Below are 50,131 nucleotides of genomic sequence, written 5' to 3'. Positions count from 1 at the left end.
CGGGCTGTTCTCTCGCTGTCCGCCGCGGCGTGTCTTCGCTCAGCGTCGGTCAGTGGTGGCGCATTATAGGGACTTTTCGCCGCCTGACAATAGTTTTTTTGAAAAAAATTATCGTTTGCTGCATTACACAGCAAAAGGCTGGTTTATACCTATTTATACACAAATTTATCCACAGATGGATATTTTGGTAAAATTTGTCGAGCATCACGCAAACGTTTTCGTTACAATTATCGCAGGAAAAAACACCACGTGATTTTTTCTGATTGTTTCGAAATGTTATTGCGGATGCCATTTTTTCTCTCAATATGCTGGTTTTTTCTCAATAGCACAGTCTTGTTTTATGAAATTCAAGGGATCACACCAATGCAACAGCTTCGTCCAATCCGTCGTGCCCTGCTGAGTGTTTCTGACAAAGCGGGGATTGTTGAATTCGCCAAAGCCTTATCCAGTCGCGGTGTCGAACTGCTTTCAACGGGCGGCACCGCACGCCTGCTGGCGGAAGCAGGGCTGAATGCCACTGAAGTTTCTGACTATACGGGCTTCCCCGAAATGATGGATGGACGAGTTAAGACGCTTCATCCCAAAGTACATGGAGGCATCCTTGGCCGGCGTGGGCAGGATGATGAAATCATGTCACTACACCAGATTTCCCCGATTGATATGGTAGTCGTCAATCTTTATCCTTTTGCACAAACTGTTGCGAAGCCAGATTGCTCTCTGGAAGATGCTGTTGAGAATATCGATATCGGCGGCCCAACAATGGTCCGCTCTGCCGCCAAGAACCACAAAGATGTCGCGATTGTGGTCAACAGTCAGGATTACGGCAAAATTATTGAAGAGATGGATAACCATCAAAATTCCCTGACCCAGCTAACTCGTTTTGATTTAGCGATCAAAGCTTTTGAGCATACCGCGGCCTATGACAGTACGATTGCCAATTACTTTGGCAAACTGGTTCCTGCTTATCATGGTGAGGCGAATCAGCCATCAGGCCGTTTCTCCCGTACACTCAATCTGAACTTCATTAAAAAGCAGGATATGCGCTACGGTGAAAATAGCCATCAAGATGCTGCCTTCTATATAGAAGAGCAAATTGCCGAAGCTTCTATTGCCACAGCAACACAGTTACAGGGCAAAGCACTCTCTTACAATAATATTGCTGATACCGATGCTGCTCTGGAATGTGTGAAAACGTTCGCCGAGCCAGCCTGTGTAATTGTCAAACACGCTAATCCTTGTGGCGTTGCGGTTGGTGCAGATATGCATACCGCCTATGACCGTGCATTTAAAACTGATCCAACCTCTGCATTTGGTGGCATTATTGCTTTTAACCGCGAGTTGGATGCCGATACTGCCAAGGCGATTATTGAGCGCCAGTTTGTCGAAGTTATTATTGCGCCTTCTATTAATGAAGAAGCTCTGCCGATTCTGGCAACCAAACAGAATGTTCGTGTTCTGGCGTGTGGCGAATGGCATTCGCCAGTTGCTGGTCTAGACTTTAAGCGCGTCAATGGCGGCTTACTGGTGCAGGATCGTGACTTAGGTATGGTGGCAGAAGCTGATCTGAAAGTGGTTTCCAAACGCCAGCCAACAGAGCAAGAAATGCGGGATGCGCTGTTCTGCTGGAAAGTAGCGAAGTTCGTCAAATCCAACGCAATTGTTTACGCCAAAGATAATATGACCGTTGGTATTGGTGCAGGCCAGATGAGCCGCGTTTACTCTGCCAAGATTGCGGGTATTAAGGCTGCCGATGAAGGGTTAGAAGTTCAAGGCTGTGCCATGGCATCCGATGCCTTTTTCCCATTCCGTGATGGCATTGATGCGGCTGCGGCAGTCGGTGTGAGCTGTGTGATCCAGCCGGGTGGTTCCATTCGCGATGATGAGGCGATTGCTGCTGCTGATGAGCATGGTATCGCCATGATTTTCACTGGCATGCGTCATTTCCGCCATTAATAATAGGAGCGCCAGATGAATATATTGATTATTGGCAGTGGCGGAAGAGAACATGCACTGGCATGGAAAGCAGCGCAATCTCCTTTGGCAGATAAGGTTTACGTTGCACCGGGTAATGCAGGTACTGCACTGGAAGCAAATCTGGAAAATATAGACATTGCTGCGACAGATATTGCTGGATTGTTGGCTTTTGCTCAAAACCACAATATCGGTCTGACTATTGTAGGGCCAGAAGCTCCGCTGGTTATCGGTATCGTTGATGCTTTCCAGCAAGCAGGGCTGACCATTTTTGGCCCGACCAAAGCCGCCGCCCAGTTGGAAGGCTCTAAAGCCTTCACTAAAGATTTTCTCTCCCGCCATCAGATCCCAACAGCGGCCTACCAAAATTTCACAGAAATTGAGCCGGCATTAGCCTATCTGAAAAAGATGGGAGCACCCATTGTCATTAAGGCAGATGGTCTGGCAGCCGGCAAAGGTGTTGTTGTCGCGATGACAATGGAAGAAGCACAAAATGCGGTTAAAGACATGCTGGCAGGAAATGCGTTCGGAGATGCCGGACATCGTATTGTCATTGAAGAATTTTTGGATGGAGAAGAAGCCAGTTTTATCGTCATGGTAGATGGTAAAAACGTGGTTCCCATGGCAACCAGCCAAGATCACAAGCGAGTCGGCGATGGCGATACTGGGCCCAATACCGGAGGAATGGGGGCTTATTCACCTGCGCCAGTGGTAACGGATGAGGTTCACCGCCGTGTAATGGAGAAAATCATCTCCCCTACCGTAGAAGGAATGGCTGCCGAGGGTCATACCTACATCGGCTTTCTTTATGCAGGTTTGATGATCGATAAGCAGGGAGAGCCAAAAGTCATCGAATTTAACTGCCGCTTTGGTGATCCTGAAACGCAGCCGATCATGATGCGCCTGCGTTCTGATCTCGTCGAACTGTGTCTCGCTGGAGCACAAGGCCAGTTAAGCGGAAAAACATCCGAATGGGATACCCGTCCGGCATTGGGTGTCGTACTGGCCGCAGGCGGCTACCCAGCCAATTATGCCAAAGGTGACGTTATCAGCGGCCTGAATCAGGAAGCGGATACAGACGAAAAGGTTTTTCACGCAGGCACAGCTTTCAAGGATAAAGACGTCGTAACAGCAGGAGGCCGTGTTTTGTGTGTTACCGCGCTGGGCGACGATATCGCAGAAGCACAGAAAAAAGCTTACCTGGGAGCTGAGAAAATTGGCTGGCAAGGATGTTTTTATCGGAAAGATATTGGATACCGAGCCATTGCTCGTCTGAAATAAGTTAATGCAGAACCGATAGAATGAACAACCGACGAAAGTGACAGAATTACAGTTTATCTTTCGTCGGTTCCCAACGGCAAAAATCATCATTGGCGACCAATAGTAACTGTTTTCCTTCTGGCGCATCCAGCCATGCAATGGTCAATATGCCAGCACTATTTTTTTCCCTTTCCTTGAGCCATGCCCGATCTTCAGGCTCAAATTGAATGGATAATTGTTTCTCCGAACAAGTAGTCACTTTACCATCCTGCCAATGCCCCTGTACCAGATGGACATTTCCGGCAATTAAAGCGTCACTGATTTCTTTTATCCGTTTGGCATCAAACCGCAAACGAACAATCTCATCGTTGGAAAGCGGTTCACTGTGTTCTTTTGCCTGCCGCTGCATAAAAATAACCTTGTTATCTTTATCGATCCGCAATGTTTCGTCTATTGGATAATTATCAAGTACAGAGCGGCGGATCTGCCACAAATTACCGTAACGGTATTCGTAAAAAGTCACAGAGGTATCTGTATTACGGTAAGGGCTGTAAACACTCATAATGACTTGAGGTTGACTGTTTTGATCATTCAAGCGCCATAAACGGATAACACCTCCGTCGGTAATAAAACCACTGGCACTGAAGAGCGGAACCTTAGGTTGAACCGAGCAGGCGCTGAGCAATGAGATAAAACCCAATGCTAGCAGCCCCTGTAGCATCAACAAAAGGGGCGTTAAATTCCCCTCTATCTTCTTTTTTCGCAATACGATTACTTAACTGCGTCTTTCAGTGCTTTGCCCGCAGAGAAAGCAGGTACGTTTGCTGCTGCAATTTTAATTTCGTTACCAGTCTGTGGGTTACGACCAGTACGTTCTGCACGATGATTAACTTTGAAAGTACCAAAGCCCACCAGTTGCACTGAATCACCATTTCGCAGAGATTCAGTGATTGCATTCAGAGTTGATTCCAGAGCAGTTTTCGCCTGAGTTTTAGTCAGACCAGCTTGTTCTGCGATTGCATCAACTAATTCAGTCTTATTCATAGATTATCCTTACAGTGTGTTTATCGTTTGCAAAGCATCGAGTGCGACGGATATGCCGATTTGACAGCACCCCTGCATACACGCACCGATAGCCACTTCTTTTCACCCCCAATGTAGAACAGAGTGAGGGTAAATGTGAAGTCTTTAAATCCGGCAATTCAAGCACTAAGTCATATTTTCTGAGTTATTGCTCCAAATTTATACCGATGTTGCTAACCTTAGTCTCGCGAAGGTCAGCCCTTAATCCTTTAATTAATTCTATATCCCGTTCTTCGCAGTCTGCCAATAAACGGTAAATTTCCCATTGAATATCCCATTCCTCTTCAATGGCAGGCAATGCCTTTAACTCATCCTCAGTCATTTCTCTACCGGCCTGCGTCATTTCCAGCATAGCAACGGTACGGATGGATATTTCACTGACGGCTATTGCATGTTCTAACGTTGCACCGCTCAAACGAGAATGAATGACTTCACTTAATGCAATGCACGCATCAATTGCTGGATACACACCATAAATATCATAGCTATCTGCTGATGGGATAATGGTCTCTAATTTTTCCAGCTGGCTATCAAAATTTACTTTTGCATCTTTGACGATCAATGTCTCCCACGCCAGATCTAAAATACGACGATACTGTGCGGGGTCAGCAAACCCTGTCTGACGACAAAACACCTGATAATTTGGATACATTCGCTCACATAGACTAGCCATAAAAGTCCAATGTTGCCAACTTTCAAATTTCTCTAACCGCAGGTGGATCGGGTTTCTTAACATTAGCCGTTACTCATGATGCCTAATTTGCGTCGAAGTTTACCTGAAAATCAAGAATATCCACACATTTCCGCTGCAATTATAGATTTTTCTGCATTGTTTGCTTAAAAAATGGTCTATTTGAGGCAATCCCATCCGCCCAACGGGTCGGCTCAGGCAATCTATATCCCTTCATGCACTGTTCAACCCAGAAGACCGAACTGTCAAGACTGACCTTATGGCCGATGGAAATATAGAGCGGATTGCACCTTTTTTTACTTCGCCATACAACGCCAATCTGCTCCGCATGATCCATCAATGGTTGATAACTTCCGACAGCATCTCCCACAGGCGGGTGCTCACCACACAGTCGGCTTTTGGCCACCCCGATAGTCGGGATATCCGCAAGTAAGCCAAAATGGCTGGCGACACCAAAACGCCGTGGATGAGCAATTCCCTGACCGTCCACCATCACCAGATCCGGCCGTAAGCTGAGTTTTTGCCATGCTGCCATCAACGCGGGGTATTCACGAAATGAAAGTAGACCAGGAATATAAGGAAGCACAGTATCAATTCTGGCGACCTGATACTCTAGCAATTCAAGCGAAGGATAATGCAGGACAGCAATAGCGGCACGAGTCACCGTACCGTTTTTTTCAAACCCGACGTCAGCGCCAGCAATTAATTCTGGCGTAAAAGGCGTAGACTCAGGAATCGCGGAAGTAGAAGTCGTCACGAAAGAATCATGACGGATAACCTGCTGTGCTTTTTCTATTTGTTCCTGGCGTAACGCCTTTGTATCAATCATGAAGTCATCGGTGATATTTTTCTGAAAGTCTGTGTACCGCTTCGACGAATGCTCCGGCATGTTCCGGTGGGACATCCTGATGAATGCCATGCCCCAGATTGAAAACATGCCCATTACCCATACCAAAATCCTGCAAAATCGTCGAAACTTCCTCTTCAATTCGCGCTGGAGCGGCATACAGCATGGATGGGTCCATATTGCCCTGCAAGGCGACTTTATCGCCAACACGACGACGGGCATCTGCGATATTCGTTGTCCAATCAAGCCCAAGGGCATCACAGCCAGTTGCCGCCATCGCTTCGAGCCATTGTCCGCCCCCTTTGGTAAACAGGGTCACAGGCACACGGCGGCCTTCGTGTTCGCGGATCAATCCGTCAACGATTTTATGCATATATTGCAGAGAAAACTCCCGATAATCGCGATGAGACAGAACACCACCCCAAGTATCGAAAATCATGACAGACTGTGCACCTGCTTTTATTTGCGCGTTTAAATATAGAATAACGCTGTTTGCCAATTTATCCAGTAACAGATGCAACGTAGCAGGTTGGGCATACAGCATGGCTTTTATTTTGGTGAACGCCTTGCTGCTTCCCCCTTCGACCATATACGTCGCCAGTGTCCACGGACTACCCGAAAAACCTATCAGAGGAACTTGACCTGCCAGTGCCTTACGGATCGCACGAACGGCATCCATCACATAGCCCAGCTCCATCTCCGGATCAGGTACAGGGAGTTTCTCCACATCCGCATGGCTGAGAATCGGAGAGTGAAAACGCGGCCCTTCTCCGCTTTCGAAATACAGCCCAAGCCCCATTGCATCAGGAATAGTCAAAATATCGGAAAACAGAATTGCTGCGTCCAATGGAAACCGACGCAGAGGCTGGAGCGTCACTTCACAGGCCAGTTCAGTATTTTTGCATAACGAGATGAAATCTCCCGCCTCCTGCCGCGTTGCTTTATATTCAGGCAAATATCGCCCCGCCTGACGCATCATCCATACTGGTGTGACATCAACAGGCTGGCGTAATAAGGCGCGCAGATAGCGGTCGTTTTTCAACTCATTCATGACAAGCTCCCTTGATTAATTGGCCGCAAAATTCTTTGGTTACGGTCAGTTTGACTTTCACTATAAAAAACCGGCGCATTGTAACATGCCAGAAATCGAACTTCTGGCACAACTGCAATAACGTGAGCCATTCGCTCATCATCTCGGAACAGTTTACGTGTTACGACATAGCGCAACCGTCTCTTCGATCAAACGGCGGGCAATCGTATCCGACGGAGGGATCAAGGGAAGGTCATCATAGTGATACCAATCTGCGCTGATAAGTTCAACAGGATCATGTTGGATCTCACCGCTGTCATAATCTGCCAGAAACCCCATCATCAATGATTGCGGGAAAGGCCACGGCTGGGAAGCCACATAACGCAGGTTACGGATCTTAATCCCACTTTCTTCCATAACCTCGCGGTGTGCTGCTGCTTCCAGCGTCTCACCCACTTCAACAAACCCGGCCAGCACCGTGTGGATACCATTGCGATGGTGCTGATGCTGTGCCAGCAGAATATGGTCATCACGACGGATGCCAACAATAACGCATGGCGCAATTTGCGGATAATAACGTTCATGGCAATGATTGCACAAACAGGCCCATTCATGCTGGCTATGCTGCATTTCATGGCCACAATAGCCGCAGTGATGGTGTGAGCGATAAAACTCGGCGAGTTGGATGCCACGTCCTACCAGTTGAAACAATGTGGAGTTCTGAGAAGCAACCATGCGGGGAGACGCCATCTCTGACGCCATTTTCTGACACACCAGCCACACAGTCTCGCCTAGCCACTCACCAATAGGCCGCGCCATATGACCTTGTAATGACCATTGTCTGGCTGTCCCTGACGGCAATTCGCCCTGTGGCAGCCAAACTAGATTCTCAAGGCTGATAACCCACCAGCCTCGTTCCATACCTGTCAGTTTTTGTTGAATCATCTACCGCACCATAGTTCCAATGACATTGTGTCCAAATTCAGCATCAGCACAGGATACTCCTTTTCATCGTATCCTGTCTGAACATCGCCATGATTCAATCAATCTATATCAAAATCTATTTATTTCGAAATGAGACGCTCACATTTCCCAATTTTTCACCGATACTTTCCTTGACCAACAAATTTTGGACAATATCATTCATTAACATGTCAGTCGATGAGCTGAAATAAACACAGTTTTGGAAGCGATATTCAAAAAACTATTGAGGAATAATGACTATGTCACAGCAGATTGCGGTATTTGATCTGGATGATACATTGATTTGTGGGGATTCCAGCCTGCTTTGGACGGAATATTTGTGGGAAAAAGGCATTATTACCGATCATCGTTTTATCGAGGCAGACCAGAAAATGATGGCTGACTACAGTGCTGGTAAACTGGATATGCACGATTATCTGGCATTCAATTTACAGTCACTGAATCAAGTACACTATGAACAGGTGGATATTTGGCTGACAGATTTTGTGGAAACCAAAATTAAACCCATCTTTTATCCCGCAGCCAAAAAACAATTGGCTATCTATCGGCAACAGAACATTCCCATCATTATTATTTCTGCCACCGTTTCTTTCGTGGTGAAAAAAATCGCTGCCGCATTTGGGGTGCCGACAGCCATGGGTATTGATATGGTCATGGAAGATGGCTGCTATACGGGCAGTATTTTGGGAATCCCTACCTTCCGTGAAGGAAAAGTCACGCGTTTGCAGCAATGGCTGACAGAGCAGAACTTATCACCTCAGCATATCTCCTTTTACACTGATTCCATGAATGACCTGCCGATGTGTTTATTTGCCAACGAAGTGTTTACTGTCAATGCTGATATACGGTTACAAAAGGAAGCTGAAAATCATGGATGGAGACAATTGAGCTGGGTGTTATAAAGAAACCATTTCTACATCCAATATATTTTAAATTTTCGGATATAGTTCGTCGTTATTTTTCTTACTACTTTATAACGACGTTTCCTTTCCAAAAAACATTACAATTTTCTTATTAAGAAATACCAGAACCAACTAAAAATACAGTAAATACAGTAAATACAGTAAATACAGTAAATACAGTAAATTACTATAAAAATATGCATTTGTTTAATAAAAAATCCATTTATTCACATAAAATAATCAGATAAACCATATTATAGACATATTATAGACATATTATAGACATATTATAGACATATTATAGACATATTATAGACATATTATAGACATATTTTTAATATATTTAACTCATTGTTTAATAACAAAATAACATTCATTTCTATACTTATTTAAATGATGAATAGTGATTTGAATATTCATAACGGAATGGGATAAAAGCCTTCCCACGCCTGATGGTTTGAAGGTACTCACCTAATGTTGCAACATTAGGTGAAAATGCCACAGAAAACATGTCGATGAAATTAACGCCAGATCAATGGCGTTATGAATGGTATTTCAAATGCGGATACAGTGAATACTGAGTAAACGAATACCCAGTCTACTGACTTGCTAAACCAATCATAAAAACACATAAGTTTTAAGTTGTAGTTTTCACAATCCGCTCTATACTCTGGAGTGTTTTTTTCTTGTCGGAGTGCCTAGCGTTCAACGTATATCACGATGAACACAGGCTGAGACCGTTGATTCGGGATCCGCAGAACCTGATCGGGCTAATACCCGCGAAGGGAACAAGAGTAATCATCCCGCTGGCATATCCTCCTGTTTCTATAGAGATATTATTCAGCACCAACTATTACTCCCTGCGAGCTCCAGACAAGCAATTTTCTCAACTTAAGCCCATTCCGGTAGGCGATGCTCCCATTCGCATAATGGACAGGCTATAACACAGTCAGGAATTTGCTATGTCTAATAATACTGTTATCCCAACTACTGATATCATCCCTGCGGCCGATATCTCGCCAAAAACCCATCCGGCACGGCCACGCAAGGCGCAGCGGGATGCAGCACAGGAATTTATCAATTCCGTTCAAGGCATTACCTTCCCCAACTCACGTCGAATTTACCTTGCAGGCTCCCGCAAAGATATTCAGGTTCCGATGCGTGAAATCCAGTTATCACCAACACTGATTGGCGGCACCAATGAAAATCCTCAATTTGAGGAAAACGAATCCGTGCCCATCTATGATACTTCTGGCCCTTATGGTGATCCCGACTCGGTACTGGATGTGCGAGCTGGCTTGGCGAAGATCCGTCAGCCGTGGATCAAAGAGCGTAATGATACCGAGCCAGTTGCTACTCTCAGTTCTGACTTTACCCAGCAGCGCCTTGCGGATGCCGGACTGGATCATCTGCGTTTCAACCAGCTTCCTCATCCACTGAAAGCCAGACAAGGCGGGCGTGTCACCCAATTGCACTATGCACGCCAAGACATTGTCACACCCGAAATGGAATTTATCGCCCTGCGAGAAAATATGGGGCGTGAACGCATCCGCAGTGAAGTCCTGCTCCAACAGCATCCGGGGCAAAGTTTCGGGGCGAACTTACCGGAGAACATCACGCCAGAGTTTGTCCGTCAGGAAGTTGCCGCTGGCCGGGCGATTATTCCCGCCAACATCAACCACCCCGAATCCGAACCGATGATTATCGGCCGCAATTTTCTGGTGAAAGTGAATGCCAACATCGGTAATTCCTCCGTCACATCCTCCATTGAAGAAGAAGTGGAAAAACTGATTTGGTCTACCCGCTGGGGTGCCGATACGGTAATGGATCTCTCCACCGGCCGTTATATCCACGAAACCCGCGAATGGATCTTACGTAACAGTCCTGTACCTATCGGTACAGTCCCCATTTATCAGGCCCTGGAAAAAGTGAACGGCGTGGCAGAAAACCTGACATGGGAAATGTTCCGCGATACTTTATTGGAACAAGCCGAGCAAGGGGTGGATTATTTCACCATCCACGCAGGCGTCCTGCTGCGTTATGTGCCGATGACCGCCAAACGTCTGACGGGGATTGTCTCCCGCGGTGGTTCCATTATGGCGAAATGGTGTCTCTCCCATCATCAGGAAAGCTTTCTCTATACCCATTTCCGCGAAATTTGTGAAATCTGCGCCGCCTATGACGTTTCTCTGTCTTTGGGAGATGGACTGCGTCCCGGCTCAATTCAGGATGCCAATGACGAAGCGCAGTTTGCCGAACTACATACCCTCGGCGAGCTGACCAAAATTGCCTGGGAGTACGATGTTCAGGTGATGATCGAAGGGCCGGGACATATCCCGATGCAATTAATCCGCCGCAATATGACGGAAGAATTGGAACATTGCCACGAAGCGCCATTCTATACGCTGGGGCCACTGACAACCGATATCGCTCCCGGTTATGACCATTTCACCTCCGGCATTGGTGCAGCCATGATAGGCTGGTTTGGTTGTGCGATGCTGTGCTACGTCACGCCAAAAGAGCACCTTGGTCTCCCCAACAAAGACGACGTAAAGCAAGGGCTGATTACGTATAAAATCTCGGCACATGCGGCAGATCTCGCCAAAGGCCATCCCGGAGCACAAATCCGCGACAACGCCATGTCAAAAGCCCGTTTTGAATTCCGCTGGGAAGATCAATTCAATCTGGCTCTTGATCCTGAAACCGCCCGCGCCTATCACGATGAAACCCTGCCACAGCAATCCGGCAAAGTTGCTCACTTTTGCTCTATGTGTGGGCCAAAATTCTGCTCCATGAAAATCACGCAGGACGTGCGCGATTATGCAGCAAAATTGGAACAGGAAGCAGGCATGGAACAGATGTCAGAAGAATTCCTCGCTCATGGCAGCGAGCTGTATCACAGTGCTGAGGACATTAGCGATGAAAAATCAGCCTGAATCCTCATCAATTCCACAAACCCCTTTTGCCCCAACCGTGCACCGTTTGGGGCTTTATCCCGTCGTGGATTCCCTGACGTGGATTGAGCGGCTACTGAAAGCGGGCATCAGAACCCTGCAACTACGCATCAAAAATCTCCCCGAAGATCAGGTAGAAGAGGATATCCAATCCGCCATTGTATTGAGCCACCAATACAATGCCCGCCTATTCATCAACGATTACTGGGATCTGGCCATCAAACATCACGCCTATGGTGTGCACTTGGGGCAGGAAGATCTCGATATCGCGGATCTCAATGCCATCCGGCAAGCAGGGCTGCGGCTGGGCATTTCCACCCATGACGAACATGAACTGGCACGGGCAAAAGCCCTGAGGCCTTCTTATATCGCACTGGGTCATATTTTCCACACTGCCACGAAAGAGATGCCTTCAAAGCCACAAGGCCTTTCAGCATTGAAACATCAAGTGGAAATAACCCCGGAATATCCCACCGTTGCCATCGGTGGGATTTCACTGGATCGCGTGCCTGATGTCGTTGCAACAGGAGTGGGTGGCGTGGCATTGGCCAGCGCCATTACTAAAGCCAAAGATTGGCGGCAGGCAACTGACAGATTACTTCATTTGATTGAAGGAAATGATCGGAGGCTCTTATGTTAAACGACCAAGAATTTATGCGGTACAGCCGTCAATTGCTGCTGGAAGACATCGGCCTTGATGGACAGGAAAAATTAAAAGCAGGAAAAGTACTGATTGTCGGATTGGGTGGATTAGGTTCACCTGCGGCACTCTATCTTGCAGCAGCAGGCGTAGGCCACCTTTATCTGGCCGATGATGATATGTTGCATGTCTCAAACCTGCAACGCCAGATCCTCTATCGCACAGCAGATATTCCCGCAGGAAAGGCGGTTTTGGCAGCGAAGCAACTGACTGCCCTGAATCCGCTGGTCGAAGTCACCGTGCTGACCGAGCGGCAAGATCGTGAATCACTGGAAAATCTCGTCCGTCAGGTCGATCTAGTACTGGATTGCTGCGATAACATGGCGACGCGTCATGCTATCAATGCCGCCTGTATTGCAGAAAATAAACCGCTGATCAGCGGTAGTGCCGTTGGTTTCAGTGGACAGCTTATCGTATTCGAACCCCCTTATTTGCACGGATGTTATGCCTGTCTCTATCCTGATCAGGAAGAGCCGCATCGCAACTGTCGTACAGCCGGTGTTTTAGGGCCGGTCGTCGGGGTGATCGGCACGTTGCAATCGTTGGAGGCAATCAAAATGCTGGTGGGTCTCCCCTCCTCCCTGAGCGGAAAACTACGACTTTTTGATGGCAGACAGCAGAGTTGGAGCACGTTACAGCTAACATCATCATCGCAGTGTCCTGTGTGCGGAACCCATGACTCAAAATCTGGTTCCACAAAACCTGATCGCGCAGAAACCGTTTCAGGCAAAACACGCTCGGGAAGAGAGGTCGCATGAACATTATCGTCAACGATCAACCGATCACACTGAGTACGTCGATGACGGTGCAACAGTTACTCGAACATGTACAACGCTCCCAATCAGGCACCGCTTTGGCCATTAATCAAACCATTATTCCACGCTCAGAGTGGAACACCCATCAGATTAATGACGGAGATAATATCCTGCTGTTTCAAGCCATTGCCGGAGGTTAATTATGTTAAAAATCGCTGATACTCTCTTTCATTCCCGCCTGTTTACGGGAACAGGCAAATTCGCCAATGCAAATTTGATGATCGAGTCGATACGTGCTTCTGGTAGCCAATTGGTCACTATGGCGATGAAGCGCATCGACCTGCATGGCAATGACGATGGCATTCTCGCCCCACTACAACAGTTAGGCGTTAAATTACTGCCCAATACCTCTGGGGCAAAAACAGCAGAAGAAGCGGTGTTTGCCGCTCGCCTTGCGCGGGAAGCCCTAGGAACTCACTGGATCAAGTTGGAAATCCATCCCGATGTAAAATATCTTTTGCCCGACCCAATCGAAACGCTGAAAGCTGCCGGGCAATTGGTAAAAGAAGGATTCGTTGTTCTGCCCTATTGCGGCGCTGATCCTGTCCTGTGTCGCCGTCTGGAAGAAGTCGGCTGTGCTGCCGTGATGCCATTAGGCGCTCCCATTGGCTCAAACAAGGGGCTGCTGACGCGAGATTTTCTGCAAATGATCATCGAACAATCCAGCGTACCCGTTGTCGTGGATGCCGGAATCGGGGCACCAAGCCATGCACTGGCCGCTATCGAAATGGGTGCTGATGCGGTACTGGTCAATACTGCCATCGCAGTTGCCCGCAATCCAATCAAAATGGCACTGGCATTCAAGACGGCGATTGAAGCTGGCGAGCTTTCTCATCAGGCTGGTGTGGCAAGCCAGAAATCACATGCAGAAGCTTCCAGTCCACTGACCGATTTTCTGGGGGCGTTATGACAGACAACACAGTTATGACTGATCATACATTTCGCCAGCGCTGGCAGCAGTTGGATTGGGACGACATAACACTGCGCATCAACAGTAAAACCACGCAGGATGTTGAGCGAGCATTAAACCGCGATCGTCTGGCACTGGATGATTTTATGGCCTTGCTCTCTCCCGCAGCCCTGTCTTACCTTGAGCCGCTCGCCCAACGTGCTCAACAACTAACGCGCCAACGATTCGGCAATACCGTGGGATTTTATATCCCACTCTATCTTTCCAATCTGTGCGCTAATGACTGCACCTATTGTGGTTTCTCCATGAGTAACCACATCAGACGCAAGACACTCAATGAACAGGAGATTGAAGCTGAATGCCAAGCCATCAAAAAACTGGGGTTTGAACATATCCTGTTGGTCACGGGAGAACATCAGAGCAAAGTCGGCATGGATTATTTCCGGCGCTATCTCCCCATTATCCGCAGCCAGTTCAGTTCTATCACAATGGAAGTCCAGCCATTGGCACAGGAAGAATACGCTGAACTGAAAACGCTGGGGTTGGATGGTGTGATGGTCTATCAGGAAACCTATCATGCTCCCAGTTACCAACTGCACCATCTGAAAGGAAAAAAACAGGATTTTCACTGGCGGCTGGAAACCCCGGAACGCCTAGGACGCGCAGGTATCGACAAAATCGGGCTAGGTGCGTTGATCGGGCTGTCCCCTAGCTGGCGTACCGATTGTTATATGGTGGCAGAGCACCTGCTTTTCCTGCAAAAACAATTCTGGAAAAGCCGTTACTCTATTTCCTTTCCAAGATTGCGCCCCTGCGCAGGTGGCGTAGAACCGGCTTCCCTGATGAGCGAAGCTGAGCTGGTACAACTCATTTGTGCATTTCGCCTGCTAGCACCGGATGTGGAACTTTCCCTATCCACCCGTGAATCACCGTTTTTCCGCGATCACGTTGTACCACTGGCAATCAATCATGTCAGTGCCGGTTCCAAAACCCAGCCGGGGGGTTATGCCGACGATCATCATGAACTGGAACAATTTACGCCTCATGATAATCGCTCAGTTGTTCAGGTTGCCGCAGCACTGGTGAAATCAGGTTTACAGCCAGTCTGGAAAGACTGGGATAATTATCTGGGACGTTAGTTTCGTTTCTTAGAGCCTATATAATTAGGCTCTCCGTTTTATATCTATATACGATGAAAACTGCCCTGTTTTTCAGTTGACAGAATCCTTGATGAAATCTGGCTTATCACTGGTTTGAAAAACAAGGGCGGTTTTGGGATTATTATTTTCTCTAACTCAAATCATGCAGGTGTCTTTTCAGCGATGATTTCAAACTAAAATCGGAGAACTTTACCTGCAACCCTTCTCGTTCCGGCGAACAACACATTGCTCCGATAAAAATCCGCTGACTGTCAACAGCAAAAGGCGATAACCGCAGTAACGGCCATTTCACCCCATCAGTGGAATATTGCAGTCTGATCACTCCTTCACCATAAGTCAGCCTTAACCAGAACTTATCAGGATTACCCGGAAAGACGCCCATCGCCCAGTCAGAGCAAGAATTCGTTAGCACACTGCCGATCGTCGCCTGACCATCAGAATGCTCAACACCTGCTTTTAACCAATGTTGCTCATCCACCAGCAGCATAATGCCAGCCTGATCGTATAAATGTTCAAAACACCCTTCGATACAAATTTGGAAAGTAAAACCCGCTTCAACATGAATATCATCAACATAGCGACCAAAAACATGGCCGCTATGACGCTGAAAGCCATACCATGTATCACGCCAAAAATCAGTTTTAATATCTGTCGTCACATGGAGTACATCTTCTTGATGCTTCCACGAGGCAGGCTCATTAAGCCAATGGCAGTGCTGCAAATTCATCAATAGTTAACCTGTTATTTTCTGGCGGGATGAATCAATCCATAGCCCGCTAACAATGTAAGAGAAAGTAAAGCAATACAGGCAAAAGCGCCATGCAATGTGACCTGATGAGCCAAACCTCCGATAATTGCAGGCCCCAGCAGGATACCCGAATATCCCATCGTAGAGACGGCAGAAACCGCCTGAGAATCAGGCATGACTTTCTGCTGCCCTGAAGCTGTGAAAAACATCGGAGCCAGATTGGATAAACCCGCTCCTATCATCAGGAAAGAAATACCCAATACAATCATGCTGGATGCCAGATAGATCAGGACAAAACCCGAAGTAGCCAAAATTGCACTTGCCAGAAAAACCCGCCGGTATCCAAACATCGAGATAATTTTATCGCCCAAAAAGCGGCCACATGTCATGGTAATGGCGAAAAGCGTGTAACCAAGTCCCGCCTGATGGCTATCCATGTTATGGACACTACTCAGCAAGATCCCACTCCAATCCAACATGGAGCCTTCCATCAGATAAACGACAAAGCAAAGAAAACCAAGCAGGATCACAATCCCACGCGGCAAGGCAAAAAATGGGGTATTACCCGTTTCTGTATGATCCAATAATCCGCTCCATGCTGGCAACAACAACAGAATAATGAATAATGACACCGCGGCCATGACCTGAAATGGGGATATTCCCATCAACAACAGGAAACTGACTGACCCTGCACCCGCAATTCCGCCCAGACTGAACAACGCATGAAAACCGGACATAATTGGCTGCTGCGCCATTTTTTCAACATTGACTGCATGAATATTGATCACCACATCCGTCGCACCAATCCCCACGCCGAATATAAACAGCGCACAAGCCAGTGTCCAGGGGGTTGGCAATATGCTTAACCCCGGTAGCATCAAAATTGCCAGCAGGGCAAACAGGGGAAAAATTTTCCTACAACCGAAACGGCTGGCCAGCATCCCCGCCAAAGGCATCGTGATAAAGGAACCAATGCCAAATACCAGTATGAGCAACCCCATGGCACCATCATCAAGTGCAAATCTCTCCTTAACCAAAGGAATAAGAGGTGCCCAAGCTGCCATACTGAAGCCGGCAATAAAAAAAGCGAGCCGTGTCGCGATGATCGGCTGCTTTATCGAAGAAACTGCATATTCCTCAGACAACTTAATTCCTCCATAACCCTGTTCTCTAGAACTATCTTTTCTAGAACCCTATGTTCCAAAACAATGTACTCTGACGCACAATCATGCCCTCCACAGGTTTTGCTGGAGGACATCAATATTGCTTACATTGCTATTGCACTTACATTAGCATCACGCTGACAGCGAATTTATCCCAGAAAATTGCGGAATATCCGTCAATTCACCAATAATACAAGTCGCCTGCCCGTACTGTTCAGCCACCGACAAATCATGAGGCCAAGCATATACCCACGGGATCCCTGCTTGTTTTGCTGCTGCGATCCCCAGATCCGTATCTTCAATCACCAAAGTCTGCTGAACATCCATCCTTTTCAGCTTTAGCATGGCAAGGTAGGGATCAGGAAAAGGTTTAGTTCTTTCAACATCATCACCGGAAATCAAGGCAGGTTCATCAAACAAACCCAGTAACCCCAAATTCGCCAGACAAACGGCACGCGGTGCGGTGGAAACAAACCCAAAAGCAATGTCATTTTGCTGTAAGGCCGCGATGAGACGAGTCACCCCCGGACGTAGATAATGTGCAGATAACTTCTCCTGATAAACCGAGATAATCCTGTCAGTAATGCCTTGCTGCTCGGGTAATGGAACACCAATTTCATTCAGTGTTTCCGCCAGACTCAAACCAATCAATTGCTGTGGCTGAATATCACGCGTGTGATCAGGTGCCAGTTCACACAACACATCAAAATGCAGTTGTTCACTATCGACAATGACCCCATCGATATCAAAAATGACATTGAATTTATCCATCAGAAATATTCCATTACTTAAAGTCAGCCAAACGGATCAATACCTTGCAGTTTGGTGTACTGAGCGGCACTTGAGCTTTCTCGGCAATATCACAGCCCACGGTGAGAAAAGCCTGCTGATAATCCTCAAAATCAAAGATCTGACTAATCAGGCGTTCAGCGGGGATAACACCATCCCGGATCATGGCGTAAGCACGCTCAAAACTGTTGTTCAAGGAGTCAATCGAACCGATGACAGAAAGACTTTTGTCGGCAATTTTCAGAATATCAAGATTGGCATGTTTATCTTTTAAAGCGACATTCAGCAACTTACCGCCTGCGGCTAAATGGTCGAAAACATATTCGGTCAGTTGTCCCGTGGTATCTACACATAAATCGATCAGGGCTGATTTATCACCGTATTCCTGCGTCAACGCTTCATCAAAATCGGTATATAACCGACATTCTGCCGGCAGGTTGTTGATAGCAAACTGCACACGACTCGGGTTTTTCTCGATCATGAATGCCTTAACACCCCGTTCATGCAACGCCCAGAGATACAGCATTCCCATAGGGCCAGCCCCAGCTACCACGGCCCGAATATTGGTATGGGTGATCCCCAGTTTATCCACTCCCGTCAGTGTGCAGCTCAAAGGTTCAGTCAACGAAGCCGCTTCCATACTGACATGCTCATCAAGCTTGATCAGCGAGCTTTCTTTCGCCAAATACTGCTCGGCAAATGCCCCATCGTAAGAAACCCCCGCTTCCGTCCCCAATTTTTTCTCGCAGTGATTGGGATTACCTGTCTGACACATCCTACAATGTCCACAGGAGTATGTCGGATTGATAACAACACGATCACCAATCTGAAAACGGGTAACATGACTACCAATTTGCGTCACCACTCCCGTGGTCTCATGCCCCAATGTGGTTCCCGGTACCGCTACAGGATAAGAACCAGTAATGATTCCTATATCTGTGCCGCAAATCCCACATACTGCAATATCGACTACCACATCATCCGATTCAATGCAGTGCAAGGGTTCAACTTGCTGAATCTGGACATTCCATACTTGGTTGAATTTCAGGGCTTTCATTATGCAACCTCTCTGTGCTTCGGTGCAGAAACCGTCAATTCAGCGAATGCCAGATCCAGTTTATGGAGAATTTCATGTAAGTGTTCCTGTGTACAAACCAAAGGAGGACGTACCTTAAGCGCCCGCCCTTTGCCATAACGGGAGCCACGCAGGATCAATCGTTGACGGCTGGCGGTTTCAATCACCTGTGCCGCAAATTCTGGGGTTGGAGTATCAAAACCGAACATGTAGCCCATGCCTCTGACCCCCGTGATTTCAGGGTATTTATGCTGTAAGGCCAACAATCCATCACGCAGGAAAGCCTCGTTCTGCTGCACATTTTCCAGAATGGAATCATCTTCAATAATATCAATAACTTCGTTGAGAGCGACTAAAGACAAGGGATTAGCACCGGAAGTACTGGAATGCTCAAATGATTCCAACACATCCAGCGAGCTGCGCATCAGCACACCGCCAGTCGGAATACCAATACCCCCTGCCCCTTTCGCGAACACAATGATATCTGGCTCTAATTCCTTGGCATAACCTGTCGATGCAAAGAAAGTTCCGGTACGGCCAAACCCCGTCTGTACTTCATCCGCAATAATGATGATGCCGTGCTGATGGCAGATTTCCCTGATTTTACGATAGAACTCCACGGGGAAAACGGTGTTGCCGCCATTGCCCTGAATCGGTTCAATAATCAGACATGCGATATTGTCACTGGAACCCAACTGAATGAACTGTTCCAGATCGGCATATTGGCTCTCTTTCTCATTCGAGTCAGGTTCTACCATGACACTGGCAGGTGCTGGAATTTTTATCGAACCATCAATACTGATATGGAAGTCTTTAATCCTGAACGCATTGCCGGAGATCTGCGCTGTTGCAAGAGACTGGCCGTGGTGGGCAAGAAAGAACGAGATAATGCCAGAGCGTCCTGTGGCTTTTTGGGCGATACGAATGGCACCTTCAACAGCTCCAGAACCGGAAACATCCCGCAGCCACATTCTGTCAATGCCTTCTGGTGTATGTTTCACCAATTTGGTCAAAATATACTGTGACATTTCTCGCGTATAAGCAGAACTTAAATGCGTACATCTATCAATCTGTTGCTTGAGTTTTTCCGCAACTCTGTGGTTAGTGTAGCCAAGCGGCAAATTAAACGTACCTGATGCCGCATCAATATGCTTTTCGCCATCGATTTCCAAATAAGGACCGTGACCAACAAAACGGGAAAGCATATCGTCAAGATGATTTCTATTTTCCATAAGCACTAACCACCATTAGTTATTTTTAACAATTATGAGCGTACCAAATGTAATGAGATTAGCTTAGACCCATTCAAACGTGATATCTATCACATAAAACCCATAAAAAATATAAAGTTATTTTAAAAATTAATTTATATTTAAATTGCATATAATTTAGTATTAATATTTATTTATGTTATTAGCAAAAATATTACTAAACTTAAATATTCATTGATTCAACACTCAACCCCATTATTTGCATCAAATGTTGAGCCTGTTGAATAGCATCCTGCCGGTGGGTAATGCCCATTTTCTGATACAGATTACGGATATGCGTCTTGATCGTGGTCGCGGCGACCTCCAGTTCTGCGGCAATTTGATCGTTACTGTAACCGGAATAAATCAACCCCAATACCTGCCATTCACGCTGAGTCAGCGGGCTATTGCGGATAAGTTCCGGTACATCAGGGTGTGTAAGAAGCTGCTCAACAAACGTTTCATCAAAATGGGCAAATTTATGCCGATGCTGGCGATTAATTTCCCGCAGGATACGCTGGGCACGGTGTTGCTCAAGTTCAGGCAGAATATTGAGCTGAATAAGCTGGCGCAATTGTTGAGCCATCAACTCACCTTCAAGTACAAAGTGACTAATAAATCCTGTGCGGTTAGCCAAACTCAGGGCTTCCATCAAAACAGCCTGTGCTTCAGCCTTGTGTCCAAGCTGCCAGTGCAGCAGATTACACAGCAATAGATTGCGGTTCAAATCGCTTATCAGCAGCAATTCTCTCGCGTACTTATTCAGCATTCCCAGGATAGGTTCAGCTTCCTCATACTGACCAAGTAGGATCTGTGCACGGGCGATATTGCGCCATTGATTCTGATTGAAATGGTTATTGAAGCTTTCTGGCCGTTCCGCCTGTACCAACCACTGAGTCGCCGAGCCGCTATCTTCCAAATTCTGCCAGATAATGACGCGTAGCTTGTCGGTATTGGTTCGCCAGTCACGATGATAATGCCCGTTATTCAACAGATTTTCGCAGCGGGACAGGTAACGGCGGGCATTATCAATATCCCCTCGGATCAAAGAACATTTCGCCAGTTGGGTCAGGCATTGTAATTGCTGCTGAGGCTGGACGCTGGACAACACTTCCAGGCCTCGACGCGCTGCTTCTTCAGATTCGTCTATCCGCGCCCAGCACCACAAAAGCTGTGAACGAATGCGTAACAGGAATTCGTGCATCGGCAACTGTTCCAAATGCTGCTCACGAATCAAATCAAAAGCGTGGTTTTGAATTTCATAGGCTGCCTGCAAATAGCCCTGAGCCAATAAGATCTCACTTTGCTGCAACAACGCCCACAAAGCATAGTGATAAACATGGCAGCGTCGGGCAAGTTGCTCCGTTTGCTTCATCAATGCCAATGCATGGGACAATTCCCCTTTACAATGCAGAACTTCCCCTTTCACCGACATCGCAACAATCCGGCCATATTCATTGTCAGGCAAAAGGGCTGCCAAAGCCTTCTCAGCCAGCATATCAGCATCGTCCGGCCGGCCATCGTTAATCGCAACTTGGGCACGCAGGGCATCAAATTCTGCCAGCAATTCCGGCTCAATAATTATTTGTTTCTGTTTCAGCGACTGTTCTGTCTGATTCAATAAAGCATTCACTTCATAATAACGATGCTGACTTTGTGCCAGCCATGCCTGTAACAGTACCAGACGCGGATTTTCCAGTAATTGCTCATATGGCAGTGCATTCATGCACTCTTCCAATAGTGACAACTTGCTGTGGTTAAACAGACCCCAAGCATGTTGCAGCAAAATATCACGCAACAGTACGGTATCTCCGGCAGCCAGCGCATGGTGAATGGCTTCCCCCGGAAACCCCTGCATCAACCAGCCTTCTGCCGCGGCCCTGTGCAATTCTGGCAATTTCGCTGCCATTTCCCACTGGCATCGTTGGCGCAGAAATGAGGCAAACAGAGGATGAAAACAGAACCATTCGCCGGAATCATCCATGCGTTGGATAAACAACCCCTGACGTTCAATATCCTCAAGACGCTGCTGGCCGTTATCCTCTCCCGTCAGACAAACAATCAGGCCATCATTCATCGAGCGCAGGATAGAACTGCGCAGCAGGAAATCCCGCGTAGCCTGATCCACACGATTTAAAACCTCATCCACAAGATAATCTGCGAGATGGCTGGCATTGATCCCCGAAAGGCGTTTTGCCGACATTTCCGCCGTATTGCCTGACTGACGGGCAGAAAGGGCAATAAGCTGCAACGCCGTCGCCCAACCCGCGACGTCGTTGCATAACTGTTTGCAATTATCCGCACCCAGTGGGCTGACCAGCCTTTTATCAAAAAACTGCTGGGTTTCCTGATAATCGAAGGCCAATTGCTGGCTATCAAATTCCAATAACTGTTCACGCACACGTAGGTTAGCCACACCCAACGATGGCAAATGACGGGATAGTATTGTCAAAGTCAGATTTTCAGGCTGGTGACGGAGGAAAAAGCGCATGGCTTCATGAATGAGGTTATTTTCTATCAGGTGATAATCATCAATCACCAGAAAGATCGGCTGTTTCCATTCACTAAGTTCAATAAACAACTGCGCAAACAATGCGGGTAAATTGGCATACTGATGCTTCTGAGCCAGTACGTCACTTTTTACACAATGCCCCTGTGTTGCCTGCTGAATAGCAGCGATCAGGTAGCTGGCAAAACGTTCCGGCTGATTGTCACTGTCATCCAGAGAATACCATCCCAGATTACTCTGTCCGGCAGCCCATTGTGACATCAATGTAGTTTTACCATACCCTGCGGGGCTGGTTATCAATACCAGACGATAGTGCTGTACTTCACTGAGCAGTTCTAACAGACGCTCGCGCATGACCATATTATTAAGGCGAAGGGGGCGACTGAGTTTCGATGGGATAAGCATTGGTTTCTTCCCTTCATAAGCAATGAATAAAACTGATACCAAAACCCTGTTCAATGTTATTGATTCATTTTCACCACTAACATTCATTAATGCCCAACCAAATTTAGAGAAACGCCTATCTTTTGCAAACAGGTTGGTTGATTTCATTGTGTTAAGTTGCACCCTGTCACATTCTTTGCTTACAATTTTTCCTGTTCCCAATGAAATTGCGAAAAGCCTCGAAAAAACGGGACAAGTAGGAAACTTTTCCTATCAAGTTGTTGACCCATTTCTTCTGCCACCTGCCTTGCTGTTTATTTAAATACGGCCAATGGCTACGCCCTTGCACTCCTCCCTGTGAATATCCCCGTAGGATGATGCCTACCGCCTCAAGAATCTTCAGCATATCCCGCTAAATCACCTCCATATTTTCCTTATTCAGTGACAGGATGAAGACTCCATGCAACAGCCCAAATTAGATAAAGCCGTCTTTCAAGCCGCGCTTACACGCCAGTGGCAGCGCTTTGGCCTTAGTTCAGCACAGGAAATGACCCCACATCAGTGGTGGCAGGCCATCAGTGCTGCACTATTAGAATTACTTCCCTCTTCCAGCCAGAACCATGCCCATCAGTTTCATAACCCTAAGCGTCATGTGAACTATATTTCGATGGAATTTCTGATAGGCCGTCTGACAGCCAACAATTTGCTGAATCTTGGCTGGTATGACGATGTTCAGGCTTATCTGGCAGAAGATGGACTGACTTTGAGTGACTTACTGGAACAAGAAGCTGATCCTGCATTGGGCAATGGTGGTCTGGGTCGGCTGGCAGCCTGTTTTCTTGACTCAATGGCGACGATTGATCAACCCGCAACAGGCTATGGCCTTAATTATCAGTATGGCTTGTTCCGGCAATCCTTTGATCAAGGGCTACAAATTGAGGCACCTGATGACTGGAAGCGCGGTTCCTATCCGTGGTTTCGCCATAATGCCCAATTGAAAGTTGACGTAGGTCTTGGCGGGAAAATCGTGATGACAGCCGAAGGTCATGAAACTTGGCTTCCTGCCTTTACCTTGATTGGCGAAGCTTGGGATCTGCCTGTCATTGGCTATGGTAATGGCGTCACACAGCCCCTACGCCTGTGGCAAGCAACGCACGATAATCCTTTTGATCTGTCACTTTTCAATGACGGGCAATTTCTGAATGCTGAACAACAGGGCATCGAAGCCACCAGCCTGACCAAAGTGCTTTACCCGAACGATAACCATCAGGCCGGAAAACGCCTGCGCCTGATGCAGCAATATTTCCAGTGTGCCTGTGCGATGGCAGATATTCTGCGTCGTCATCAGCAGGCTGGCCGCAAGGTGGAAGAATTACCACGCTACGAAGTCATCCAGCTTAACGATACCCACCCGACTATCGCCATCCCTGAAATGATGCGTCTCCTGCTGGATGAGTACCAATTGGATTGGGAAACAGCATGGGAAATTACAGGGCAGACTTTCGCCTATACTAACCATACTTTGCTGCCAGAAGGTTTAGAACGCTGGGATGAGCATCTAGTCAGTGAACTGCTGCCACGTCATCACCGCATTATTCAGGAAATCAACCGTCGCTTCCAGAAAACCGTGGAGCAAACCTGGCCTGGCAATCAACAGGTGTGGGAAAAATTAGCCGTTATTCACGAAAATCAGGTAAGAATGGCTAACCTCTGCGTAGTCGCCTGTTTTGCTGTCAACGGTGTAGCAGCATTGCATTCATCCCTAATCGTGACGGATCTGTTTCCAGAGTATTATCACTTGTGGCCGGAAAAGTTCCATAACGTAACCAATGGCGTCACACCGCGTCGCTGGTTAAAGCAGTGCAATCCAGCACTCTCCTCACTGATTGACCAAACCTTGAATCATGAATGGGTTAATGATCTTGAGAGCCTGAAACAACTCGAACCTTATGCCAACGATGCAGCTTTCTGCGAAGCTTATCGCAGCATCAAACAGGAAAATAAAATTCGGTTGTCCAACTACGTCAATAAAGTCATGGGGCTTAAGATTGATCCCCACGCCATTTTTGACGTACAGATAAAACGTCTGCATGAGTACAAGCGCCAACATTTGAACCTGCTGCACATCCTCTCTCTGTATCGACAGATTCAGGAGAATCCGTCACTGGATATCCACCCCCGCGTCTTCCTGTTTGGCGCCAAAGCAGCTCCGGGCTACTATCTGGCAAAAAATATTATCTCAGCCATTAACCATGCGGCTGAAAAGATCAATCATGATCCGATCGTCCGTGATCGTATCAAAATTGCCTTTATTCCCGATTACAACGTTTCCACCGCAGAATTGATGATCCCGGCGGCTGATGTCTCAGAACAAATTTCTACTGCAGGTAAAGAAGCCTCCGGTACAGGCAACATGAAACTGGCCTTAAACGGTGCATTGACCATTGGCACGCTGGATGGCGCCAATGTTGAAATCGCCGAACAAGTCGGCAATGACAATATTTTTATCTTCGGGAACAATGTTGAAGAAGCAAAAGCCTTACTGAAAAGTGGCTACAATCCACGGGAGATCCTCCAGCAGAATCCTCATCTACAAGGCATACTGGATGCACTTGCCAGTGGCGAATTCAGCCACGGAGACACGCAGGCATTCGATCTCATGCTGCATAGTTTGGTTGATGGTGGTGATCCTTATTTAGTACTGGCAGATTTTGACTCCTACTGCCATGCCCATACGCAGATTGATACCCTGTACCGTAACCCTCAACACTGGACACACCGTACTATTCTCAACACTGCCCGCATGGGTAAATTCAGTTCTGACCGAGCTATTCAAGATTACCAACAGCGTATCTGGCAGGCCAAATAAGGTTCATCATGGAAAATAAACACCTCGACAATTTGGCAACAGAGGCTGGCATAGCCGCCGAATATATTAATGCCTACGGGAAACCGCAGGCTATCCCTGCCGAAATTCGGCATCGGATATTGGCAGCCATGTATACAGATCCACCGGCCAATAGGCCGGTTTCTGATTTACCTGTTTTAACCGTGCCTGTGGTTAAAGTGATGACTCAAGGTCAGACAATCACTTTACCTTTGAACAGTACAGAAAATTATCGGTGGCAAATACAAACAGAGCAAGGAGAGATATTTCAAGGGGATTGCCAATATCAAATCACTCTGCCGGCTAACCTTCCTCTGGGCTATCACACACTGACATTAGTGCCAATACAATCAATATCAGCAAAAGAACCTCATACCCAGCACCCAGTTATGCAGATTATTGTGGCGCCAGAACGTTGCTATGAGCCAGAAACGCTGATAAATGGCGGAAAACTCTGGGGAGCCTGTATCCAGCTCTATACCTTGCGTTCAGAAAATAACTGGGGAATCGGCGATTTTGGCGATCTGAAATATATGCTGCAAGAACTGACGCAACGGGGTGGCGCATTTATCGGCCTGAATCCACTTCATGCCATGTATCCAGCCATGCCTGAAGACACCAGTCCCTACAGCCCTTCTTCCCGTCACTGGCTCAATATCATTTATATTGATGTGAACCAGGTAGAAGATTTCACATACAGTGTTGAAGCTCAAAAATGGTGGCTATTGCCGGAAACTCAGCTCAAGCTCCAGCATGTCCGCCAAACAGAATTAGTCGATTACACCAGCGTGATGACATTAAAAATAACAGCGCTGCGTCTGGCTTATCAACAGTTCCAAACCCGATCCGCTACAGATCCCCTGTACATTGCTTTTCGACAATTTGTTACCAAAGGTGGTAAAAGCCTTTACTCTCAAGCAGCCTATGACGCTCTGCACCGTAAACTCTACGACGAAGACAGCGCTTACTGGGGCTGGCCGGTATGGCCAGAAAAATATCGTGAACCTGATAGCGATACGGTGAAGGAATTCTGCCAATCACATTGGCAGGAAGTCGAGTTTTTCCTCTGGTTACAATGGCTGGCCGATACCCAATTAGCTGGCTGCTTTACCGAAAGCCAGCACAATCATATGCCAATCGGCATTTATCGTGACTTGGCTGTTGGTGTTGCACAAGGCGGCTCAGAAACATGGTGCAACCGAACGGTGTATTGCACCAAGGCATCTATTGGCGCTCCACCGGACATACTCGGCCCACTCGGACAAAACTGGGGCTTACCTCCGATAAACCCACATGTATTACGAGCCCAAGCCTATCAGCCTTTTATTGAATTACTGCGTAGCAATATGCGCCACTGTGGGGCATTACGTATTGATCACGTTATGTCACTACTCAGACTATGGTGGATACCACAAGGAGAAACTGCCGATAAAGGGGTTTATGTCCATTATCCAGTTGACGATTTACTGGCGATACTGGCGCTGGAAAGCCAACGCCACCACTGTATGGTGATTGGCGAAGATTTAGGGATCGTGCCAGAAGAAATTGTCGGGAAATTACATGACCGAAGTGTCTATTCCTATAAGGTGTTCTATTTTGAACGGGATGGACACGGAGAATTCCGCTCACCCGATGAATACCCCACACAGGCAATGGCAACCATTACTACCCATGATTTACCTACATTACGCGGATTCTGGCAAAACAAGGATTTGATGTTGGGGGAATCAATCGGCTTATACCCAGATACCACTCTACTTGATGGGTTATATGATGAACGTAAGCATTGTAAGCAGAAGTTATTGGACGGTTTGAACCGCCGTGGTTATTTATCTGCATCACTGAGCATGACAGACACGCCAGCTCCGATGTCAGCCTCCATCAATCAAAGCATACATCGCTACATTGCCCACAGTACCAGTGCCTTATTGGGATTGCAGCCCGAAGACTGGCTAGATATGGAACTCCCCGTCAATATTCCGGGAACGTCCACAGAGTATCCCAACTGGCGGCGCAAACTAAGCATTACGCTGGAAGCTATGTTCCAAGATGAACATATCAACCACTTACTTCAAACGGTAGGAGAGTACCGAAGGTAAATTCCGTAATCACTTAAACCACCATCGATAGTTGTTCTATCGATGGTGGTGTAGCTTTTTAACTGAACATCACCCCTTCACGCTCCCTGATGTTAACCCACCGACTAACCAGCGCTGTGCAAGCAGGAACATCACGGTGATAGGGATTGCGGAAAGCACCGCTGCGGCAGCAAAATCCCCCCAGAGGGAGTTTTGTGGATGAAGGTACTGTTGCATTCCTACCGCCAGAGTATAACTGTCTACATCCCGCAACAGCAGTGACGCCACAGGAACTTCGGTTATGACACCAATAAAAGACAGGATAAACACTACCGCCAGTATTGGCACGGAAAGCGGTAATAATATCAAACGGAAAACTTGCCACGATGTCGCCCCATCCAGCATTGCGGCTTCTTCCAAAGAACCATCTAGCGTTTCGAAATAACCTTTGATCGTCCATACATGCAGTGCAATCCCTCCCATATAGGCAAAAATCACACTACCGTGAGTATTAAGCCCCATAAATGGAATATAGGCACCTAATCGATCAAAGAGCGCATATAGCGCCACCAGCGAAAGTACCGGAGGGAACATTTGGAAAATCAGCATCCCTTTTAACAAAGTGCTTTTGCCACGAAAGCGCATTCGAGCAAAGGCATAAGCACAGGTCGTTGACAAAGCCACAATCCCCGTAGCCGTAATGAATGCAATTTTTACTGAATTCCACAACCATTGTATGACGGGGAATGGTGGGGGGGTGACACGTCCATCTGGGGATTCCACGCTATAACCAAGCGCCAGTTTCCAGTGTTCCCATGAAATTGTTTCAGGGATAAGACTACCTGTGGCAAAATTTCCAGGTCGCAAAGAAATAGCAATCACCATCAACATTGGCAATAAGATCAATGCAATAAAAGCCAGCATTAACATATGTGTTGCCCCTACCCGCCACCGTTGTGATTTCGGTTGCACCATCGCCATTACCCGTTCTCCTCAATCAAATTTAATACGAGTCGCTTTCAGATTAATGATGGCTAATGCCCCGACCAAAAGGAAAATCAACGTAGCAATAGCCGCAGCCAAACCAAAATCCTGTCCTCCGCCCCCTTCAAAAGCGATACGATAGGTATAATTCACCAAAAGATCGGTATAACCCGCAGGGGTTGTTGTACCAATGCGATCCGGCCTGCCATTGGTCAGCAACTGAACTAAAACAAAGTTATTAAAATTAAAAGCGAAACTGGCAATTATCAACGGAGTCAGCGGCTTAATCAGCAATGGAAAAGTAATTCTGGAAAAATTCTGTAATGGCCCAGCCCCATCAATGGCCGATGCCTCATAAAGATCATCAGGAATTGACTTCAGCAGCCCCATGCAAAGGATCATCATATAGGGATACCCCAGCCACGTATTCACGATAATCAACATCGTTCGCGCCAGTGTTGGGTCGGTAAACCACTCCGGTTTCAAACCAAACAGCCCGTTAAGCAGCAGGTTGATTTCCCCAAAACTCTGGTTAAATAACCCTTTAAAAATCAGGATGGAAATAAACGAAGGAACAGCGTACGGCAAAATAAGCAGTACACGATAAATTGCCCGTCCTTTGAGCGCCTCCCACTGCACAATACACGCAAGGATCATACCCAGCGCCACCGTCAATATCACCGTTAGCAGGGAAAAGATCACAGTCCAGACAAAAATCGAAAGAAAGGGTTTTTGGATACCGTCATCCTGAATAACCCGCAAAAAGTTTTTCCAACCGACAGAAACCGTGAATCCCGGGCTTAATGTTCCCTCACTCCAGCCGCCCTCAGCGTTCGTGGCTTGATAGAACCCTGTATCCATATTCGGTCGATATTGTGTCCCCGTTTGATTGTTGGTCAGGGTGATGCCGTCTTCTCCAATGGAATGAAGGGGATGTATGCCGGAAAACTGACGCAGTGAACTCATACGTAACTTACTGCCATCCGGCAGAACAGTAACAAGCTGACCTAACGCCTGCCGATACTGAGTTATGGTTCGCAATGCGGCGGCATCACTCTCAAAAACCTTTTCCTGCTTATGCAAAGGTAGAATGACTTCTTCCCCCGCAGATGTAGATAAAGAAAAAGGATCAGATACCAGTAATTGAGAGCTATCAGGAACACTCAAGGCCAGTACCCACTGTTCAGATTCAGGATAAAGTTTGAAATTAAATGTCTGACCTGCCTGATATTGACGACTCATCAACACCGTTTGAGCCCGTTCAAAAGTTAGTTGATTTGTACTGCTATAGTTCGTGAAAGCAATGGCGACAGTACAAATAAGTGGAAACAATACAAACAGGCTCATGCCCGCAATTCCCGGATAGGTATAACGCCAAGCATAAGCCTTACGGTTAGCAAAGACATAAATACCACTTCCCAGTAATACCAGTGTCAGCATGGCAAACAGGTATTCACCTTGGGCATACATCAATACAATCAAATAACCGGTAAAAAATAGGCACAGACTGACTCCGAACCATTTTAGGACAGGATGCGACCACCATTCTGTTTTGTCCAATCTCGCTGACATCATGCACTTCCTGTTACTAAGAGCCTATCCCAATAGACACTAACGCTCCTTCTATACCGTTCATCTTTCAAATTGCCGCCAACAAAGCGGCAACTTGAAATCTATTGGGTATAAAATCAGGAACCTGTTATTCGTTTATTTAGCTATTCGATTTTCTGCATCATTAAGCGCGGCATCAATAGCTTGCCGACCATTCACTGCATTAAGGACAGCACTGCGCATGGCATACCAAAAACTACTCATTTGCGAAACATTCGGCATAATTTCACCTTGCTGAGCATTTGCCATCGTGGCAGCAATACGTGGATCTTTCGCAAGGATATCCTGATAAGATTTCAGCGCCACAGCCCCCAACGGTTTGTCCTTATCCACTGTTGCCAAGCCTTCGTTGGTCAGCAAATAGTTTTCCAGAAACTCCTTCGCCAATTCTTTATTAGGACTAGCTGCATTGATTCCGGCGGTTAAGATGCCAACAAACGGTTTAGAGGGTTTTCCTTTAAAGGTTGGCAATAAAGTAACCCCATAATTGATCTTACTTTTGTCGATATTCGTCCAAGTCCACGGGCCATTGATGGTCATTGCTGTTTTGCCTTTATTGAAAGCCGCTTCAGCAATGGAGTAATCGATATCAGCACTCAGATGTTTGTTTTTCACCAAATCAACCAAGAATTGCATCCCCGCTTTGGAGCCCGCATTATTCACTCCGCTATCCTTGGTGTTATAGGCACCATTCTCCACTTTGAAAGCGTAGCCCCCATCAGCAGCAATCAGTGGCCAAGTGAAATAAGGTTCCTGCAAGTTGAACATGATTGCGCTTTTATTCTGCTTTTTCAGTTCATTATCCAGCGCAGGGATCTCTTCCCATGTCTTTGGCGGAGATTTCACTAAATCTTTATTGTAAATAAGAGAAAGCGCTTCAACTGCAATGGGATAACCAATCAGTTTGCCATCATAACGAACCGCATCCCAGGTAAAAGGAAATAGCTTGTCCATGAACGGTTGATCAGGTGTCACTTCGGCCAATAAACCAGATTGGGCATAACCACCAAAGCGATCATGCGCCCAGAAAATGATATCTGGCCCATCACCGTTCGCGGCTATTTGAGAATATTTTTCTTCGAATTTATCGGGATGCTCAACAGCAACAGGAATACCTGTCTCTTTTGCAAATTTCTCACCAACCTGTGCCAGCCCGTTGTATCCTTTATCACCGTTGATCCAAATCACCAGCTTGCCTTCTTCCAGCTTTGCAAAAGCAGGGGCAGAGAGTATCCATGTCGTTAAAACGGAAAGCATCAGAGCGCGAGCACCCACTTTCAGAGTTGTTTTTGTCATCATTCCGTCCTTTTCGTCGTTTGCAGGTTCAAGATGAATTTCTCGTTACACCGCTAGAAAATGGTTCCCAGTGTGCAATCAACGGAAGGCAAGCTCATCCTCCCCTGTTCTACGCCTCACCATAAATGAGTGTGAACTTGATTACAAAAACACTGAAAATCAGGATGTTAACCTTAAAGAGACATCAATTTTTGCGATTTAAATCACATCTTGCTCAGTGATTTTTCACGGAATCTCTCAATCACATTAATCTCATCCTCCTTATGCCTCCCCCATAAAAAATTATGGGATGGAGGATTTTTATTCCTGTTATTTTGCACACAATTTTGCCACCAGTTTTTCACTAAGTTTTTTACTACAAACATGAAACTAGGGTGACAACTCCGAGGGGAACACATGTCCAGCGTCACACTCCGCAATGTATCTAAGACTTATGGTGAAACTGTCATTTCCAAAAATTTCAACCTTGAGATTGAAGAAGGGGAATTTGTTGTTTTTGTTGGTCCATCAGGATGTGGAAAATCAACACTGTTAAGGATGATTGCAGGTCTGGAAGACATTACCTCCGGTGATTTACTGATAGCAGGGCAGCGAATGAATGATGTTCCTCCTGCCAAACGCAGTGTAGGTATGGTTTTTCAATCCTACGCGCTATACCCCCATCTGTCTGTTGCTGACAATATGTCATTCGGCATGAAACTGGCCGGGATCAAAAAAAGCGATATCCAGAAGCGAGTTCAACAAGTTGCAGAAACTCTTCAGCTCGCCCATCTGCTGGATCGTCGCCCCAAAGCACTATCAGGAGGGCAGCGTCAGCGAGTTGCCATTGGCCGCACTCTGGTCGCTGAACCGAATATCTTTCTTCTGGATGAACCACTCTCCAATCTGGATGCTGCGCTGCGTGTCCAGATGCGCATCGAGATTTCACGCCTGCATCAACGCCTTCAACGCACGATGATCTATGTTACACATGATCAAACCGAAGCCATGACGCTGGCGGATAAAATCGTCGTTTTGGATGCGGGCAACATTGCTCAGGTCGGTAAGCCACTCGAAATTTATCACTACCCTGCCAACCGTTTTGTTGCGGGCTTCATTGGTTCCCCAAAGATGAATTTCCTACCAGTCAAAGTCTCTGCCACAGCAGTCGATCAAGTACAGATTATTTTGCCTAACGGGCAGCATGTCTGGCTACCAGTTGAAAGTAAGGATGTCACTGTCGGTAGCAATGTATCTCTAGGTATCCGCCCTGAACACCTGCTGCCTAATGATGTGGCCGACGTAACGCTGGAAGGAACAGTGCAAATCGTAGAGCAACTGGGGAATGAAACTCAGATTCACATCCGCATACCTGCAATTCACCAAAATTTGGTTTACCGCCAGCCTGATGTTGTTCTCGTGGAAGAAGGAGCAACCTTCACTATCGGGTTAGCTCCCCATCGCTGTCATCTATTCCGCGAAGATGGAACTGCATGTCAGCGTTTGCATAAAGAGCCCGGAGTCTGAACCCGTGCCATAAAAAATAACAGGAGAATCATTATGCGTATCTTACCTCTTTCATTGGCCATGCTGACTGGTTTGTTATCCATCCAGGCCACTGCGGTGGAGTTCCACGGTTATGCCCGTTCTGGCATTGGCTGGGCAGGTAAAGGAGGAGAACAAAAATGTGTCCAAAGCACCGGCGCACAGAGTAAGTACCGTCTGGGCAATGAGTGTGAAACCTATGCAGAACTAAAACTAGGGCAAGAGTTATGGAAAGAGGGTAATAAGCGTTTCTATTTTGATACCAATGTGGCCTATTCCGTTGCACAGAAAGATGACTGGGAATCAACCAACCCAGCTTTCCGCGAAGTCAACGTTCAGGCAAGCAACATCATTGACTGGCTGCCTGGTTCGACGCTATGGGCAGGTAAGCGTTTCTACCAGCGACACGATGTGCATATGATCGATTTTTATTACTGGGACATCTCAGGCCCTGGAGCAGGTTTGCAGGATATTGATTTGGGATTTGGTAAACTTTCCCTTGCCGTGACCCGCAATACGGAATCCGGTGGTTCGCATGGCTGGATCGCCGATAAACGCGATGAAGTTCCGACTTCCAATGATGTTTTCGATGTGCGATTAGCTAATTTACAGGTGAATGAAGGCGGCACTCTAGAGCTTGGCATCGACTATGGACGTGCCAATGCGCGCAAGGGTTACCATCTGAATCAAAAAGCATCTAAAGATGGTGTAATGCTGACAGCTGAACATACTCAAAGCATGTTAGGTGGCTTTAATAAATTTGTCGTACAGTACGCCACTGATGCCATGACTTCCTACAATAGTGGCCATTCAGAAGGTGCCAGCGTAAACAATGATGGGCATATGTTACGTATCCTGAATCATGGTGCTATCAATATTACGGATAAATGGGATCTGATGTATTTAGCCATGTATCAGAATATAGATCGCGATAATCGCAACGGCAACACATGGTACACCGTTGGTGTCCGCCCAATGTACAAATGGACGCCCATCATGAGTACTTTGCTGGAAGTCGGCTATGACAATGTGAAATCTCAACGCACCAAAGACACCAACAATCAATACAAAATCACGCTGGCACAGCAATGGCAGGCAGGTGACAGTATCTGGTCACGCCCAGCAATCCGTTTGTTTGCAACTTATGCCAAATGGGATGAAAAATGGGGCTATGCAAACAAAAGTGACGGTTACACGGAGGGTGTTGCCTACAGTGATTCGTCATCACACCGTTTCAGCCGTGGTAACAGTGATGAATTCACCTTTGGCGCCCAGTTCGAAGCTTGGTGGTAATGGATTCAGACAAGGCTAATACAATGAAAATAAAACTGCTTTCAGTTTGTCTCAGTACTCTGCTTTGCTATGCACTTCCCGCAGCGAGCTATGCAGCACCTGATACAGCCATGCCTGACAGTTCTGACAATGTAGTTGTGCCCGATAGCAAACTGCACAATACCACAGCACCTGCGCTGACTATGTCGTCCTTACAGAAATTAAAGTGGCTGCCAGCTAATACTCATGCCACTCAGACTATTATCCTGAATAGTGCATCATCCCAGATTAATGAAGGGGATATTCAAGGAGCGGTAGCTGCATTTGCATTGCCAGCCAACCAGGGTGCATTAGAGATCACTCTGAATAGCCTGATAAAGGATAAGCAGGTTTATTCGCCCAATGTGTTAGTGCTTGATGAGCAATTGCGCCCCGCAGCCTTTTACCCAAGTCATTATTTTCAATATCAACGACCGGGTATCATGTCAGTTGACAGGCTTGAAGGGACGTTAAAATTAACACCCGCATTGGGGCAACAGCAAATTTACCTGCTGGTTTATACCACCCGTGCTGATTTACAGTCATCTACACAAATGGTCGATCCAGCTAAAGCCTATGCTCAGGGAGTAGGTAATGCCGTACCTAATATTCCTGATCCGATGGCTCGCCATACGGAAACAGGAACATTAACGCTAAAAGTGAAATCAGAACGCGATGCCGGTAATGTCCTGATTGGTCAGGCCTTCTCAGCACCCGCGCCAAAACCTGTCACGGTCGGCTCCATGCAAACAGTAACGACAGCCGTTACAACACTACAACCTGTTGTTCCAGCTATTACCCCCGAAAACAAACCAGTTCTAAGTGATACCGAAAAATATTTCAATGACGCCATTAAGAAAGCGATTAATGGCGGTGATATTGATAAAGCACTACATCTGCTGGATGAAGCTGAACGCTTGGGATCATCAACCGCAAGAGATACCTTTATCAAAATGATAAAAAATTCCAAATAGGCTCAATTTATTATTAGGGTTATAGTAAGAAATGAGATATTCATTTAACAATCTATAACCCCTTTATTAACCAGATATTCTTTTAATACTTTTCCGAAAAAATAAAAATCCAAGATAATAATAAAATAAATACAAATACAAATACAAATACAAATACAAATACAAATACAAATACAAATACAAATACAAATACATTGTAATTCCAAAAGGATAGCTACAAATTATTCAATAACTCATATTACACATCCGATTATTAATAAATTACAAAAATATTTCACCCCATTAATTAGCAATCACTTTTGCCATTTTTTCAATAGAATCGGTTCGTAATATATATAAACGCTTCAGTGCAAATGGGTTATCTCCCAGTTTTACCTTACCCTGTTTGGTTGTGACTGCTAAATGAAATCCTGCATTTCGGGCTGCATCCATAGCTTGCTGGTTATATCCACCAAAGGGATAGGAGAGATAGAGAACATGGGGATTGAATTGTGACAGTGCACGACGAGAACGTTCAAAATCATACAGAATGGTGTGATATGAACGGCTGAATAATATTGGTTGTTTGTTTTTCCCCAGACGATGCAAAAAGTGGGTATGGGACTGAAAATCAAACACATCCTTTGTAGCATATAATGCAGAAAGATTCATAAATTGCAGGTCTTCAGAATTCCATTCCTGCGGATACCGCTTAATTCTGGATGAAATAATAAAAAGAGTCGCTTTCTGTCCATTCTTTTTCAAGATTGGATAGGCATAACGGTAAATAGATTTCAATCCATCATCAAACGTCAGACCAACCACTTTTGCAGGTAAGTTGAGAGTCCCATTCAGATAGCCTTCCAACTCATACAATGAAATCGTGGTGTAATCTGCCTGTTTCAAATAATCCATTTGCTCGCGAAAAGCCGATAAAGAGGTCGTTGTTGAGGTATGGAGAAAACGCTTATTCTCTTTATCTTTCAGAATATGGTGATAAGTCAGCAAAGGAATACCATGATCCAGTTCGGCATCCTGACCACTAATGTAACCTACGCGATCCCCTAGATTCACTTCATACCACGTCTGGTCTGAGGGATCTTTCAGTTTGTCTAAAATTGGATAGCGGAGATTAGCACTCAGAATCGCAATCGATGAACTATTAACTTCAGGCGTGCTATAAACCCGAACATCCTTAAAAATCATTAAATTTTCGCTGTTTTTTTTATCAAGAGTAGCGAGCGGGACATTGAAAGACACAGATTTTTTGACTTCTTTTAGATTTTCTTTCTCAATATAGCCTTGACCATTACCAAAATGAAATTCGTAATGATCATCCTGATCGCCTTTTTCCTGAGCCGCCTTTAGAAAATGACCTTTCTTTAATAATCCAACCTGAACAATATGTTCACCTACCCGAGCATATATTTCACTGTCTTTAGTCACCTCCATGTAACGATAGTTTGATAAATTGTGGTGCTGTGCTAATACAGGATTGGAAAAGAAACTAAAAAACAGTAATAAAGCGACTTCAATAACATAGACGATTCGGCTCATTTTATTTTCCATCCAATAAAAAATGCCCTCCACCAAGAGAGGGCATTTTATGATTAGCGATGTGTATAGAAGATGATTCTATACACCATAATACTACTGTTTATCGCTGCTGCTACCGAAACCTGCATTCAACAATTCAGCAAGGTTTGCAGTCGCTTCGTCAACACTGACTTGTGGCGCTTCAACCACTTCGTTTGCGTGACGACGGCGGATGCGCTCCTGATGGTACGCATAACCTGTACCCGCAGGGATCAGACGACCAACAATGACGTTCTCTTTCAGGCCACGCAATTCATCACGTTTACCTGCAACAGCGGCTTCAGTCAGTACGCGCGTTGTTTCCTGGAACGACGCCGCAGAGATGAAGGATTCTGTTGCCAGTGATGCCTTGGTAATACCCAATAGGTCACGATGGAAGGTAGCCGCTAATTTGCCATCAAGCTCCAGCTTACGGTTCGCGACTTTAACACGCGCGTATTCAACCTGCTCGCCTTCGAGGAACTCAGAACTACCCACACTCGCGATAGTCACTTTACGCAGCATCTGACGAACGATAACTTCAATGTGTTTATCGTTAATCTTAACGCCTTGCAGACGGTAAACTTCCTGTACTTCGTTGGTGATGTAACGGGCAACCGCGTGAACGCCACGCAGACGCAGAATGTCGTGTGGAGATTCTGGGCCATCGGAGATCACGTCACCACGTTCAGCAACTTCACCTTCGAATACGTTGAGCTGACGCCATTTAGGGATCATCTCTTCGTAAGCATCACTGCCATCCAATGGGCTGATTACCAGACGACGTTTACCTTTGGTTTCTTTACCGAAGGAAACAATACCGCTGATTTCTGCCAGAATAGCGGGCTCTTTCGGGCGACGTGCTTCGAACAGATCCGCAACACGTGGCAGACCACCGGTGATATCTTTAGTACCGCCAGATTCCTGAGGAATACGCGCCAGCGTATCACCCGCAGAAATAGATATGCCATCTTCCAGCTGAACAATCGCTTTACCCGGCAGGAAGTACTGAGCAGGCATATCAGTACCTGAGATCAGAACATCCTTACCCTGAGCGTCAACAATTTTCAGTGCCGGACGCAGGTCTTTACCGCTACCTGTACGTTCTGCACTGTCCAGAACCACCAGTGATGACAGACCGGTCAATTCGTCCGTCTGACGAGTAATGGTCTGGCCATCAACCATGTCATAGAACTGGATGATACCGGATACTTCACTCACGACTGGCATGATGTGTGGATCCCAGTTCGCAACGGTTTCGCCGCCGGTCACTGTCTCGCCATCACCTTTCGACAGTACCGAGCCGTAAGGGACTTTGTAGCTCTCTTTGGTACGGCCGAAATCATCAATCAGACGCAGTTCTGTATTACGAGAAGTAATAACCAGTTTGCCTGCTGAGTTAGTGACGTATTTCGCGTTGAACAGCTTCAGATGACCTTTGTTACGTACCTGAATGCTGGATTCTGCTGCCGCACGAGATGCCGCACCACCGATGTGGAACGTACGCATCGTCAACTGTGTACCTGGTTCACCGATTGACTGTGCCGCGATAACACCAACTGCTTCACCTTTGTTGATGATATGACCACGGGCAAGGTCACGGCCGTAACAGTTTGCACAGACGCCGAAGTCTGTCTCACAGCTTACTACGGAGCGTACTTTCACGCTGTCAACGGAGCTTTCTTCTAACAGATCACACCATTTTTCATTCAGCAGGGTATTACGTGAAACCAAAATATCCGCTGTACCTGGTTTCAGGACATCTTCAGCCGTCACACGACCCAGTACACGCTCACGCAATGGCTCTTTAACATCACCACCTTCGATAACCGGAGTCATCAAGATACCGTTGTGAGTACCACAGTCATCTTCAGTCACGACCAAGTCTTGGGCAACGTCAACCAGACGACGAGTCAGGTAACCGGAGTTCGCCGTTTTCAATGCGGTATCCGCCAAACCTTTACGAGCACCGTGGGTTGAGATGAAGTACTGCAGTACGTTCAGACCTTCACGGAAGTTCGCGGTGATTGGGGTTTCGATGATGGAACCATCTGGTGTTGCCATCAGGCCACGCATACCCGCCAACTGACGGATCTGAGCGGCAGAACCACGAGCACCGGAGTCAGCCATCATAAAGATGCTATTGAAAGAAACTTGCTGTTCTTCTTCGCCATCACGGTTAATAACAGTTTCAGTAGACAGGTTTTCCATCATCGCCTTGGCAACACGTTCGTTTGCCGCAGCCCAGATATCGATAACTTTGTTATAGCGTTCGCCCGCGGTTACCAGACCTGACTGGAACTGTTCCTGAATTTCGGCCACTTCCGCTTCCGCTTCTGCAATGATGCCTTCTTTCTTCTCAGGAATAACCATGTCATCAATACCTACGGATACCCCTGAACGGGCAGCGTAAGCAAAACCGGTATACATGGTCTGGTCAGCTAAGATAACGGTTGGTTTCAAGCCCAGAATGCGGTAACAGGTGTTCAGCATCTTAGAGATAGCTTTTTTGCCCAACGCCTGGTTAATCAGCGAGTAAGGCAGGCCACGCGGTACAATCATCCACAGGATGGCACGACCGACGGTGGTATCCACCAGACCCGTATTGGTGGTGACATTGCCTTCGCCATCTCTCACTTCTTCAGTGATACGAACTTTGACACGGGCGTGCAGAGAAGCCAGACCGGCGCGATAAACGCGTTCAGCTTCTTTAGGACCGGTCAAAACCATGCCTTCGCCTTTGGCGTTAACACAGTCACGAGTCATGTAGTACAGACCCAATACAACGTCCTGAGAGGGAACGATGATTGGCTCACCGCTCGCTGGAGACAGGATGTTGTTGGTAGACATCATCAGCGCGCGCGCTTCTAACTGGGCTTCCAGCGTCAGCGGTACGTGAACAGCCATCTGGTCACCATCGAAGTCGGCGTTATAGGCCGCACACACCAATGGGTGCAACTGGATTGCCTTACCTTCGATCAGAACTGGCTCAAATGCCTGGATACCCAAACGGTGAAGGGTCGGTGCACGGTTCAGCAGAACTGGGTGTTCACGGATCACTTCATCAAGGATATCCCATACGACCGCTTCTTCACGCTCAACCATTTTCTTGGCGGCTTTGATAGTCGTCGCCAGACCACGCAGTTCCAGCTTGCCGTAGATGAATGGCTTGAACAGCTCCAATGCCATCTTCTTAGGAAGACCACACTGATGCAGACGCAGGTATGGCCCTACGGTAATTACAGAACGGCCTGAGTAGTCAACACGTTTACCCAGCAGGTTCTGACGGAAACGACCTTGTTTACCCTTGATCATGTCTGCCAAGGATTTCAGAGGACGCTTGTTAGAACCGGTGATCGCACGACCGCGACGGCCGTTATCCAGCAGCGCATCAACCGCTTCCTGCAACATACGTTTTTCGTTACGTACGATGATGTCTGGCGCAGCCAGATCCAGCAGGCGTTTCAGACGGTTGTTACGGTTAATAACGCGACGATACAGATCGTTCAAGTCTGAAGTTGCGAAACGGCCGCCATCCAGAGGAACCAATGGACGCAAATCCGGTGGCAGAACTGGCAGAACGGTCAGAACCATCCACTCTGGCTTGTTGCCAGACTGAATGAATGCTTCCAACAGTTTAATACGCTTGGTCAGCTTCTTGCGCTTAGTTTCAGAGTTAGTTTCGTTCAACTCTTCACGCAAGGTCTCACATTCGTTTTCCAGATCGAGATTTTTCAGCAAAGCCTGGATCGCTTCTGCGCCCATTTTTGCATCAAATTCATCACCGAACTCTTCCAATGCATCCAGATACTGTTCTTCTGTCAGGATCTGCGCACGCTCAAGGCTGGTCATGCCGCCTTCAACAACCACATAGGATTCGAAGTACAGTACGCGTTCAATGTCTCGCAGTGGCATATCCAGCAGCAAACCGATGCGGGATGGCAGAGATTTCAGGAACCAGATATGAGCGGTTGGAGATGCCAGCTCGATATGACCCATACGGTCACGACGAACTTTAGTCTGGGTCACTTCGACGCCACACTTCTCACAAATCACACCACGGTGTTTCAAACGCTTGTATTTACCACACAAGCATTCGTAATCTTTTACTGGCCCGAAAATACGTGCGCAGAAAAGACCGTCACGTTCAGGCTTGAACGTACGGTAGTTAATGGTTTCCGGCTTTTTTACTTCCCCGAATGACCACGAACGGATCATATCTGGAGAGGCCAGAGCAATTTTGATCGCATCAAACTCTTCGGTCTTAGTTTGCGCTTTCAGAAACTTCAATAAGTCTTTCACGAAATAGCTCCTGTCGGAGTTAGACCTGTTAGGTGAGTGGCCCATGCCACTCCCCCCTATGCTCAGTGTAACCACTGGCTGGTAAACTGCCCGGCATATTCATACCGGACAGTACCAGCGGGAAAACGATTTATTCGTCTTCCAGCTCGATGTTGATACCCAACGAACGGATCTCTTTCAGCAATACGTTGAAAGATTCCGGCATGCCTGGTTCCATCTGGTGGTTACCATCAACAATGTTTTTATACATCTTGGTACGACCGTTAACATCGTCGGACTTGACTGTGAGCATTTCTTGCAGGGTGTACGCGGCACCGTATGCTTCCAATGCCCACACTTCCATCTCACCGAAGCGCTGACCACCGAACTGTGCTTTACCACCCAGCGGCTGCTGAGTAACCAAGCTGTAAGAACCGGTAGAACGGGCATGCATTTTGTCATCAACCAAGTGGTTCAGTTTCAGCATGTACATGTAACCCACGGTTACCTGACGCTCGAACTGCTCACCAGTGCGGCCGTCAAACAGTGTGATCTGACCGGACGTCGGCAGGCCAGCCAGTTTCAACAGCTCTTTGATTTCAGTCTCTTTCGCACCGTCGAAGACTGGTGTTGCAATTGGCATACCTTTTTTCAGGTTTTCAGCCAGACGCAGAACTTCTTCATCAGTGAAAGTATTCAGGTCAACTGTCTGACGGGTATCGTCACCAAGATCATAGGCTTTCTGGATGAATTCACGCAGTTTGGCAACTTCCTGCTGCTGTTTCAGCATTGCATTGATCTTGTCACCAATGCCTTTAGCCGCCATACCCAAGTGAGTTTCCAGAATCTGACCGATGTTCATACGTGATGGTACACCCAGCGGGTTCAATACGATGTCTACAGGTGTTCCGTTTTCATCGTAAGGCATATCTTCGATCGGGTTGATCTTAGAAATAACACCCTTGTTACCATGGCGACCTGCCATCTTGTCACCAGGCTGGATCTGGCGTTTAACAGCCAGATACACTTTAACGATTTTCAGCACACCCGGTGCCAGATCATCGCCCTGAGTGATCTTACGGCGTTTAGCATCCAGTTTTTTCTCGAACTCAGTTTTCAGTTCGTCATACTGTTCTGCCAGCTGTTCCAACTGATTCTGTTTTTCTTCATCAGCCAGACCCAGCTCTAACCAGCGCTCGCGCGGCAGTTTGCTTAATTTTTCCGCTTCAATTCCACCGGCAACCAGTACGGAGTGAATACGGGCAAACAGACCAGCTTCGAAGATACGCAGTTCTTCTGTCAGGTCTTTTTTCGCCTGACGCAACTGCATTTCTTCGATTTCCAACGCACGCTTGTCTTTTTCTACGCCATCACGGGTAAAGACCTGCACGTCGATAATAGTACCGGCAACACCGTTTGGCACACGCAGTGAAGAGTCTTTAACGTCAGATGCTTTCTCACCGAAGATCGCACGCAACAGTTTTTCTTCTGGCGTTAATTGGGTTTCACCTTTCGGTGTCACTTTACCAACCAGAATATCGCCACCTTTCACTTCCGCGCCAATGTAAACGATGCCGGATTCGTCCAGTTTAGACAGTGCAGCTTCGCCCACGTTAGGGATGTCAGCAGTGATCTCTTCAGACCCCAGTTTGGTGTCACGAGACACACAAGCCAGTTCCTGAATGTGAATAGTAGTGAAACGGTCTTCCTGAACAACACGCTCAGATACGAGAATGGAGTCCTCGAAGTTATAACCATTCCATGGCATGAACGCCACGCGCATGTTCTGACCCAGCGCCAGTTCACCCAAGTCAGTGGATGGGCCGTCAGCCAGTACATCACCACGTTCTACCAATTCACCCAGAGAAACACATGGCATCTGGTTGATACAGGTGTTCTGGTTGGAACGCGTGTATTTGGTCAGGTTATAGATATCGATGCCAGCTTCACCCGCGTACATTTCGTCTTCGTTAACTTTAATAACGATACGGGATGCATCTACGTACTGAATCACACCACCACGCTTGGCGACTGAAGTTACACCAGAGTCAACGGCAACTGCACGCTCCATGCCTGTACCAACCAGCGGCTTGTCAGCACGCAGAGTCGGAACTGCCTGACGTTGCATGTTCGCACCCATCAATGCACGGTTGGCGTCATCGTGTTCAAGGAATGGGATCAAGGAAGCACCGACGGACACGATCTGCTGTGTCGAAACGTCCATATACTGAACCTGATCACGGTTGAACAAGCTGGATTCATCATAATGACGGCAAGTCACCAGATCTTCTACGAAGTGGCCTTCTTCATCCAGCACGGTGTTAGCCTGTGCAATGACGTAGTTACCTTCTTCGATAGCAGACAGATAATGAATTTCATCGGTTACTACGCCGTCACGTACCAAACGGTAAGGGGTTTCAAGGAAACCATACTCATTGGTACGAGCATAAACGGACAATGAGTTAATCAGACCGATGTTTGGACCTTCAGGCGTTTCGATAGGACATACACGACCGTAATGGGTTGGGTGTACGTCACGTACTTCGAAGCCTGCACGCTCACGGGTCAGACCGCCTGGGCCCAATGCAGAGATACGACGTTTGTGAGTGATTTCGGACAGCGGGTTGTTCTGATCCATAAACTGGGACAACTGGCTGGAACCAAAGAACTCTTTCACCGCAGCAGAAATTGGTTTGGCGTTGATCATGTCCTGTGGCATCAGGGTATCCAGATCGCCCAGTGACAGACGCTCTTTCACAGCACGTTCTACACGAACTAAGCCAACGCGGAACTGGTTTTCCGCCATTTCGCCGACAGAACGGATACGACGGTTACCCAAGTGGTCGATATCGTCCACTTCACCTTTACCGTTACGAATATCGATGAGCTTCTTCATCACATCAGTGATGTCTTCTTTGCTCAGGATACCGGAACCTTCAATTTCTGTGCGATCCAGAGAACGGTTGAACTTCATGCGGCCAACCGCAGACAGATCATAGCGGTCTTCAGAGAAGAACAGGTTCTCAAACAGATTTTCTGCGGCTTCACGTGTTGGTGGCTCACCCGGACGCATCATGCGGTAAATTTCAACCAGCGCGCTCAGGCGATCATTGGTTGGGTCAACACGCAGAGTTTCGGAGATGTATGCACCGTGATCCAGATCGTTGGTAAACAGAGTCTCGATGGTTTTGTGACCAGACTGGCTCAGACGCGCCAGCAGATCCAGAGAGAGCTCCATGTTAGCTGCACAGATGATTTCACCAGTGTTCTGGTCGATGTAATCTTTTGCGACGACTTTACCCGCGATATATTCGACAGGAACCTCAATACGGTCTATCTGATCTTTTTCTAACTGGCGAATATGACGTGCGGTGATACGACGGCTTTTTTCAACATAAAGCTTGCCGTTTGCTTCAATATCAAATGAAGCCGTTTCACCACGCAGACGTTCCGGAACCAGAGTCATCTGCAATTTGTTATCGCGAATTTCGAAGACCGTTTTGTTGAAGAACAGGTTCAGAATGTCTTCAGTACTATAATTCATTGCACGCAGAATAATCGAAGCCGGCAGTTTACGACGGCGGTCGATACGCACAAACAAGTTATCTTTAGGATCGAATTCGAAATCCAGCCATGAACCACGGTAAGGGATGATACGTGCATTATACAGTACCTTACCGGATGAATGGGTTTTACCCTTATCGCTGTCAAAGAAAACGCCTGGGCTACGATGCAACTGAGATACGATAACACGCTCAGTACCGTTGATAACGAAAGTCCCGTTATCAGTCATGAGTGGAATTTCACCCATGTAGACTTCTTGTTCTTTAATGTCTTTGACTGTGCCTTCTGGCGCTTCGCGCTCATAGATCACCAGACGCAGTTTAACGCGCAGCGGTGCGGAATAAGTCACACCACGGATCTGACACTCTTGCACATCAAAAACAGGTTCACCAAGACGGTAGCTTACATATTGCAGCTCGGAATTGCCGCTGTAACTCTGAATTGGGAACACAGAACGGAAGGCCGCTTCCAGTCCATTTTGGCCTTCAGGATCTTGCTCGATAAACTTCTGGAACGAGTCAAGTTGGATAGAAAGGAGATATGGAATATCCAAAACTTGTGGACGTTTACCAAAATCCTTACGAATACGTTTTTTCTCGGTATAGGAGTAAACCATAGGGTTCCTCAGCTCGCTGATCAGTGACCCACTCTGCCCGCCCTTTAGGACAGCACTCTGCAACACTATTTATTCGAACAGAAAATAGAATATTTTCCGTAATACTCATTGCTATTACTCTTAAATCATTTCATTGCGCTACCTGACTACCGAGCTACCCGAGTGGATCGTAGCTGAGAACGCAGTATATTAAGTCGTCAATAGGAAAGGGTATTTTGGGTTGATTAGCAGCCAAACAGTGTGAAATGCTACTAACTCCCTACAGCGCAAAAAGGCTGGCGATTAAAAATCGCCAGCCATCAGCCTTTAAAGTCAGGCTGCGAACTTAAAACTGATCTTACTTGATCTCAACAGAAGCACCAGCTTCTTCCAGAGATTTTTTCAGAGCTTCAGCGTCGTCTTTGCTGATGCCTTCTTTCAGAGCAGCTGGTGCGCTTTCAACCAGGTCTTTAGCTTCTTTCAGACCCAGACCAGTTGCGCCACGTACTGCTTTGATTACAGCAACTTTGTTAGCACCAATACTAGACAGAATTACGTCGAATTCAGTTTTTTCTTCAACGGCTTCAGCAGCACCGCCAACAACAGCTACAGCTGCAGCAGCAGAAACGCCGAATTTTTCTTCCATCATAGTGATCAGTTCAACAACGTCCATTACAGACATTTCTGCAACTGCGTCCAGAATTTGTTCTTTAGTGATAGACATAACAAGTGTTCCTAAAATTCAGAAAAAGTTTATACGTTAAAAAGCAACGAAGGAAATAGGCTATTAAGCAGCTTCTTTCTGATCGCGTAGCGCAGCCAGAGTGCGAACCAGTTTGCCTGCAGAGGCTTCTTTCATGGTTGCCATCAGGCGTGCGATTGCTTCTTCGTAAGTTGGGAGTGTTGCCAGGCGATCGATATTTTCACCTGAAATAAACTCACCTTCAAAGGCTGCTGCTTTAATCTCGAATGCTGGGTTCGCTTTCGCGAATTCTTTGAACAGACGAGCAGCTGCGCCCGGATGTTCGCTAGAGAAAGCAATCAAGGTTGGACCAACAAACGCTTCTTTCAGGCACTCATAATCCGTACCTTCAACAGCACGACGCATCAAGGTGTTACGAACAACACGCATGTAAACGCCAGCTTCGCGACCTGCTTTACGCAGTTCAGTCATTTTACCTACGGTAACGCCGCGAGAATCCGCAACAACCGCAGACAGCGCGCCTTTGGCTACTTCGCTGACTTCAGCAACAATCGCTTGTTTGTCTTGAAGATTTAGTGCCATTAGCTTCTTGCTCCTGGATTAACCGGGAAAACCCGGGACTCACTTCACTCAAAGCACCAAGCGTGCCTGAGCGCTGAAACACGGTGAGCAGAATCCAGAAAATAAATTTCATTTGGCTCTGTCACCGTCTACGCAGGATATTAAGTAATCACTTACGCCTGCGGTCTTGGACGGGGCTTGGATTAGGCCAAGCTCCAACCGAAAACTGTTTTCTACCTAATATAGATTTTATATAACGACTTATATTAGTTGTTATATACAATATAAGGCAAATTTTAAGCGCCAGATTTTAGACAAATCCAACGCTAAGGTAAAGCGTTATTCACTTTCAGCCTAAATTAGGCTGTTGCGTTCAGACCAGATTGGTCGATTGCAACACCTGCACCCATGGTGGTAGACAGGCTAACTTTCTTGATGAAAATACCTTTAGCTGAAGATGGTTTTGCTTTTTTCAGCGCAACTACCAAGGCTTCCAGGTTTTCTTTCAGTTTGTCAGCGTCAAAGTCAACTTTACCGATGGTGGTGTGAATGATGCCGTTTTTGTCGTTACGGTAACGAACCTGACCTGCTTTAGCGTTCTGTACAGCTTCAGCAACGTTAGGAGTTACAGTACCCACTTTCGGGTTTGGCATCAGGCCGCGAGGACCCAGAATTTGACCCAGTTGGCCAACAACGCGCATTGCATCTGGAGATGCGATAACGACGTCGAAATTCATCTCGCCTTTCTTAATCTGATCAGCCAGATCGTCCATACCTACCAGTTCAGCGCCAGCAGCTTTAGCCGCTTCAGCGTTTGCGCCCTGAGCAAATACAGCAACACGTACTGAACGACCAGTACCGTGTGGCAGAACAGTTGCGCCACGAACGTTTTGGTCAGATTTACGAGCATCGATGCCAAGATTAACAGCTACGTCAACGCTTTCTACGAATTTGGCAGTTGCCAATTCTTTCAGCAGAGCAACAGCTTCGTTGATGTCATATTGTTTAGTTGCATCAACTTTACCACGGATAGTGCGCATGCGCTTGGTCAGTTTAGCCATTGATTAACCCTCCACTACCAGGCCCATGGAACGAGCAGTACCTTCGATTGAACGCATCATCGCGTCAACGTCAGCACCAGTCATGTCCGCAGCTTTAGTTTCCGCGATTTCGCGGATCTGTGCGCTGGTTACTTTACCAACTTTTTCTTTGTTTGGTTTGCCAGAACCCGATTTAACGCCCGCTGCTTTTTTCAGCAGAACGGCAGCTGGTGGGGTTTTGGTAACGAAAGTGAAAGAACGGTCTGCGTAAACAGTAATAACAACTGGAATTGGCAGGCCTTTTTCAATGCTTTCAGTTTTCGCATTGAACGCTTTACAGAATTCCATGATGTTAACACCCTGCTGACCCAGAGCTGGACCAACTGGTGGGCTTGGGTTAGCCATACCCGCTGCAACTTGCAGCTTAACGTAGGCTTGTACTTTCTTAGCCATCTATATTTCCTCTATATGGGTATTATCGCCTCAAAAAGAGGCTCCCCTAACGATTCAGGCCCGTCTAAAAGACCAGGCCACTAAAAACAATACTTAAAAATAAAAGGCGCGAAATTGTATGATAATTTCACACCCTTTGCAAGCCAGATTGCTCAATTAAGCATCAGATTAGGCTTTCTCTACCTGACTGAAATCCAACTCGACTGGCGTAGCACGGCCAAAGATAGAAACCGAAACTTTCAAGCGGCTCTTCTCGTAATCGACTTCTTCCACTACACCATTGAAATCTGCAAACGGACCATCGCTGACACGAACCATTTCGCCTGGCTCGAACAAGGTTTTTGGCCGTGGTTTATCACCAACCTGCTGAAGACGATCCATAATAGCATCGACTTCTTTATCACTGATAGGAGCCGGACGGTCAGATGTACCACCGATAAAACCCATTACGCGCGGTACACTACGAACCAGATGCCAAGTTGCATCGTTCATTACCATTTGTACCAAGACATAACCTGGGAAGAATTTGCGCTCGCTCTTACGGCGTTGGCCACTGCGGATCTCAACAACTTCTTCTGTCGGCACCATGACTTCGCCGAAAGAATCTTCCATACCATCTAATTTGATATGTTCACGCAGAGATTGAGCAACACGACCTTCGAACCCAGAAAATGCCTGTATGACATACCAACGCTTTTTTGGGGATTCAGACATTTTTTAAAACCTCAGGCCTGTAATAAATGAAACTAAACGCACCAGTATACCATCCAGCCCCCACAAAATCAGGGACATGACAGCTGTCACCGCTGCAACAATCAATGTTGTGTGCAGAGCTTCTTGGCGAGTTGGCCAAATGACTTTACGCATTTCAACGCGGGCTTCACGGGCAAATGCTAATGTGGCTTTACCTTTCGCAGTCCAGAATGCAACTGCTCCTGCAAGAGCAACAATAGCAACGACGGCTATCGCGCGCAGAGCCAGGTTATACTCCCGGTAATAATAATTACCCACAATAGCAACTACTAGCAGCACTGCCACCAGTAACCATTTTGCTATATCAAGACCACGCCTGCTTTCTTGAGCATTGCTATTCGCACTCATAAACCAACCTGTAACTATGATGTAAATAGATAGCCAGCTTGCCTCGCAAGAGCAAAACAAATCAGACCGAACCCAAAGATAATTGTAATTGTATCTGACTTGGCACCATAATTCAGTAGGACTTTTCGTATCTGCATGATAACAAAGCCCATCCGTTGTATCAGAGCCTATCTCACCAATAATTCGCTACAACCATTGAGTAATGATCCACTCATTATCAGACAACTATTGATGAGATAGGTTCTTCTTAAGACAACGTATAAAAAGGGCATCTGTCGATGCCCTTCCAGAATGAACACATAAAAAAATTATGCAATCACTTTAGCAACAACACCAGCACCTACAGTACGGCCACCTTCACGGATGGCGAAACGCAGACCTTCGTCCAT

Annotated in this window: 40 protein-coding genes and 1 riboswitch; of the genes, 15 read left to right on the top strand and 25 right to left on the bottom strand. The window is 46.8% G+C overall.

The window, feature by feature from the left end:
- The 3 genes from NXS07_RS09870 to purD all read left to right on the top strand — a co-directional run.
- Positions 1-253, top strand: a 253-nt coding sequence (locus tag NXS07_RS09870) for a hypothetical protein (RefSeq protein WP_258086664.1), incomplete at its 5' end; no start/stop codon positions are given.
- 110 nt (positions 254-363) lie between these two features.
- On the top strand, positions 364-1,953 hold the full coding sequence (purH, locus tag NXS07_RS09865; protein WP_038201567.1) for a bifunctional phosphoribosylaminoimidazolecarboxamide formyltransferase/IMP cyclohydrolase: 1,590 nt from the start codon (positions 364-366) through the stop codon (positions 1,951-1,953).
- 15 nt (positions 1,954-1,968) lie between these two features.
- Positions 1,969-3,252 carry a phosphoribosylamine--glycine ligase gene (gene purD, locus NXS07_RS09860; protein WP_238127170.1) on the top strand — a complete coding sequence of 428 codons (1,284 nt, stop codon included), beginning with the start codon at positions 1,969-1,971 and terminating at the stop codon, positions 3,250-3,252.
- Between the two features lie 46 nt (positions 3,253-3,298).
- Here the strand turns inward: purD and NXS07_RS09855 are convergent, their stop codons facing one another.
- From NXS07_RS09855 to nudC, 6 genes are all read right to left on the bottom strand, one after another.
- Positions 3,299-3,952: a DUF1481 domain-containing protein gene (locus NXS07_RS09855; protein WP_258086665.1), complete on the bottom strand. Its 654-nt coding sequence runs from the start codon at positions 3,950-3,952 to the stop codon at positions 3,299-3,301.
- 50 nt (positions 3,953-4,002) lie between these two features.
- Positions 4,003-4,275 carry a nucleoid-associated protein HU-alpha gene (gene hupA / locus NXS07_RS09850; protein ID WP_012990303.1) on the bottom strand — a complete coding sequence of 91 codons (273 nt, stop codon included), beginning with the start codon at positions 4,273-4,275 and terminating at the stop codon, positions 4,003-4,005.
- Between the two features lie 184 nt (positions 4,276-4,459).
- Positions 4,460-5,050: a YjaG family protein gene (locus tag NXS07_RS09845; protein WP_038192643.1), complete on the bottom strand. Its 591-nt coding sequence runs from the start codon at positions 5,048-5,050 to the stop codon at positions 4,460-4,462.
- Between the two features lie 76 nt (positions 5,051-5,126).
- Positions 5,127-5,834, bottom strand: a complete 708-nt coding sequence (gene nfi / locus NXS07_RS09840) for a deoxyribonuclease V (RefSeq protein WP_038201506.1) — start codon at positions 5,832-5,834, stop codon at positions 5,127-5,129.
- A gap of 4 nt (positions 5,835-5,838) precedes the next feature.
- On the bottom strand, positions 5,839-6,903 hold the full coding sequence (gene hemE, locus NXS07_RS09835) for a uroporphyrinogen decarboxylase (protein ID WP_038201509.1): 1,065 nt from the start codon (positions 6,901-6,903) through the stop codon (positions 5,839-5,841).
- A gap of 153 nt (positions 6,904-7,056) precedes the next feature.
- Complete coding sequence (nudC, locus tag NXS07_RS09830) at positions 7,057-7,827, bottom strand: NAD(+) diphosphatase (RefSeq protein ID WP_038201512.1); 771 nt, start codon at positions 7,825-7,827, stop codon at positions 7,057-7,059.
- 278 nt (positions 7,828-8,105) lie between these two features.
- Here nudC and NXS07_RS09825 point away from each other — a divergent pair, with 278 nt between their 5' ends.
- From NXS07_RS09825 to thiH, 7 genes are all read left to right on the top strand, one after another.
- Positions 8,106-8,768 carry an HAD family hydrolase gene (locus NXS07_RS09825; RefSeq protein ID WP_038201515.1) on the top strand — a complete coding sequence of 221 codons (663 nt, stop codon included), beginning with the start codon at positions 8,106-8,108 and terminating at the stop codon, positions 8,766-8,768.
- 680 nt (positions 8,769-9,448) lie between these two features.
- Positions 9,449-9,573, top strand: a riboswitch (TPP riboswitch).
- 157 nt (positions 9,574-9,730) lie between these two features.
- Complete coding sequence (gene thiC, locus NXS07_RS09820) at positions 9,731-11,704, top strand: phosphomethylpyrimidine synthase ThiC (protein ID WP_258086663.1); 1,974 nt, start codon at positions 9,731-9,733, stop codon at positions 11,702-11,704.
- Positions 11,688-12,362 carry a thiamine phosphate synthase gene (gene thiE, locus NXS07_RS09815; protein ID WP_258086662.1) on the top strand — a complete coding sequence of 225 codons (675 nt, stop codon included), beginning with the start codon at positions 11,688-11,690 and terminating at the stop codon, positions 12,360-12,362. The genes thiC and thiE overlap by 17 nt, the downstream gene beginning before the upstream one ends.
- A complete protein-coding gene (locus NXS07_RS09810; RefSeq protein ID WP_258086661.1) occupies positions 12,356-13,180 on the top strand; it encodes a HesA/MoeB/ThiF family protein in 825 nt (274 codons plus the stop codon). Before thiE ends, NXS07_RS09810 begins: the two co-directional genes overlap by 7 nt.
- Complete coding sequence (thiS, locus tag NXS07_RS09805) at positions 13,177-13,377, top strand: sulfur carrier protein ThiS (protein WP_038192661.1); 201 nt, start codon at positions 13,177-13,179, stop codon at positions 13,375-13,377. The genes NXS07_RS09810 and thiS overlap by 4 nt, the downstream gene beginning before the upstream one ends.
- A 2-nt stretch (positions 13,378-13,379) precedes the next feature.
- Complete coding sequence (locus tag NXS07_RS09800) at positions 13,380-14,147, top strand: thiazole synthase (protein WP_258086660.1); 768 nt, start codon at positions 13,380-13,382, stop codon at positions 14,145-14,147.
- Positions 14,144-15,286, top strand: coding sequence for a 2-iminoacetate synthase ThiH (gene thiH / locus NXS07_RS09795; RefSeq protein ID WP_258086659.1), 1,143 nt, complete (start codon positions 14,144-14,146; stop codon positions 15,284-15,286). The genes NXS07_RS09800 and thiH overlap by 4 nt, the downstream gene beginning before the upstream one ends.
- 151 nt (positions 15,287-15,437) lie before the next feature.
- Here thiH and NXS07_RS09790 read toward each other — a convergent pair whose 3' ends face one another.
- From NXS07_RS09790 to malT, 6 genes are all read right to left on the bottom strand, one after another.
- Positions 15,438-16,034 carry a DUF1349 domain-containing protein gene (locus tag NXS07_RS09790; RefSeq protein WP_038201527.1) on the bottom strand — a complete coding sequence of 199 codons (597 nt, stop codon included), beginning with the start codon at positions 16,032-16,034 and terminating at the stop codon, positions 15,438-15,440.
- 14 nt (positions 16,035-16,048) lie between these two features.
- Positions 16,049-17,206, bottom strand: a complete 1,158-nt coding sequence (locus NXS07_RS09785; RefSeq protein WP_434460439.1) for an MFS transporter — start codon at positions 17,204-17,206, stop codon at positions 16,049-16,051.
- Positions 17,207-17,350: 144 nt separating this feature from the next.
- On the bottom strand, positions 17,351-17,989 hold the full coding sequence (locus NXS07_RS09780; RefSeq protein ID WP_038212480.1) for an HAD family hydrolase: 639 nt from the start codon (positions 17,987-17,989) through the stop codon (positions 17,351-17,353).
- Positions 17,990-18,002: 13 nt separating this feature from the next.
- A complete protein-coding gene (locus NXS07_RS09775) occupies positions 18,003-19,064 on the bottom strand; it encodes a zinc-dependent alcohol dehydrogenase (RefSeq protein WP_258086657.1) in 1,062 nt (353 codons plus the stop codon).
- Complete coding sequence (locus NXS07_RS09770; RefSeq protein WP_038201539.1) at positions 19,064-20,314, bottom strand: aspartate aminotransferase family protein; 1,251 nt, start codon at positions 20,312-20,314, stop codon at positions 19,064-19,066. Before NXS07_RS09770 ends, NXS07_RS09775 begins: the two co-directional genes overlap by 1 nt.
- A 202-nt stretch (positions 20,315-20,516) precedes the next feature.
- Positions 20,517-23,246, bottom strand: a complete 2,730-nt coding sequence (malT, locus tag NXS07_RS09765) for an HTH-type transcriptional regulator MalT (RefSeq protein WP_038212505.1) — start codon at positions 23,244-23,246, stop codon at positions 20,517-20,519.
- Positions 23,247-23,685: 439 nt separating this feature from the next.
- On the opposite strand from malT, the gene malP reads away from it, so the two are divergent.
- Together malP and malQ are read left to right on the top strand one after the other, a co-directional pair.
- The gene (gene malP / locus NXS07_RS09760; RefSeq protein ID WP_258086656.1) at positions 23,686-26,094 is read left to right on the top strand and encodes a maltodextrin phosphorylase; all 2,409 of its coding nucleotides are present in this window, start codon (positions 23,686-23,688) and stop codon (positions 26,092-26,094) included.
- Between the two features lie 8 nt (positions 26,095-26,102).
- Positions 26,103-28,211, top strand: a complete 2,109-nt coding sequence (malQ, locus tag NXS07_RS09755) for a 4-alpha-glucanotransferase (RefSeq protein ID WP_038212489.1) — start codon at positions 26,103-26,105, stop codon at positions 28,209-28,211.
- Between the two features lie 69 nt (positions 28,212-28,280).
- On the opposite strand, the gene malG is transcribed toward malQ, so the two are convergent.
- The 3 genes from malG to malE all read right to left on the bottom strand — a co-directional run bounded on the left by malG (position 28,281) and on the right by malE (position 32,081).
- A complete protein-coding gene (gene malG, locus NXS07_RS09750; RefSeq protein ID WP_038192683.1) occupies positions 28,281-29,171 on the bottom strand; it encodes a maltose ABC transporter permease MalG in 891 nt (296 codons plus the stop codon).
- Between the two features lie 12 nt (positions 29,172-29,183).
- Entirely contained in the window at positions 29,184-30,746 is a 1,563-nt protein-coding gene (malF, locus tag NXS07_RS09745; protein WP_038192685.1) for a maltose ABC transporter permease MalF, read from the bottom strand.
- A 135-nt stretch (positions 30,747-30,881) separates the two neighbouring features.
- Positions 30,882-32,081, bottom strand: a complete 1,200-nt coding sequence (gene malE, locus NXS07_RS09740; RefSeq protein ID WP_038192687.1) for a maltose/maltodextrin ABC transporter substrate-binding protein MalE — start codon at positions 32,079-32,081, stop codon at positions 30,882-30,884.
- Between the two features lie 396 nt (positions 32,082-32,477).
- Between malE and malK the strand changes: the two genes are divergently transcribed.
- Genes malK through malM form a run of 3 tightly spaced genes read left to right on the top strand, consistent with a single transcriptional unit; the run spans position 32,478 to position 35,890 of the window.
- A complete protein-coding gene (gene malK, locus NXS07_RS09735; protein WP_038192690.1) occupies positions 32,478-33,587 on the top strand; it encodes a maltose/maltodextrin ABC transporter ATP-binding protein MalK in 1,110 nt (369 codons plus the stop codon).
- Between the two features lie 33 nt (positions 33,588-33,620).
- A complete protein-coding gene (locus NXS07_RS09730) occupies positions 33,621-34,898 on the top strand; it encodes a maltoporin (RefSeq protein WP_258086655.1) in 1,278 nt (425 codons plus the stop codon).
- A 23-nt stretch (positions 34,899-34,921) separates the two neighbouring features.
- Positions 34,922-35,890, top strand: coding sequence for a maltose operon protein MalM (gene malM, locus NXS07_RS09725; RefSeq protein ID WP_258086654.1), 969 nt, complete (start codon positions 34,922-34,924; stop codon positions 35,888-35,890).
- 282 nt (positions 35,891-36,172) lie between these two features.
- Here malM and NXS07_RS09720 read toward each other — a convergent pair whose 3' ends face one another.
- The 10 genes from NXS07_RS09720 to NXS07_RS09675 all read right to left on the bottom strand — a co-directional run.
- Positions 36,173-37,426, bottom strand: coding sequence for a polysaccharide deacetylase family protein (locus NXS07_RS09720; protein ID WP_038192700.1), 1,254 nt, complete (start codon positions 37,424-37,426; stop codon positions 36,173-36,175).
- Between the two features lie 93 nt (positions 37,427-37,519).
- The gene (rpoC, locus tag NXS07_RS09715) at positions 37,520-41,746 is read right to left on the bottom strand and encodes a DNA-directed RNA polymerase subunit beta' (RefSeq protein WP_038192707.1); all 4,227 of its coding nucleotides are present in this window, start codon (positions 41,744-41,746) and stop codon (positions 37,520-37,522) included.
- A gap of 130 nt (positions 41,747-41,876) precedes the next feature.
- Positions 41,877-45,905, bottom strand: a complete 4,029-nt coding sequence (gene rpoB, locus NXS07_RS09710; RefSeq protein WP_038221372.1) for a DNA-directed RNA polymerase subunit beta — start codon at positions 45,903-45,905, stop codon at positions 41,877-41,879.
- A gap of 337 nt (positions 45,906-46,242) precedes the next feature.
- A complete protein-coding gene (gene rplL, locus NXS07_RS09705; RefSeq protein WP_012990336.1) occupies positions 46,243-46,608 on the bottom strand; it encodes a 50S ribosomal protein L7/L12 in 366 nt (121 codons plus the stop codon).
- Between the two features lie 63 nt (positions 46,609-46,671).
- The gene (rplJ, locus tag NXS07_RS09700) at positions 46,672-47,169 is read right to left on the bottom strand and encodes a 50S ribosomal protein L10 (RefSeq protein WP_012990337.1); all 498 of its coding nucleotides are present in this window, start codon (positions 47,167-47,169) and stop codon (positions 46,672-46,674) included.
- Between the two features lie 338 nt (positions 47,170-47,507).
- Positions 47,508-48,209, bottom strand: coding sequence for a 50S ribosomal protein L1 (gene rplA / locus NXS07_RS09695; protein ID WP_012990338.1), 702 nt, complete (start codon positions 48,207-48,209; stop codon positions 47,508-47,510).
- Positions 48,210-48,212: 3 nt separating this feature from the next.
- Positions 48,213-48,641 (bottom strand): 50S ribosomal protein L11, encoded by a 429-nt coding sequence (rplK, locus tag NXS07_RS09690; RefSeq protein ID WP_010848553.1) that lies wholly within the window; start codon positions 48,639-48,641, stop codon positions 48,213-48,215.
- Positions 48,642-48,809: 168 nt separating this feature from the next.
- Entirely contained in the window at positions 48,810-49,355 is a 546-nt protein-coding gene (nusG, locus tag NXS07_RS09685) for a transcription termination/antitermination protein NusG (protein WP_012990339.1), read from the bottom strand.
- Between the two features lie 3 nt (positions 49,356-49,358).
- A complete protein-coding gene (secE, locus tag NXS07_RS09680; protein WP_012990340.1) occupies positions 49,359-49,742 on the bottom strand; it encodes a preprotein translocase subunit SecE in 384 nt (127 codons plus the stop codon).
- Positions 49,743-50,050: 308 nt separating this feature from the next.
- On the bottom strand, positions 50,051-50,131 hold an 81-nt coding region (locus NXS07_RS09675), incomplete at its 5' end, for an EF-Tu C-terminal domain-related protein (protein WP_081048829.1).

The organism is Xenorhabdus bovienii (assembly GCF_024721015.1).
Lineage (GTDB): Bacteria > Pseudomonadota > Gammaproteobacteria > Enterobacterales > Enterobacteriaceae > Xenorhabdus > Xenorhabdus bovienii.
Note: the sequence above shows the minus strand (reverse complement) of the source record. Positions and strands in the feature narration are given on the sequence as shown.

Coding starts and splice junctions, on each gene's coding strand:
- rplL (WP_012990336.1), bottom strand. CDS start 46,608: ATGTCTATCACTAAAGAACAAATTCTGGACGCAGTTGCAGAAATGTCT.
- NXS07_RS09810 (WP_258086661.1), top strand. CDS start 12,356: ATGTTAAACGACCAAGAATTTATGCGGTACAGCCGTCAATTGCTGCTG.
- NXS07_RS09780 (WP_038212480.1), bottom strand. CDS start 17,989: ATGGATAAATTCAATGTCATTTTTGATATCGATGGGGTCATTGTCGAT.
- malK (WP_038192690.1), top strand. CDS start 32,478: ATGTCCAGCGTCACACTCCGCAATGTATCTAAGACTTATGGTGAAACT.
- malP (WP_258086656.1), top strand. CDS start 23,686: ATGCAACAGCCCAAATTAGATAAAGCCGTCTTTCAAGCCGCGCTTACA.
- nudC (WP_038201512.1), bottom strand. CDS start 7,827: ATGATTCAACAAAAACTGACAGGTATGGAACGAGGCTGGTGGGTTATC.
- nfi (WP_038201506.1), bottom strand. CDS start 5,834: ATGATTGATACAAAGGCGTTACGCCAGGAACAAATAGAAAAAGCACAG.
- rplK (WP_010848553.1), bottom strand. CDS start 48,641: ATGGCTAAGAAAGTACAAGCCTACGTTAAGCTGCAAGTTGCAGCGGGT.
- malQ (WP_038212489.1), top strand. CDS start 26,103: ATGGAAAATAAACACCTCGACAATTTGGCAACAGAGGCTGGCATAGCC.
- NXS07_RS09790 (WP_038201527.1), bottom strand. CDS start 16,034: ATGAATTTGCAGCACTGCCATTGGCTTAATGAGCCTGCCTCGTGGAAG.
- NXS07_RS09775 (WP_258086657.1), bottom strand. CDS start 19,064: ATGAAAGCCCTGAAATTCAACCAAGTATGGAATGTCCAGATTCAGCAA.
- malM (WP_258086654.1), top strand. CDS start 34,922: ATGAAAATAAAACTGCTTTCAGTTTGTCTCAGTACTCTGCTTTGCTAT.
- thiS (WP_038192661.1), top strand. CDS start 13,177: ATGAACATTATCGTCAACGATCAACCGATCACACTGAGTACGTCGATG.
- NXS07_RS09720 (WP_038192700.1), bottom strand. CDS start 37,426: ATGAGCCGAATCGTCTATGTTATTGAAGTCGCTTTATTACTGTTTTTT.
- NXS07_RS09845 (WP_038192643.1), bottom strand. CDS start 5,050: ATGTTAAGAAACCCGATCCACCTGCGGTTAGAGAAATTTGAAAGTTGG.
- purH (WP_038201567.1), top strand. CDS start 364: ATGCAACAGCTTCGTCCAATCCGTCGTGCCCTGCTGAGTGTTTCTGAC.
- purD (WP_238127170.1), top strand. CDS start 1,969: ATGAATATATTGATTATTGGCAGTGGCGGAAGAGAACATGCACTGGCA.
- malT (WP_038212505.1), bottom strand. CDS start 23,246: ATGCTTATCCCATCGAAACTCAGTCGCCCCCTTCGCCTTAATAATATG.
- thiH (WP_258086659.1), top strand. CDS start 14,144: ATGACAGACAACACAGTTATGACTGATCATACATTTCGCCAGCGCTGG.
- malE (WP_038192687.1), bottom strand. CDS start 32,081: ATGACAAAAACAACTCTGAAAGTGGGTGCTCGCGCTCTGATGCTTTCC.
- malF (WP_038192685.1), bottom strand. CDS start 30,746: ATGTCAGCGAGATTGGACAAAACAGAATGGTGGTCGCATCCTGTCCTA.
- thiE (WP_258086662.1), top strand. CDS start 11,688: ATGAAAAATCAGCCTGAATCCTCATCAATTCCACAAACCCCTTTTGCC.
- nusG (WP_012990339.1), bottom strand. CDS start 49,355: ATGTCTGAATCCCCAAAAAAGCGTTGGTATGTCATACAGGCATTTTCT.
- NXS07_RS09770 (WP_038201539.1), bottom strand. CDS start 20,314: ATGGAAAATAGAAATCATCTTGACGATATGCTTTCCCGTTTTGTTGGT.
- hemE (WP_038201509.1), bottom strand. CDS start 6,903: ATGAATGAGTTGAAAAACGACCGCTATCTGCGCGCCTTATTACGCCAG.
- rplJ (WP_012990337.1), bottom strand. CDS start 47,169: ATGGCACTAAATCTTCAAGACAAACAAGCGATTGTTGCTGAAGTCAGC.
- NXS07_RS09800 (WP_258086660.1), top strand. CDS start 13,380: ATGTTAAAAATCGCTGATACTCTCTTTCATTCCCGCCTGTTTACGGGA.
- thiC (WP_258086663.1), top strand. CDS start 9,731: ATGTCTAATAATACTGTTATCCCAACTACTGATATCATCCCTGCGGCC.
- rplA (WP_012990338.1), bottom strand. CDS start 48,209: ATGGCTAAACTGACCAAGCGCATGCGCACTATCCGTGGTAAAGTTGAT.
- NXS07_RS09730 (WP_258086655.1), top strand. CDS start 33,621: ATGCGTATCTTACCTCTTTCATTGGCCATGCTGACTGGTTTGTTATCC.
- secE (WP_012990340.1), bottom strand. CDS start 49,742: ATGAGTGCGAATAGCAATGCTCAAGAAAGCAGGCGTGGTCTTGATATA.
- NXS07_RS09825 (WP_038201515.1), top strand. CDS start 8,106: ATGTCACAGCAGATTGCGGTATTTGATCTGGATGATACATTGATTTGT.
- malG (WP_038192683.1), bottom strand. CDS start 29,171: ATGGCGATGGTGCAACCGAAATCACAACGGTGGCGGGTAGGGGCAACA.
- hupA (WP_012990303.1), bottom strand. CDS start 4,275: ATGAATAAGACTGAATTAGTTGATGCAATCGCAGAACAAGCTGGTCTG.
- NXS07_RS09855 (WP_258086665.1), bottom strand. CDS start 3,952: ATGCTACAGGGGCTGCTAGCATTGGGTTTTATCTCATTGCTCAGCGCC.
- rpoB (WP_038221372.1), bottom strand. CDS start 45,905: ATGGTTTACTCCTATACCGAGAAAAAACGTATTCGTAAGGATTTTGGT.